48 protein-coding genes, 1 tRNA gene and 1 pseudogene (1 of these 50 cut by a window edge) are annotated in these 57,076 nt (G+C 73.9%); 29 read left to right on the top strand and 21 right to left on the bottom strand.

Annotated elements, in window-relative coordinates; genetic code table 11:
• Positions 1-54 carry the 5' portion of an FAD-dependent oxidoreductase gene (locus ACWDRR_RS34800; RefSeq protein ID WP_449776264.1) on the bottom strand. The gene continues 1,059 nt to the left of window position 1, outside the view, so only the first 54 of its 1,113 coding nucleotides appear in the window; it begins with the start codon at positions 52-54; its stop codon lies beyond the left edge, outside the window.
• A 212-nt stretch (positions 55-266) separates the two neighbouring features.
• On the opposite strand from ACWDRR_RS34800, the gene ACWDRR_RS34795 reads away from it, so the two are divergent.
• Complete coding sequence (locus ACWDRR_RS34795) at positions 267-1,268, top strand: TetR/AcrR family transcriptional regulator C-terminal domain-containing protein (protein WP_449776263.1); 1,002 nt, start codon at positions 267-269, stop codon at positions 1,266-1,268.
• Here ACWDRR_RS34795 and ACWDRR_RS34790 read toward each other — a convergent pair.
• Positions 1,151-2,227, bottom strand: coding sequence for a GlxA family transcriptional regulator (locus ACWDRR_RS34790; protein ID WP_449776262.1), 1,077 nt, complete (start codon positions 2,225-2,227; stop codon positions 1,151-1,153). The genes ACWDRR_RS34795 and ACWDRR_RS34790 overlap by 118 nt on opposite strands.
• A gap of 134 nt (positions 2,228-2,361) precedes the next feature.
• On the opposite strand from ACWDRR_RS34790, the gene ACWDRR_RS34785 reads away from it, so the two are divergent.
• Positions 2,362-3,432: a hypothetical protein gene (locus ACWDRR_RS34785; protein ID WP_449776261.1), complete on the top strand. Its 1,071-nt coding sequence runs from the start codon at positions 2,362-2,364 to the stop codon at positions 3,430-3,432.
• A 131-nt stretch (positions 3,433-3,563) separates the two neighbouring features.
• A complete protein-coding gene (locus tag ACWDRR_RS34780; RefSeq protein ID WP_449776260.1) occupies positions 3,564-4,184 on the top strand; it encodes a cysteine hydrolase family protein in 621 nt (206 codons plus the stop codon).
• Positions 4,185-4,208: 24 nt separating this feature from the next.
• Here ACWDRR_RS34780 and ACWDRR_RS34775 read toward each other — a convergent pair whose 3' ends face one another.
• Both ACWDRR_RS34775 and ACWDRR_RS34770 read right to left on the bottom strand, forming a co-directional pair.
• Positions 4,209-4,733 carry a hypothetical protein gene (locus ACWDRR_RS34775; RefSeq protein WP_449776259.1) on the bottom strand — a complete coding sequence of 175 codons (525 nt, stop codon included), beginning with the start codon at positions 4,731-4,733 and terminating at the stop codon, positions 4,209-4,211.
• Between the two features lie 67 nt (positions 4,734-4,800).
• Positions 4,801-5,565, bottom strand: a complete 765-nt coding sequence (locus ACWDRR_RS34770; protein WP_449776258.1) for an SDR family oxidoreductase — start codon at positions 5,563-5,565, stop codon at positions 4,801-4,803.
• Positions 5,566-5,669: 104 nt separating this feature from the next.
• Here ACWDRR_RS34770 and sigJ point away from each other — a divergent pair, with 104 nt between their 5' ends.
• Positions 5,670-6,557 (top strand): RNA polymerase sigma factor SigJ, encoded by an 888-nt coding sequence (gene sigJ / locus ACWDRR_RS34765; protein ID WP_449776257.1) that lies wholly within the window; start codon positions 5,670-5,672, stop codon positions 6,555-6,557.
• Positions 6,558-6,631: 74 nt separating this feature from the next.
• Here sigJ and ACWDRR_RS34760 read toward each other — a convergent pair whose 3' ends face one another.
• The 3 genes from ACWDRR_RS34760 to ACWDRR_RS34750 all read right to left on the bottom strand — a co-directional run bounded on the left by ACWDRR_RS34760 (position 6,632) and on the right by ACWDRR_RS34750 (position 9,316).
• Complete coding sequence (locus tag ACWDRR_RS34760) at positions 6,632-8,083, bottom strand: trypsin-like serine peptidase (RefSeq protein ID WP_449776256.1); 1,452 nt, start codon at positions 8,081-8,083, stop codon at positions 6,632-6,634.
• A 107-nt stretch (positions 8,084-8,190) separates the two neighbouring features.
• Positions 8,191-8,709: a DinB family protein gene (locus ACWDRR_RS34755; protein ID WP_449776255.1), complete on the bottom strand. Its 519-nt coding sequence runs from the start codon at positions 8,707-8,709 to the stop codon at positions 8,191-8,193.
• A gap of 31 nt (positions 8,710-8,740) precedes the next feature.
• Entirely contained in the window at positions 8,741-9,316 is a 576-nt protein-coding gene (locus tag ACWDRR_RS34750) for a nucleosidase (RefSeq protein ID WP_449776254.1), read from the bottom strand.
• 361 nt (positions 9,317-9,677) lie between these two features.
• On the opposite strand from ACWDRR_RS34750, the gene ACWDRR_RS34745 reads away from it, so the two are divergent.
• From ACWDRR_RS34745 to ACWDRR_RS34700, 10 genes are all read left to right on the top strand, one after another.
• A complete protein-coding gene (locus ACWDRR_RS34745; protein ID WP_449776253.1) occupies positions 9,678-11,072 on the top strand; it encodes a hypothetical protein in 1,395 nt (464 codons plus the stop codon).
• A gap of 16 nt (positions 11,073-11,088) precedes the next feature.
• Positions 11,089-12,036 (top strand): glutamate ABC transporter substrate-binding protein, encoded by a 948-nt coding sequence (locus ACWDRR_RS34740; RefSeq protein WP_449776252.1) that lies wholly within the window; start codon positions 11,089-11,091, stop codon positions 12,034-12,036.
• Between the two features lie 142 nt (positions 12,037-12,178).
• Complete coding sequence (locus ACWDRR_RS34735; protein ID WP_449776251.1) at positions 12,179-13,534, top strand: hypothetical protein; 1,356 nt, start codon at positions 12,179-12,181, stop codon at positions 13,532-13,534.
• Positions 13,535-13,538: 4 nt separating this feature from the next.
• Entirely contained in the window at positions 13,539-16,199 is a 2,661-nt protein-coding gene (locus tag ACWDRR_RS34730) for a tetratricopeptide repeat protein (RefSeq protein ID WP_449776250.1), read from the top strand.
• A 3-nt stretch (positions 16,200-16,202) separates the two neighbouring features.
• Positions 16,203-17,567 carry a PP2C family protein-serine/threonine phosphatase gene (locus tag ACWDRR_RS34725; protein WP_449776249.1) on the top strand — a complete coding sequence of 455 codons (1,365 nt, stop codon included), beginning with the start codon at positions 16,203-16,205 and terminating at the stop codon, positions 17,565-17,567.
• 68 nt (positions 17,568-17,635) lie between these two features.
• Positions 17,636-18,991 (top strand): vWA domain-containing protein, encoded by a 1,356-nt coding sequence (locus tag ACWDRR_RS34720; protein WP_449776248.1) that lies wholly within the window; start codon positions 17,636-17,638, stop codon positions 18,989-18,991.
• 73 nt (positions 18,992-19,064) lie between these two features.
• Positions 19,065-20,282 (top strand): FHA domain-containing protein, encoded by a 1,218-nt coding sequence (locus tag ACWDRR_RS34715; RefSeq protein WP_449776247.1) that lies wholly within the window; start codon positions 19,065-19,067, stop codon positions 20,280-20,282.
• A gap of 180 nt (positions 20,283-20,462) precedes the next feature.
• Positions 20,463-21,380: an ATP-binding cassette domain-containing protein gene (locus tag ACWDRR_RS34710; RefSeq protein WP_449776246.1), complete on the top strand. Its 918-nt coding sequence runs from the start codon at positions 20,463-20,465 to the stop codon at positions 21,378-21,380.
• On the top strand, positions 21,377-22,537 hold the full coding sequence (locus ACWDRR_RS34705) for an ABC transporter permease (protein WP_449776245.1): 1,161 nt from the start codon (positions 21,377-21,379) through the stop codon (positions 22,535-22,537). The genes ACWDRR_RS34710 and ACWDRR_RS34705 overlap by 4 nt, the downstream gene beginning before the upstream one ends.
• Before the next feature lie 92 nt (positions 22,538-22,629).
• Positions 22,630-23,034, top strand: a complete 405-nt coding sequence (locus ACWDRR_RS34700; protein WP_449776244.1) for a globin — start codon at positions 22,630-22,632, stop codon at positions 23,032-23,034.
• 61 nt (positions 23,035-23,095) lie between these two features.
• Here ACWDRR_RS34700 and ACWDRR_RS34695 read toward each other — a convergent pair whose 3' ends face one another.
• The 5 genes from ACWDRR_RS34695 to ACWDRR_RS34675 all read right to left on the bottom strand — a co-directional run bounded on the left by ACWDRR_RS34695 (position 23,096) and on the right by ACWDRR_RS34675 (position 28,774).
• Positions 23,096-23,791: a hypothetical protein gene (locus ACWDRR_RS34695; RefSeq protein ID WP_449776243.1), complete on the bottom strand. Its 696-nt coding sequence runs from the start codon at positions 23,789-23,791 to the stop codon at positions 23,096-23,098.
• Positions 23,792-23,846: 55 nt separating this feature from the next.
• On the bottom strand, positions 23,847-24,332 hold the full coding sequence (locus tag ACWDRR_RS34690) for an acyl-CoA thioesterase (protein ID WP_449776242.1): 486 nt from the start codon (positions 24,330-24,332) through the stop codon (positions 23,847-23,849).
• A 109-nt stretch (positions 24,333-24,441) separates the two neighbouring features.
• A complete protein-coding gene (gene ettA, locus ACWDRR_RS34685; RefSeq protein WP_449776241.1) occupies positions 24,442-26,106 on the bottom strand; it encodes an energy-dependent translational throttle protein EttA in 1,665 nt (554 codons plus the stop codon).
• A gap of 299 nt (positions 26,107-26,405) precedes the next feature.
• Complete coding sequence (locus tag ACWDRR_RS34680; protein WP_449776240.1) at positions 26,406-27,875, bottom strand: Cys-Gln thioester bond-forming surface protein; 1,470 nt, start codon at positions 27,873-27,875, stop codon at positions 26,406-26,408.
• Between the two features lie 347 nt (positions 27,876-28,222).
• Positions 28,223-28,774, bottom strand: a complete 552-nt coding sequence (locus ACWDRR_RS34675; RefSeq protein ID WP_449776239.1) for a single-stranded DNA-binding protein — start codon at positions 28,772-28,774, stop codon at positions 28,223-28,225.
• Positions 28,775-29,410: 636 nt separating this feature from the next.
• Between ACWDRR_RS34675 and ACWDRR_RS34670 the strand changes: the two genes are divergently transcribed.
• Positions 29,411-29,483, top strand: a tRNA-Arg gene (locus tag ACWDRR_RS34670).
• Between the two features lie 347 nt (positions 29,484-29,830).
• Here the strand turns inward: ACWDRR_RS34670 and ACWDRR_RS34665 are convergent.
• Positions 29,831-30,436, bottom strand: a pseudogene (locus ACWDRR_RS34665) (TetR/AcrR family transcriptional regulator); the annotation flags it as partial.
• A 132-nt stretch (positions 30,437-30,568) separates the two neighbouring features.
• On the opposite strand from ACWDRR_RS34665, the gene ACWDRR_RS34660 reads away from it, so the two are divergent.
• Positions 30,569-31,117, top strand: a complete 549-nt coding sequence (locus ACWDRR_RS34660; protein WP_449776238.1) for a GNAT family N-acetyltransferase — start codon at positions 30,569-30,571, stop codon at positions 31,115-31,117.
• 57 nt (positions 31,118-31,174) lie between these two features.
• Here the strand turns inward: ACWDRR_RS34660 and ACWDRR_RS34655 are convergent, their stop codons facing one another.
• Positions 31,175-32,653: an MFS transporter gene (locus ACWDRR_RS34655; protein WP_449776237.1), complete on the bottom strand. Its 1,479-nt coding sequence runs from the start codon at positions 32,651-32,653 to the stop codon at positions 31,175-31,177.
• Positions 32,654-32,892: 239 nt separating this feature from the next.
• On the opposite strand from ACWDRR_RS34655, the gene ACWDRR_RS34650 reads away from it, so the two are divergent.
• The 3 genes from ACWDRR_RS34650 (at position 32,893) to ACWDRR_RS34640 (ending at position 35,160) form a co-directional block, all read left to right on the top strand.
• Positions 32,893-33,588: a TetR/AcrR family transcriptional regulator gene (locus ACWDRR_RS34650; RefSeq protein ID WP_449776236.1), complete on the top strand. Its 696-nt coding sequence runs from the start codon at positions 32,893-32,895 to the stop codon at positions 33,586-33,588.
• A 106-nt stretch (positions 33,589-33,694) separates the two neighbouring features.
• Positions 33,695-34,504 carry an enoyl-CoA hydratase/isomerase family protein gene (locus ACWDRR_RS34645; RefSeq protein ID WP_449776235.1) on the top strand — a complete coding sequence of 270 codons (810 nt, stop codon included), beginning with the start codon at positions 33,695-33,697 and terminating at the stop codon, positions 34,502-34,504.
• Between the two features lie 68 nt (positions 34,505-34,572).
• Positions 34,573-35,160 carry a hypothetical protein gene (locus ACWDRR_RS34640; protein ID WP_449776234.1) on the top strand — a complete coding sequence of 196 codons (588 nt, stop codon included), beginning with the start codon at positions 34,573-34,575 and terminating at the stop codon, positions 35,158-35,160.
• Between the two features lie 25 nt (positions 35,161-35,185).
• On the opposite strand, the gene ACWDRR_RS34635 is transcribed toward ACWDRR_RS34640, so the two are convergent.
• A complete protein-coding gene (locus ACWDRR_RS34635) occupies positions 35,186-36,409 on the bottom strand; it encodes an acyl-CoA dehydrogenase family protein (RefSeq protein ID WP_449776233.1) in 1,224 nt (407 codons plus the stop codon).
• Positions 36,410-36,678: 269 nt separating this feature from the next.
• Between ACWDRR_RS34635 and ACWDRR_RS34630 the strand changes: the two genes are divergently transcribed.
• Both ACWDRR_RS34630 and ACWDRR_RS34625 read left to right on the top strand, forming a co-directional pair.
• A complete protein-coding gene (locus ACWDRR_RS34630; protein WP_449776232.1) occupies positions 36,679-37,311 on the top strand; it encodes a TetR family transcriptional regulator in 633 nt (210 codons plus the stop codon).
• A gap of 64 nt (positions 37,312-37,375) precedes the next feature.
• Positions 37,376-38,875, top strand: coding sequence for a cellulase family glycosylhydrolase (locus ACWDRR_RS34625; protein WP_449776231.1), 1,500 nt, complete (start codon positions 37,376-37,378; stop codon positions 38,873-38,875).
• 59 nt (positions 38,876-38,934) lie between these two features.
• Here the strand turns inward: ACWDRR_RS34625 and ACWDRR_RS34620 are convergent, their stop codons facing one another.
• A complete protein-coding gene (locus ACWDRR_RS34620) occupies positions 38,935-40,959 on the bottom strand; it encodes a M3 family metallopeptidase (RefSeq protein WP_449776230.1) in 2,025 nt (674 codons plus the stop codon).
• Positions 40,960-41,128: 169 nt separating this feature from the next.
• On the opposite strand from ACWDRR_RS34620, the gene ACWDRR_RS34615 reads away from it, so the two are divergent.
• Positions 41,129-42,844 carry a bifunctional 3'-5' exonuclease/DNA polymerase gene (locus tag ACWDRR_RS34615; protein WP_449776229.1) on the top strand — a complete coding sequence of 572 codons (1,716 nt, stop codon included), beginning with the start codon at positions 41,129-41,131 and terminating at the stop codon, positions 42,842-42,844.
• 51 nt (positions 42,845-42,895) lie between these two features.
• Here ACWDRR_RS34615 and dhaM read toward each other — a convergent pair whose 3' ends face one another.
• The gene (gene dhaM, locus ACWDRR_RS34610; RefSeq protein ID WP_449776228.1) at positions 42,896-43,288 is read right to left on the bottom strand and encodes a dihydroxyacetone kinase phosphoryl donor subunit DhaM; all 393 of its coding nucleotides are present in this window, start codon (positions 43,286-43,288) and stop codon (positions 42,896-42,898) included.
• 158 nt (positions 43,289-43,446) lie between these two features.
• On the opposite strand from dhaM, the gene dhaK reads away from it, so the two are divergent.
• Together dhaK and dhaL are read left to right on the top strand one after the other, a co-directional pair.
• Complete coding sequence (gene dhaK, locus ACWDRR_RS34605; RefSeq protein WP_449776227.1) at positions 43,447-44,442, top strand: dihydroxyacetone kinase subunit DhaK; 996 nt, start codon at positions 43,447-43,449, stop codon at positions 44,440-44,442.
• A gap of 16 nt (positions 44,443-44,458) precedes the next feature.
• Entirely contained in the window at positions 44,459-45,085 is a 627-nt protein-coding gene (gene dhaL / locus ACWDRR_RS34600; RefSeq protein WP_449776226.1) for a dihydroxyacetone kinase subunit DhaL, read from the top strand.
• Positions 45,086-45,118: 33 nt separating this feature from the next.
• Here the strand turns inward: dhaL and ACWDRR_RS34595 are convergent, their stop codons facing one another.
• Positions 45,119-46,291: a PP2C family protein-serine/threonine phosphatase gene (locus ACWDRR_RS34595; protein ID WP_449776225.1), complete on the bottom strand. Its 1,173-nt coding sequence runs from the start codon at positions 46,289-46,291 to the stop codon at positions 45,119-45,121.
• A gap of 152 nt (positions 46,292-46,443) precedes the next feature.
• Between ACWDRR_RS34595 and ACWDRR_RS34590 the strand changes: the two genes are divergently transcribed.
• From ACWDRR_RS34590 to ACWDRR_RS34580, 3 genes are all read left to right on the top strand, one after another.
• Entirely contained in the window at positions 46,444-47,385 is a 942-nt protein-coding gene (locus ACWDRR_RS34590) for a PrsW family intramembrane metalloprotease (protein ID WP_449776224.1), read from the top strand.
• Positions 47,386-47,649: 264 nt separating this feature from the next.
• Complete coding sequence (locus tag ACWDRR_RS34585) at positions 47,650-47,868, top strand: heavy-metal-associated domain-containing protein (RefSeq protein ID WP_449776223.1); 219 nt, start codon at positions 47,650-47,652, stop codon at positions 47,866-47,868.
• 70 nt (positions 47,869-47,938) lie between these two features.
• Positions 47,939-50,266, top strand: coding sequence for a heavy metal translocating P-type ATPase (locus tag ACWDRR_RS34580; RefSeq protein WP_449776222.1), 2,328 nt, complete (start codon positions 47,939-47,941; stop codon positions 50,264-50,266).
• 120 nt (positions 50,267-50,386) lie between these two features.
• On the opposite strand, the gene ACWDRR_RS34575 is transcribed toward ACWDRR_RS34580, so the two are convergent.
• The 3 genes from ACWDRR_RS34575 to recD2 form a co-directional block, all read right to left on the bottom strand.
• A complete protein-coding gene (locus tag ACWDRR_RS34575; protein WP_449776221.1) occupies positions 50,387-51,106 on the bottom strand; it encodes an SDR family NAD(P)-dependent oxidoreductase in 720 nt (239 codons plus the stop codon).
• A gap of 507 nt (positions 51,107-51,613) precedes the next feature.
• On the bottom strand, positions 51,614-52,903 hold the full coding sequence (locus tag ACWDRR_RS34570; protein WP_329489905.1) for a citrate synthase: 1,290 nt from the start codon (positions 52,901-52,903) through the stop codon (positions 51,614-51,616).
• Positions 52,904-53,127: 224 nt separating this feature from the next.
• Positions 53,128-55,365, bottom strand: coding sequence for an SF1B family DNA helicase RecD2 (gene recD2 / locus ACWDRR_RS34565; protein WP_449776220.1), 2,238 nt, complete (start codon positions 55,363-55,365; stop codon positions 53,128-53,130).
• A 154-nt stretch (positions 55,366-55,519) separates the two neighbouring features.
• Between recD2 and ACWDRR_RS34560 the strand changes: the two genes are divergently transcribed.
• A complete protein-coding gene (locus ACWDRR_RS34560) occupies positions 55,520-56,311 on the top strand; it encodes a VOC family protein (protein ID WP_449776219.1) in 792 nt (263 codons plus the stop codon).
• A 168-nt stretch (positions 56,312-56,479) separates the two neighbouring features.
• Positions 56,480-56,932 carry an N-acetyltransferase family protein gene (locus ACWDRR_RS34555; protein WP_449776218.1) on the top strand — a complete coding sequence of 151 codons (453 nt, stop codon included), beginning with the start codon at positions 56,480-56,482 and terminating at the stop codon, positions 56,930-56,932.
• Positions 56,933-57,076 lie beyond the last annotated feature (144 nt).

Genomic DNA, 57,076 nt, shown 5'->3' with positions numbered 1-57,076 from the left:
GAAGGCGAGCGTGGTTCCGGCGATGCCGCCGCCGGAGATGAGGACGGTCTTCACGAGGGGCTCCCCTGTTCAGTGCCAACGTGTGTCTGTACGCTGTAAGCGCTCTGAATGTACGACGTAAATTCAGGGCCCCGCAAGGGCGCGACCGGCGGGTTCGGCCGCTTCTGTACTAGGACAGTGGGCCCTCCGGCGGGCGTTCGCGCCGGTAGGGTCTGAGCTAGTACAGCGCGGGCACCGGCGAAAAAGATCTTTGAGGAGTCGACAGCATGGCAACGGAGACCGACCCGCCGTTCCGGCGCATCGCCGCCGACCTCCGGCGGCGGATCGCCACCGGGGACCTCGCCCCCGGCGATCGGGTGCCCTCGACCCGCCGGATCGCCGAGGACTGGGGCGTCGCCCTCGCCACCGCCACCAAGGCGCTCACCGTGCTGCGGCTGGAAGGGCTGGTGGAGGCCCGGTCGCGGGTCGGTACCGTGGTGGCCGGCGGCCGCCCCGCCCCGACCGCCGCCCCGACGGCGCCCACCTCGGTCACCGCTCCCCCGCACCACGCGCCCGCCGACGACGGCGACGGCGAGTTGAGCCGGGAGCGGGTCGTCCGGGCCGCCCTGGAGCTGGCCGACGCCGAAGGGCTGGCCTCGCTCTCGATGCGCGCCGTCGCCGGGCGGCTCGGGGTGTCCGCGATGTCCCCGTACCGCTACGTCACCAGCAAGGAGGAGCTCGTCCTGCTGGCCGCCGACGCGGCCTTCGGCGAGGCCTCCTACCCGGCCGAACCCCCCGCCGGCTGGCGGCCCCGCCTGGAGCTGGGCGCCCGGACCCTCTGGTCGCTGTTCCGCCGCCACCCCTGGCTCGCGCACATCAGCCCGCTCACCCGGCCGCTGCTGCTGCCCAACCTGATGGCGCACGCCGAGTGGGCGCTCGCCGCGCTCGACGACCAGGGCCTCTCCGGTCCGGCCATGCTCGACGTCCACGTGCTGCTGTACAGCTACGTCGAGGGCATCGCCGTCAACCTGGAGCGCGAGGACCAGGCCCTGGCCGCCACCGGTGTCACCGAGGACCAGTGGATGGACCACCAGCTCCCCGCCATGGGCGCGCTCGCCCGCTCCGGCCGCTTCCCGGTGTTCAGCCGGCTGATGGCCGACCTCTCCGACGGCTACGACCTGGACCTGGACACCCTGTTCGAGTTCGGCCTGGCCAACCTGCTGGACGGACTGGCCTCCCGGATCGGGTCCGCCGCCCCCGGCGGCACCTGCGCCCCGGCCGGCCCCTGACCCTCCTCGCGCCCCCGGAAGGTCCGGCGGTACTCGCGCGGGGCGACCCCGACCCGGGCGACGAAGGCGGGCCGCAGGGAGACCGCCGCCCCGAAGCCGCAGCGGACCGCGACGGTGTCCACCGGCAGGTCCGTCTCCTCCAGCAACCGCTGGGCCAGGAGCACGCGTTGCTCCAGCAGCCAGCGCAGCGGCGTCGTGCCGGTCGCCCCGACGAAACGGCGGGCGAACGAGCGCTCCGACATCAGCGCCAGCCCGGCCATCCGGCGGACCGTCCACGGGGTGTCGAGAGCGGCCAGGACCTCGGCACGGACGCGGGCCAGGGCGTCGTCGCCGCCGGAGCCCTCGGGGACCGGCGAGGGGATGAACTGCGCCTGGCCGCCTGCCCGGAAGGGCGCGGTGACCATCGCGCGGGCGATGGTCGCGGCGGTCTGCTGCCCGTGCGCGGCGCGGACCAGGTGCAGGCAGAGGTCGATCCCGGCCGCCACCCCGGCGGAGGTCCAGAGGCCGCCCTCGCCGGTGAAGAGCACCTCCGGTCGGACGTCCACCGCCGGGAAGCGCCGGGCCAGTTCGGCGGCGAGCGCCCAGTGGGTGGTGGCGGTCCGGCCGTCCAGCAGACCGGCCTCGGCGAGGACGAAGGCGCCCGCGCAGAGCGAGGCGACCGTGACGCCCCGCTCGTGGGCGGCGCGCAGCGCGGCGAGCACGGCCGGGTCGCGCGGCTCGTGCAGCCGCTCCATCCCCGGGACGACGACCAGGTCGCACTCCTGGAGCATCTCCAGACCGAAGTCCGGCACCCGCTCCAGCCCGCCGCCGAGCCGCACCCGGGCCCCCTGCGACCCGCAGACCCGCAGCTCGAAGGGGGGCAGCCCGGGCTGACCGACCCGGTTCGACCACACCTCGCCGATCACCGCGTAGTCGAACGCCCGCACGCCCTCGAAGATCAGGCAACCCACAGTCCGCATGGCAGAAATCTAGCGACGCGCCCACGGGCCCGGCCCGCCGCACGGGGCACCCGACCGGCCGCCGGGCGGCCGCCGGACCCGGGAGTTCCGCGAACCCGCCACCGGCCGGGGGCAGTTGCGGGTACGGTCGCGCGATGAGCACAGTGTTGATCATCGGTGTGGGTGACGTGGGACAGCGGCTCGCCCTGGGCCTCGCGGCCGGGGGCCGGGTGCGCCGGCTGGTACTGGCCGGACGCTCCCCGGCGGGGGTCGAGGAGACCGCCGCGATCGTCGCCGCCACGGCCGACTGCCTGGTGGAGCCGGTGCGCCTCGACGCGCTGCGGCAGGACGACATCGCGGACCTGCTGCGGCGCACCCGCCCCGACCTCCTCGTCCAGTGCGCCGCGCTCCAGGGCCCGTGGGCGCTGGCGGGCCGGGACGGCGACCCCCGGGTGCGCGGAGTGCTCGACGCCGGTCTGGGGCTCCGGCTGCCCTACCAACTGCCCGTCGTGCTCACGGTGATGAGGGCCGTCCGGGACGCCGGGTGGACCGGGCCGGTGGCCAACCTGTCCTTCCCGGACGTGACCGGGCCGGTGCTGGAACGCCTCGGGCTCGCGCCCACGCTCGGTCTCGGCAACGCCGGGATGGTGCTGCTGCGGGCCCGCGCGGCGCTGCGCGCGGCCCGGCCCGAGGGCGATCTCCCCCTGATCCGCGTGCTGGCGCAGCACGCCCAGGTCTTCGACGTCATGCAGTCGCGGGAGCCGGCCGACCCCGGCGACCGTTGCCGGGTCCACCTCGGGGCGGAGGGCCGGCGCGAGGACGCCCTCGCCTACCGGGCCCCCGCGCTGGCCCCGGGAGCCCGCTACAACCCCGTCACGGTGGCGTCCGCGCTGCCCGTGCTGGAGGCGCTGCTGCCCGGCGGGGCGCCGCTGCGGTGGTCGGTGCCCGCCCCGAACGGGCTGCCCGGCGGGTACCCCGTGCGCATCGCGGACGGGCAGGTGGCACTGGACCTGCCGCCGGGGCTCGACCCGGCGGAGGCCGTCGCCTACAACGAGCGGGTCGGCCGGCGCGACGGGGTCGAACGCATCGACGAGGACGGGACGGTGCACTTCACCGAGGAGTGCCGGGCGGCCGTCGCGGACTTCGCGCCCGATCTGGCGCAGCCGCTGGCCGTCGCCGACCTGGCCGCGCGGGGCGCCCGGCTCGACGAGGTGCTGGCGCCCTGAGGATGGTCGCCCGGGACCGCCCTCGGCGTGGCCCCGGGCACCGGCGGCGCCGACCGCGCTGGCAGGAATCGATCGACGGGTGGCGGCAGCGCCCCTCACGACGGCTGTCCGGGCGCGCGCACGATGGACGCATGACGAACACCGAAGCATTCGACGCCCCGCTGACCATCGACCCCGACGCCGTACTCGTCGTCATCGACGTCCAGAAGGGCTTCGAGGACTACGCGTTCTGGGGCCGGCGGGACAACCCGGAGGCCGAGCAGCGGATCGGTGAGCTGATCGGCACCTGGCAGGACACCGGCCGCCCGGTCGTGGTGGTGCAGCACGCCTCGCAGGCGGGGCCGCTGGTGCCGGGCACCCCGGGGTACGAACTGAAGGACGTGGTCGCGGGGGTGCGGGCGGACCTGCACATCACCAAGCCGGTGAACAGCGCCTTCTACGGCACCCCCGACCTGCACGCCTGGCTCCGGCAGCGGGGTGCCCGGCAGGTGGTGATCGTCGGGATCATGACCAATGTGTGCAACGAGACGACGGCACGCATGGCGGGCAACCTCGGGTACGACACGATCTTCCCGACCGATGCCATGCACACCTTCGACATGGTCGGCCCGGACGGCGTGACCGTCCCGGCCGCCGAACTCGCCCGGGCCACCGGGACGGTGCTGCACGCGATGCGCTTCGCGAAGGTGGTCACCACCGCCGCCGTCCTGACGGCGGCGACCGCCGACCGGTCAGCGGCGGCGGTGGGCTGACCGGCCGACCGGCGGGGCAGCAGCTCAGCGGATCAGCGCGTCGTAGGCCGTCCGCTCCAGCGCGTTGAGCAGGACGAAGGCCTGGCCCGGCCCGGTGGCCACCGCGTGGAGCCGGGCCAACGCGTCCGCCTCGGAGGGGAGCTCGATCCCGAGGGCGGCCGCCGCCGCGTCCCGCTCGGCGAGCAGGCCCGGCTCGTCCTCCAGGTACTGCTCGGCCGCCTCGGCACTCTCCTCGGCGGTGCAGCCCGGGCAGTCCCGCCACCACGGGACGGTCAGCAGCAGCCGGACCAGCTCCGGCAGGCCGATCGCCACCAGCGCGGCGCCGCCCTCGGAGTCGGCGTAGAGGACGGGCCGCTCCTCGCCGCCGACGCCGCAGAAGAAAAAGGTGCCGCCCGCGCCGTCCCCGGCGATCGGCTCCAGCGGCTCGCCGGACGCCAGCACGACCTCCTCCACGTGCTCGGTGCGGTCGAGGTCGAAGTCGCCCGGCCGGAGCAGGAAGTCGGCGGCGGCCTCGGTGTCCCGGACCGCGGCGAGCAGTGAGTGCGTCATGGCCGCCAATCCAGGGGCAGGCACCGACAGCATCCCGACCACGCCCGGGCCGTGCCCCGACCGCCCGTCACCCCACCCGCTCGGCCAGGAAGGCCTCCCAGGTCCGCCCGCCCCGCTCGGCGCCCGCGAGGGTCAGGTTGTCGCCGGCCCGGTAGGCCCGGCCGACCTTGCCGGGCACGCGGACCGGCAGCGCCGGCCGCCTCCTGCCGCGCGCCTTCAGATAGCCCCGGACCAGCTCGGCCAGCGGGTACACGGTCGGTCCGACCAGGTCGGGGACGAGACCGGCCGGCTCGTCCAGCGCCAGCTCCACCAGCCGGGCCGCGACGTCCCGGGAGTCGACCGGCTGCCACCGGAGCCCGCCCGGCGCCGGCACCACCGGCAGCCGGCCCATGCCGGCCGCCACCTTCAGCGCGAGGTCGTGGAACTGCGCGGCGCGCAGCATGCTGTACGGCAGGCCGGAGTCGGCGACCGCCTGCTCGGCGCCCAGCTTGGACCGGAAGTAGCCGAGCGGCAGCCGGTCCGCCCCGACCACCGAGATGTACACCAGGTGCCGCACCCCGGCGCGCTGCGCGGCCCGCACCAGGTGGCGGGTGGCCACGTCGTCGCCCTTGGCGCCGCCCGCGAGGTGCAGCACCGTCCCGACGCCGTCCACCGCCGCCCCGGTGCCCTCGTCCTTGAGCAGGTCGCCGGTCACGAAGCGGACGCCGTCCGCGTCCGGGCGGGCGCCGCGGGTGAGCACCCGGACGTCGTGGCCGGCCGCGCGCAGCAGCGGCAGGACGTGCCCGCCGAGGGTGCCGGTGCCGCCCGTCACGAGGAGCGGGGAGTTCGTCATGATCGCCTCCGATTCGTCCGGGCCGGATGTTGATCTTCCGGTCGCAGCCGTTAGGTTTCGTGGTCCTGCAGCTATGACCCGCGGCGACGAAGGAATGTGACACGGTGGACGAGAAATCTGTGCCGACCATGCGCTTCGAGGAGCACCGGCCTCACCTGCGCGCCGTGGCGTACCGGATGCTCGGCTCGATCAGCGAGGCCGACGACGCCGTCCAGGAGGCCTGGCTGCGGTACGACCGCACGGACACCGGCGAGGTCGAGAACCTCGGCGGGTGGCTGACCACGGTGGTGGGGCGGGTCTGCCTGAACCTGCTGCGCTCGCGCGAGCAGCGGCGCGAGGACCCGCTGGAGTCCCGGTTCCCGGATCCGGTGCTCGGCCGGGAGGGCGTGGTCGACCCGGAGCAGGAGGTGCTGCTGGCCGACTCGGTCGGGCTGGCCCTGATGGTCGTGCTGGCGGAGCTGTCGCCGGCCGAGCGGGTCGCGTTCGTGCTGCACGACATGTTCGCGGTGCCGTTCGAGGAGATCGCGCCGCTGATCGAGAAGACGGCGGCCGCCACCCGGCAGCTGGCCAGTCGCGCCCGCCGCAAGGTCCAGGGGCAGGCCCCCGCGCCCGACCGGGACCTCGCGCGCCAACGGGCGGCCGTCGACGCGTTCTTCGCCGCCACCCGGACCGGCGACCTGGACGCGCTGCTCGCGGTGCTCGACCCCGACGTGGTGCTGCGCTCGGACGGCGGGGTCCTGCGGGCCCGCCAGAACGTGGTGCTCACGGGCGCCGCGACGGTGGCGGGCCAGGCGGTCATGTTCGGCTCGCTGGCGCCGTTCGCCCGCCCGGCGCTGATCAACGGCGCCGCCGGCGTCGTGGTGGTCGGCGCCAACGGCAAGCCGGTCTCGATCATGGCGTTCACCGTGGTGGACGGCACGATCGTCGCCATCGACGTGCTGGTCGACCCCGAGCGGCTGGCCGGGCTCGACCTGGCGGCGTTCGGGGCCTGAGGGCCTTCGGGCCCCGAGGGCGACGGCCGCCCCCGCACGGCGTCGTGCGGGGGCGGCCGGTACCGACGGAGGGCTCAGCCCTTCTTGGACAGGAAGTCGTACGCCCCCGCGGCGACGTCGTCCAGGTAGGGGCCGGCCTGGTACATCGGGTCGCCGGTGTGCTTCCCGACCGAGACGTTGCTGACCAGCGCCGGCTTGCCGTCCTTGACGGCCAGCCAGCCGCCGCCGCTGGAGCCGCCGGTCATGGTGCAGCCGATGACCAGCATCGGCGGACGCGTGGGCTCGTACGACAGCCGGCCCGGCCTGCCGCTCTCGCAGCGGTTCAGCTCCATGCCGTCGAACGGCGGGGCGGCCGGGTAGCCGAACTCGGTGACGTTCAGCTGGTCGCGCGGGGCGTTGAACCAGACCGGCAGCGCACCGCCGACCGTCTCCTCCAGCGACTTCGCGCCGTCCGCGGGCTTCACCCGGACGATCGCGAAGTCGTAGTGCGTGGCCGCGTCGCCGGTCTTGCCGCCCTCGGCCTTCCACTGCGGCGAGGTCACGGCCTGCGTCGCGCCCCAGACGCCGAACGGCGCGTACTGGGCTTCGTCCGCCTGCTTGCCGCCGCTCAGCGCGGCACTGCTGTTGAAGGCCGGGATGAAGGTGATGTTGCTGTAGAAGCCGCCGCCCTTGCCCTGGTGGACGCAGTGGCCGGCCGTCCAGACCAGGTTGCTCTTGCCGGGGTGGGCCGGGTCGGCCACCACGGTCGCGGAGCACTGCGCGTGGTTCAGACCGGCGGCGGCACCCGCTGCGGCGCCCGGCTCGTCGGCGAACAGCTTCCCGTGCACGGCGTTCTTGGTGTACGGGTGCTGCACGGCCTGGGCGTTGACGGTCTTCGGCAGCGGGTCGTTGCCGTTGTCGGCCGGCTGCGCGGGCGGCTGACCCGGCTGCGACGGCTGAGCGGGCGGCTGCGCAGGCGGCTGCGCGGGCTGGGCCGGCGGCTGCGCCGGTGCCTGCGAGGGCTGCTGCGAGGGCTGGGCCGGCTGGGCCGGCGGCTGCGCGGGCTGCTTCGGCGGCGCCGGGGCCTGCGAGGCCGGCTGCTGGGTGCTGGACGGCTTGGGCGCCGCCGGCGTGGTCGGGTGCCCCGGCTGGGTGGGCTGGCCGGCCGGCGGCTTGGTGCCCGGCGCCGAGGTGGCGGCCCCGGGGGCCGGCGGCTGCGCCGGCGCCGGGGTGCCCGCGGGCTGCGGGGCCGGCGGTGCGATCGGCTCGTCCGGCTTGGCCTGGAGCAGCTTCTCCAGCGTCCAGAATCCCTTGGTGGCGGCCGGGAGGGCGTAGTCCTTCGCCCACTTCTCCCAGTCCTCGAACTTCCACTTCTTCAGGTCGTCGAGGTTGGACGGGAGGCCGAGAGCGGGCGCGCCCGCCGCCGCGGCGGCGTCGGCCGAGCTGTTGTCCGGCCCGCACGCCGAGGTGCCGAGCAGGGTGAGCGCGAGTACCGACGCCCCGAGGACGGCCCGGGCGGAACGCGTGGTTCTACGTGACGATGACATGAACTTCTGAATCCCCCTGTGTGAAAGCGCACGGCGCCGCCGAGGCGGCGCCGTGGTGCGCGGGGGAGTATTCCACTGCCCGTCAGGCGCGGACGAACCCGCCCCCGTTACCGGCCGACCGCACCGTCCAGCTGCTCACGGATGATGTCGGCGTGACCGGCGTGCCGGCCGGTCTCCTCGATCATGTGCACCAGCAGCCAACGCATCGACGGCGGTTCGGCGTTGGGGCGCAGCGAGCGGACGCCGGGGCGGTCGAGGCGGTCGGACGCGGCGGCGATCACCTCGTTGGCGCGGGCGATCGCGGCCCGGTAGGCGGCGACCGACCCGGCCACCGTCTCGTCGCCGGGCGAGGGCGCGTCGTCGTCCCGGGGTTCGCCGCCCTCGCCGCGGTACGCCCAGAGGAACCAGTTGAGCTCGACCGCGGTGAGGTGCCGGACCAGCCAGAGCAGACTGGTGCCGGAGGCCACGCCGGGGCGGCGGGCGTCCTCGTCCGCGAGGCCGTCGGTCTTGCCGATGACGGCCTCGCGCAGGTAGTCGAGAAAGGTCAGCAGGGTGGTCGCTTCGTCCGCCTCGACACCGGGCGGGCGGACGTCACTGCGCTTGGGTGCGGTGGTGTTGTCGGTCACGCCGGCCACCCTAGATCGTCATGACGGACCGTCACCAGCCCTGGTGGTGGACCCAGTCCGCGAGGTGGCGGGCGCAGTCGTCGACGGACTCGCGCCAGGTGTGCGCGGCGCCCTCGCCGGCCTCGTCGCTGACGTGCTTCACCAGGCGCACGGGCAGCCCGGCCCGGTGGGCGACGGTCGCGACGGCGTAGCCCTCCATGTCGACGAGGTCCGCGTGCTCGGCGAGGCGGTCGCGGGCGGCCGCGCCGGAGACGAAGAGGTCGCCGGTGGCCAGTACCGGGCCGTCGCCCTTGCCGACCATCAGCGGAGCACCGTAGGTGCGGCCGGTGAGCTCCAGCAGGGCCGGGCTGTCGAGGTCGTGCTGGATCACCTGGACGACCGTGTGGGTGCCCTCCCAGCCGGGGCGCAGGGCGCCGGCGGTACCGAGGTTGACCACCTCGGAGGGGTGCTCGCCGCGGGCGAGGACGGTCGCCAGCGCGGCGGTCGCGTTGACCTTGCCGATGCCGGTCAGCAGGACCGGGAGCCGGTCGCCCAGGTACGCCGCCTCCTCCCGGACGGCGACGACGAGCAGCGGGCGGTCGGCGGAGATCGTTCCCAGAAGTCGCATGCCGCCATGGTACGGACGGCCCTCCCGCAGACCGGGACGGCACAACCGGACCCCTCCCCTCCGGCTGTCCGGGGAACCGCATAGGGTGCATCCCGCGTCGACCCGATCACCACCCGCCCCGCCCCACGACCGGGGCGGCCGGCCCCGGCGGTGCACGGCGGCATTCGACGGTACACGGCGGTAAACGGCGGTACTCGGCACCAGTGATCGGCACAACGCCCGCGGAGCAGGCCCGCAGCACCGGGCCCGGCGATGCTCAAGATCGGCGCAAGTCGGGTGTGGCCGCGGGGAGCGACGGCCATACTGCTGGCAACGGCCGGGCCCCGGACGACGGAGCCGGCCACAGGGGAGGGTGAGGCCGGTGGCGACACCAGTACGTACGGAGAGGCCCCGCACGGTGGCGCCGGCGCGGCCCGGCGGCGCGGACGCGGCCAGGCGCCTCGACCCGCTCGGCCGGCTGAGCCGGGCCACCCGGACGGCACCGGGCCGGCTGCGGCTGGCCGGGGCACTGCTGGCGGTGCTCACCGTGGCGTTCGGCGCGCTCACCGCCTGGCAGGTCAACTCCCGCGCGCAGGCGGCGGAGCGGGTGGTCGCGTACAGCCAGCCGCTGAGCCAGGCGGCCGCCGACATCCACCGCTCGCTGGCCGACGCCGACACCACGGCGGCCACCGGCTTCCTGCTGGCGGGCGCCGAGCCGAAGGCCGTCCGGGACCGCTACGAGAAGGACCTCGCGACGGCGTCCCGGCTGATCGCCGAGGCGGCGGCGCGGACCACCACCTCCTCCCCCGCCCAGGGCTGGCTCGCCACGCTCAACCAGCAGGTCCCCGTGTACGCCGGGCTGGTGGAGAGCGCGCGGGCCGACAACCGCCAGGGCTTCCCGCTCGGCGGCGCCTACCTGCGGTACGCCTCGGACCAGATGCGCACCGTGCTGCTGCCGGCCGCCGCCCAGCTGAGCGCCGCCGAGAACCAGGCGCTGGCGGACGACTACGCCGAGGCCGAGGCCGTCCCGTGGGCCGCGTACGGGCTGGGCGTGCTGGCGCTCGTGGCGCTGCTCCAGGTGCAGGTGACGCTGTACCGGCGCACCAACCGGGTGTTCAACATCGGGCTGGTCGGCGCGACCGCCGCCGTGCTGTCCGCGGTGCTCTGGCTGACGGTGGCCGGGGTGGGCGCGAACTCCGCGCTGCACGACAGCGAGGCCAGGGGCGCCGCCCCGCTGCGGGCGCTCAACGCCGCCCGGGTCGACGTCCTGACCGCCCGGCTCGCGGAGAACCTGCACTTCGTCGCCCGCGGCTCCAGCACCCAGTACGCGGACCTCTGGTCGAAGACCACCGAGCACCTGTCCGCCTCCGACGCCCCGGCCGGCCGGTACGCCGGCACCCTGCCGGAGGCCCTGCGGCTGGCCCCGGCGGATGCCCGGGCCGCCATCACCGAGGCGCAGCTGCAGTACCGGCAGTGGCGCGAGCGGCACCTCGCGGCGAGCACCCTGGAGAACGTCGACGCGGACTACCAGGGCGCGCTGGACGCCACGGTGACCGTCAAGGAGGCGGACGTGCCGAAGAGCGCCGACGCCTCGTTCAACGCCGCCGACCAGCGGCTGGCCCAGGCCGCCGAGACCGAACTGCAGCAGTTCCGGCGGGCCGCCGAGGGCACCGACGGGGACCTGCGCACCGCCGCCGCGGCGGTCGCGGTGCTGGCCCTGGTGGCGGCCGCCGCGGCGGTCCGCGGCCTCGGCCGGCGACTGGCCGAGTACCGGTAGAGGGGGGACGGACACGATGAGCAGGACCACGGTACGGGCCCGGTCGGCGACGGCGGTGGCGCTGCTGGCGTGCTGCGCGGCGGTGCTCGGCGCGGGCGGCCCGCAGGGCGCCGTGCTGCCGGCGGCCGCGACGGCGCGCCCGGCGCAGGCCCCGCAGCAGGAGCAGGCCGGCAACGACTGCGACGTCTACCAGAGCGTGCCGCCGAGCAGCGAGGACGGCCCGGCGGTGAAGGCCATCAAGGCCAAGCGGAGCCTGGTGATCGGCGTCGACCAGAACAGCTTCCGCTGGGGCTCCCGCAACCCCAACACGGGCCAGATCGAGGGCTTCGACATCGACCTCGCCCGGGCGATCGGCGCCGCCGTGATGGGCGACCCGGACAAGGTGACCCTCAAGGCGGTCCCGACCGCCGAGCGGGTCAAGTTCGTCCAGGAGGGCCGGGTCGACCTGATCGTCCGGACCATGACCATCACCTGCGACCGGCTCCAGCAGGTCGCCTTCTCCAAGCCGTACTTCAACACCAGCCAGCGCGTCGTGGTGCCCAGGTCCTCCCCCGCGAAGACCATCGACGAGGCGGTGGACGGCAAGACCGTCTGCGCGGCGACGAGTTCCTCGGCCGAGGACGAGCTGAAGGCCCGTCCGAAGGTCGGGAAGATCGTCTCGGTGGAGAACCACCTGGACTGCCTGGTCCTGATGCAGCTCGGCAAGGTCGACGCGACCATGACCGACGACGGCCTCGCGGCCAGCCAGGCCGCCCAGGACCAGACCGTCCGGCTGGTGGACGGCGAGGTCCGGCCCGCGGTGATGGGCATCGCGATGCTCAAGAACAGCCCGGACCTCACGGCCCGGGTGAACCAGGTGCTCGCCGACTACCACGCGAGCGGCGCCTGGCGGGCGGCGTACGACCGCTGGCTCAAGCCGTACATGCTGAGCGACGCCGAGCACTACTGGCCGACGCAGCGCTGACGGGTGCGGCGTCGACCGGCGCCGCACCGGGCCGCCCGCTCGACGGCTCTTCGACGCCCGGGCCCGGCCCGGGCCGACGGCCACAGGCTAGGGTCGGGGCGGATCGATCCAGGACACGGAAACAGAGAACGGAGAGAGGGCGTTGGCAGCTTCCGCTGGCCCGGTGCTGAGCCGGGAGGAGGTGGACCGTGCGCTGGCACGCCTCGGCGCGGACCGCGACGCGGTCGAGTCGGCGCTGCTCTCGCTCCAGGACCACCCCGGCCTGCGGCTGCTCGACGGCGCCGAACTGACCGGACGCACGCAGGAGCGCTGGTCCGTCGCCGGGCAGGGCCTGCCGCTGCTCTGGGCGCTGTTCGACCGCTACTCGGAGGCGCTGGCCTCGGCCCGCGCGGTACGCGCCCGCCGGACCAGGCCGGGCGCGGCCGAACTCGCCGAGCTGAGCGAGCTGCTGACCGGCGAGGCGGTCACCGTGCCCGGCGGCGCGGTGCCGGACGGCCCGCAGCTGCTCGGCGCACCCGCCAAGCTGGTCCAGCGGGTCAGCCTGGACGACCTGATGACCAGGATGAACTCCTGGTACGCCACCGTGCTGGAGGTGGTGAGCGCCGCCGACGCCGTCTGGTCGGCGCTGCCGGCCCGGATCGACCTGCTGCTGGCCGAGCTGCGCCGGGTGCAGACGCTGGCCGGCTCGCTCGGCGTGCACACCGGCAGCCATCCGCTCGGCGACGACCTGGCCGGGCTGGAGGCCGATCTGACGGAGCTGCGGACCGAGGTGCGCAGCGACCCGCTGGCGCTCTGGCGGCCGGCCCGGGTGCCGGCCCAGCGCGGCACCCGCCCGGACGGCACCGCGCTCGCCACGCCGTCCGGCGTGGTGGACACCGAGCGCTTCGACCGGGCCGGACGGGCGCTGGACGGCGTCCGGGTGGAGCTGGAGGACCTGCTGCGGCTGCGCGACGATGCGGAGGAACGGCTCCAGGGCGTCGGCGACCTGCTGCAACGGGCCGATGCCACGCTGGCGGAGGCCCGCCGGGCGCGCGGCGAGGTGCTGGCGAAGATAGCGGCCACCGAGGTGCCGGCCGTGCCGGGGCCGGCCTCGGCGCTGCGCGAACGGATCGTGCTGGCCCTGGAGTTGCGGCAGAGCGGCCAGTGGCACCGGCTGGCGCCGCTGCTGGACGCGTTGGAGGACGCGGCCGCCAAGGAGCTGGGCCGGGCCCGGCAGTCGCTGACCGAGGTGACCCAGCCGCTGGCCGTCCGGGCCGAGCTGCGCGGGCGCCTGGACGCGTACAAGGCGATGGCGGCCCGGCTGCGGGTGGCCGAGGACCCGGTGGTGATCGAGCGGTACGAGAAGGCGCGCTGGCTGCTCTGGAGCGCGCCCTGCGACCTGCGGGCGGCGGCGGGCGCCGTGGCCCGCTTCCAGCAGTCGCTGCGGCCGGCGCAGGCCGAGCCGCCGGGCGGCGGGCCGGTCGACGGACGGACACAGGAACAGGGACTGGGGGGCTAGGTTCATGGCGCAGGCGTGCGTACGGCCGGAGTGCACCGGCAACGGGACGATCGACCCGGACGGCTACTGCGACGAGTGCGGGCTCGCCCCGGCGGGCGCTTCCTCGGCGGTGCCGTCGACGGGCGGCTCCACGACGGGCAGCTCCACGGCCGGCTCCGCGGCGGCAGGCTCCGCAGCGGCCGGCTCCACCACGGCCGGCTCCGCGGTGCCGTCGGTCGCGGCGGGCCCCGGTTCGCCCTGCCCGCGGGACTGCTCCGGCACCATCGACGACGACGGCTACTGCGACGAGTGCGGCCTGACCGCCCCCGGCGGTGACACCGGGCTGACCCAGCCGTACGTGCCGTCCGCCAGGGTCGACCCCGACTCGGCGCGCTCCACCCGCACCGGCTCGGCCCGCTCGATGTCCGGCCGCTCCCGCTCGCACCGCTCCACCCGGACCGGCAGCGGCCGCTCGGTCTCGGTGCGCAGCAGCCGGGGCAGCGTCAGCGCCGGCACCCGCCACCGGCTCGGCGCCGGCCTGGTGACGGTGCCGACCGTACCGGCGGCCGATCCGACGCAGGCGGTGCTGGCCAACCCGGAGGTGCCGGAGCGCAAGCGGTTCTGCTCCAAGTGCGAGACCCCGGTGGGCCGGGAGAAGAACGGCCGGCCGGGGCGCCCCGACGGCTTCTGCACCAAGTGCGGCACGCCGTACTCGTTCACGCCCAAGCTCCGCCGGGGGGACCTGGTCGGCGGGCAGTACGAGGTGGTGGGCTGCCTGGCGCACGGCGGGCTCGGCTGGATCTACCTGGCGGTGGACCGGCGGGTCAACGACAAGTGGGTGGTCCTCAAGGGCCTGCTGGACACCGGGGACGAGGACGCGCTCGCGGTCGCCGTCGCCGAGCGGCGCTTCCTCGCCGAGGTGGACCACCCCAACATCGTCCGCATCATCAACTTCGCCGAGCACCCGGACCTGCGCACCGGCTCCACCGACGGCTACATCGTGATGGAGTACGTCGGCGGCAAGTCGCTCAAGGACATCGCCAACGAGCGCCGGACGCCGGACGGCCGGCGTCTGCCGCTGCCGGTGGAGCAGGGCATCGCGTACGCCCTGGAGGCGCTGCCGGCGCTCGGGTACCTGCACAGCCGGGGCCTGGTCTACTGCGACTTCAAGATCGACAACGTGATCCAGAGCGGCGACGCGCTCAAGATCATCGACATGGGCGCCGTCCGCCGCCTCGACGACGACGGCCCGATCTACGGCACCATCGGCTACCAGGCGCCGGAGATCGCCACCGACGGCCCCTCCCCCGCCTCCGACCTCTACACGGTCGCGCGCACCCTGGCCGTGCTCACCTTCGACTTCCAGGGCTACAGCACCACCTACCGCGACACCCTGCCCGGGCCGGAGTCGGTCCCCGTCTTCGCCGCGTACGAGTCGTACTACCGCTTCCTGGTGCGCGCCACCGACCCGGACCCGGCCCGCCGCTTCGGCTCCGCCGAGGAGATGGCCGACCAGCTCACCGGCGTGCTGCGCGAGGTGCTGGCGCTCCAGGACCAGCGGCCGCGGCCCGCCCTCTCCACCCTGTTCGGCCCGGAACTGCGGGTGGTCGACAACGAGTTGGTGCTCCCGACGGTCCACCGCGGCGAGCTGCTGGTGGCCCCTCTCGACCCGGCCGCCGCCGCCCTGGCCCTGCCCGTCCCCCGGGTCGACCCGGCCGACCCGAACGCGGGCTTCCTGGCCACCCTGCTGGCCGCCGACCCGGCGGAGGCACTCGCCGCACTGGCCGGCGCCCCCGCCGACTCCGCCGAGCGCCGGCTGCGCGAACTGCGCGCCCACCTCGAACTCCGCGACCGCGCCGACGCCGACCGGACGCTGACCGCCCTGGAGAAGGACCACCCGGACGACTGGCGGGTGGTCTGGTACCGCGGCCTCGCCGCCCTGGCCGACTCCATCACCGGCTCCTCCGGCAGGTCCCCCGACGGCTCCCCCACCGGCCCCGACGAGGCGAAGCTGCGCGCCGCGGCCGAGGCCTTCGACGCCGTCTACGACGCCTTCCCCGGCGAGAGCGCCCCGAAGCTGGCCCTCGCCATCTGCGCCGAACTGCTCGGCGACGGCGGCGACGCCGCCGAGCTCTACCGCCTGGTGTGGACCACCGACCAGGCCTACCTCAGCGCCGCCTTCGGCCTGGCCCGGGTGCTGCTGGCCGACGGGGACCGGTCCGGTGCCGTCCGGGTCCTGGAGTCGGTGCCCGCCACCTCCAGCCAGTTCACCGCCGCCCGGATCGCCGCCGTCCGGGCCCGGCTGCGCGAACGGCCCGCCACCGACCCGCTCGGCGCCGACCTCGGCGCGTGCTCCGAGCAGCTGACCGCCCTGCGCCTGGACGACCGGACCCGCGAGGAGCTCTCCGTCGAGGTGCTCGACGCCGCGCTCGGCTGGGTGACCGCCGGCTCGCCCGGCGGCACCGGCGTCGCGGCCGTCCCGAGCGCCGCGGGCGCCGCGGGCGGGGCCGGCGACGCCCCGACGACCGGCGCGCTCACCGTCCTCGGACGGCCGCCCGCCGAACGGGAACTGCGGCTCGCACTGGAGCAGTCCTACCGGGTACTCGCCCGGTTGGCCGACCGGGCCGAGATCAGGATCGAGATGGTGGAGCGGGCCAACCGTGCCCGCCCCAGGACGTGGGTGTAGCCAATGCCGCAGCAGACCGTGTGCCAGAGCTGTTCCGAGCCGCTGGACCAGGAGGACGCCTATTGCGGCTCCTGCGGGGCGAGCCGGAACGGCCGGCCGGCCCCGGGCGCGATGCCCGCGAGCTGGTCCGCCGCGCAGGGCGCCGGCGGAGCGGACCACGCGCCGACCGTCCCGGTGCCGGTGGTGTCCGCCGCCGCGCCCGGGCCCCTGGTGCCCGCCCAGGGCGGACCCGGCTGCGTGCACTGCGGTCTGCCGCAGGTCACCTCCGACGGCTACTGCGAGGCCTGCGGCGGCGCCCAGCCGCGCCCGCGCGACCACATGGAGAAGTCCCTCGGCGGCGTGGCCGGGGTCAGCGACCGGGGCCTGCGCCACCACCGCAACGAAGACTCCTTCACCGTCGCCGCCTCCTCGCTGCCCGGCGGCGAACCGGTCGTGGTGGCCGTGGTCTGTGACGGGGTCTCCTCCTCCGACCGGCCCGACCAGGCCTCCGAGACCGCCGTCGACGCCGCGTCCGAGTCGCTGCTGACCGCGCTGGAGGCCGGCCGCGACCCCGATGCCGCGATGCGCGGGGCGATCGCCGACGCGGCCGCCGCCGTCGCCGCCCTCGCCGAGGACGGCGGCTCGCCCGCCCGGCCCGACCTCAACGCCCCGGCCTGCACCTACGTCAGCGCGATAGCGGCCGGCGGCCGGGTCACCATCGGCTGGGTCGGCGACACCCGGGCGTACTGGATCCCGGACGACCGGGTCGCCGCCGAGCCGTTCCGGCTCACCCAGGACGACTCCTGGGCCGCCCGGATGGTCGAGGCCGGGCTGATGGGCGAGGCCGAGGCGTACGCGGACCCGCGCGCCCACGCCATCACCGGCTGGCTCGGCGCGGACGCGGAGGAGGTCGTCCCGCACACCCTGGACTTCACCCCGCACGTCCCCGGCGTGCTGCTGATCTGCACCGACGGCCTCTGGAACTACGCCGAGGCCGCCACCGAGCTCGCCCACCACGTCCGCCCGGACGCCCGGACCGAGCCGCTCGCCGCCGCCCGGAGCCTGGTGGAGTTCGCGGTCGCGGCCGGCGGGCACGACAACATCACCGTCGCCGTGCTGCCGATCGACCCGCCGGCCGGACTGGCCGGTGCGGGGTGGCCGGAGGCCGAGGACGAGCGCACCGCCACCGCGGTGGACCTGCCGGTGGTCCGGCCGGCCGCCCCGGCAGCCGGCCCCGCCGGCGCCCCGGCGGACGAGGAGGACCACGACCCGACGCTGCCGGACCTGCCGGTGATCGGCTCGCCCGCCGCGCCCCTGCCGCCCGTCCCGCCGGCTCCCCCCGGTCCGCCCGGCGTCCCGCCGCGGCCGCCGCGCCCGCCGCTGGGCTGACGCCCGGCCGCCGCCCACCCCCACCGACCGTTCGCACCATCCGACCACCCGACGGGAGCCACCGGCCCATGGCAACACTGGCTAAGCCGAACCTGCCCAGGTTCGACGTGGACATCTTCCAGAACGCGTTCCTCGCCGACGGCGCCCGCGAGGTGAACGCCATCGTCACCGTCACCGCGACCGGCGGCGGCACCTCCGGCGGCCGCCCGCTCGGCGTGACCGACAGCGGGCCGCTGGACGCGGGAGCGCACTCCGCCGCCGTGGTGATCATGGTGGACTGCTCCGGCTCGATGGACTACCCGGCCAGCAAGATGCGCGGCGCCCGGGAGGCCACCGCCGCCGCCATCGACACCGTCCGCGACGGCGTCGCCTTCGCCGTGGTGGCCGGCACCCACGAGGCCCGGGACGTCTTCCCCGGCGACGGCACCCTCGCGGTCGCCTCGGCGGCCACCCGGGCGCAGGCCAAGGAGGCGCTGCGCCGGCTGAGCGCGGCCGGCGGCACCGCGATGAGCACCTGGCTCGCCAAGGCGGACGCGCTCTTCCTGACCCGCCGCGACATCGCCATCCGGCACGCCATCCTGCTCACCGACGGCAAGAACGAGCACGAGTCGGCGGCCGACCTGGAACGCGTCATCGAGCGGGTCTCCGGCCACTTCACCGCCGACTGCCGCGGCGTGGGCACCGACTGGCGGGTGGACGAGCTGCGCAAGATCTCCTCCGCGCTGCTCGGCACCGTCGACATCGTCGCCGAACCGTCCGGCCTCGCCGAGGACTTCCGCTCCATGATGGAGGGCGCCATGGGCAAGCAGGTCGCCGACGTGGCGCTGCGGATCTGGACGCCCGCCAACGCCGTGGTCACCTTCGTCAAGCAGGTCGCCCCCACCGTGGAGGACCTCACCGGACGCCGCACCGAGGCCGGTCCGCGGGCCGGCGACTACCCGACCGGCTCCTGGGGCGACGAGAGCCGCGACTACCACGTCTGCGTGGAGGTCCCGGCCGCCGCCGTCGGCAACGAGATGCTCGCCGCCCGGATCAGCCTCGTCCTGCCGCCGCAGACCGGGAACACCCCCGAGGTGCTCTCGCAGGGCCTGGTCAAGGCGGTCTGGACGGACGACCTGGCCTCCTCCACCCGGATCAGCCCGCAGGTCGCCCACTACACCGGACAGGCCGAGCTGGCCTCGTCGATCCAGGAGGGCCTGGAGGCGCACCGCGCCGGGGACGTCGACCGCGCCACCGCCAAGCTCGGCGCCGCCGTCCGGATCGCGCACGCGACCGGGAACGAGGGCACGTTCAAGCTGCTGCAGAAGGTGGTGGACGTGGTCGACCCGAAGGAGGGTACGGTTCGGTTCCGTAAGAATGTGAGTGAGGCCGACTCGATGACCCTTGAGACCCGGTCGACCAAAACCGTCCGTGTGAAGAAGTGACCGCTGAAGTACCGGTCGGGCCCCGGCCCGGCCGGACGCTGCCCCAGCTGGCTGGAAATCGAGGGGGGACCTGATGCCGATCTGCCCGAGGGGGCACGAGTCGCAGGCCGAGGACTGGTGCGACTTCTGCGGCTTCCCGATGACACCGCCGCCGCCGATCCCGCCGCCGCCCGGCACGCTCCCGGGCGCGCACGGCGGCCCGGGTGCGCATGGCGGGCACGGCGGGCACGGGCACGCCGGCCACGGCGGCGCGCCGTTCGGCGGGCCGGTGCAGCCTGCCCCGGAGCAGCCGGGCGCCGTCCCGCCGGGCGCACAGGGCTTCCCCGACCTCACCGAGGGTCTGGTGGTCTGCCCGATCTGCCGCAGCCCGCAGACCGGGCGGTTCTGCGAGGAGTGCGGGTACGACTACGACCTCTCCGCGCCCTCGCACCGCCAGCCCCCGCCCGCCCCGGCGGCACCCGCGAGCGGGCCGGCCCCGCTCAACATCCCGGCGGCGTACGGCGGCCAGCAGCCGCCGGTCCAGCAGCAGCCGCACGGCCAGCAGCAGGCACAGCCCGCCTACGGCTACCCGCAGCCCGGGCCGTTCCAGGAGGCTCCGTACCAGGAAGCTCCGTACCAGGAGGCGTCCTACCAGGAGCGCCCGTACCAGGAGCAGCCGCGCGAGGACTCCGGTCCGGTCTACGCCCAGCCCGGTCCGACCGGGCGCGGCGGCGAGTTCGGCACCTCGTTCAACCTGGCCCCGCCGGTCCCCCCGCAGGCCCAGCAGGCCCAGCACGCCCCCCAGGCCCAGCACGCCCAGCAGGCGGAGCACGCTCAGCACGCCCAGCAGGCACAGCAGGCACAGCAGCCGCCGTACCAGCCCGCCCCGCCCGAGCCGGTGCGGACCAACTGGATCGCGGTGGTCTCGGCCGACCGCGACTACTTCACCGACATGATGGCCCGCAGCGGCCCGGAGGCGGCGGGCCTCTTCTTCCCGCCGTACTGCCCCGAGCGGCGCATCCCGCTGACCGGCCGCGGCCAGCTGCGGATCGGCCGGCGCAGCCAGCACCGCGGCACCGTGCCGGAGATCGACCTCTCCGTCCCGCCGGAGGACCCGGGCGCCTCGCACCAGCACGCGCTGCTCGCCGAACAGGCGGACGGCAGCTGGGTGCTGGTCGACCAGGACTCCACCAATGGCACCACGATGAACGGCGGCGCCGAGTCGCTCACCCCGCACACCGCGATCCCGCTGAACGACGGCGACCGGATCCACATCGGGGCGTGGACGACCATCACCCTGCACCGCGCCTGACCCTCGACGCCCGGGGCCGGGTGGGAGTCCGCTCCCGCCCGGCCCCGTCGGCGTCCTGTCCCCCGTACACGCACGGCCCGCACCGGCCCGGAACCGGCCCGGAAGCCCTGGCAAAATGATCTTCAAATCACTTGCGCCCGGTCTCCCCAGTACCCCCGGATACCCCTACGCTCTGGCCACATGAATGCAGCGATATCCGCCGACGGAATCCGTCAGCGGTACGGGGACGTGCAGGCCGTCGACGGTGTTTCCCTCACCGTCGAGGCCGGCGAGTTTTACGGAATCCTGGGCCCGAACGGCGCCGGGAAGACCACCACACTGGAGATTCTGGAGGGAATCCGCAAGCCCGACGAGGGCCGGATCGAGCTGCTGGGGATGGCTCCCTGGCCACGCAATCCGAAATTGCTGCCGCGGATCGGCGTGCAGTTCCAGGCCTCGGCCTTCTTCAACAAACTGACGGCGCGGGAGACGATCCGCACCTTCGGCTCCTTCTACGGCGTCGGCCCCAAGCGGGCCGACGTGATGCTGGAGCGGGTGGGCCTCAGCGAGTCGGCCGGGGTGATGACCGACAAGATGTCCGGCGGGCAGGCCCAGCGCCTCTCGATCGCCTGCGCACTGGTCCACGACCCGGAACTGGTCTTCCTGGACGAGCCCACCACCGGTCTCGACCCGCAGGCCCGCCGCAACCTCTGGGACCTCCTGCGGGACATCAACGCCGAGGGCCGCACGGTCGTGCTGACCACCCACTACCTGGACGAGGCCGAGGTGCTCTGCGACCGCGTCTCGGTGATGGACCACGGGAAGGTCCTGCGCACCGGTGCCCCGGCCGCGCTGGTCCGCGAGATCGACGACACCGTGCGGATCAGCGTGGAGTCCGGGCTGCTGTCCGTCGAGCGGGCGCGCGAACTGCTCGCCGCGACCGGCGCCGAGGTCGCCTCGGTCGAGGACGACGGCGTCTCGCTCGCCGTCTCGACCCGCCTGCCGGGCCCGGTGCTCTCCGTGCTGGCCGAGCAGAACGCGCTGCGCGGACTCGAAGTCCGCGGCGCCACCCTGGAGGACGTCTTCCTCCAGCTCACCGGACGGGAGTACCGCGCATGAGCGCCGAACGCACGCGGGACGTGACCGTTCCGGCCCAGCGCACGACCGGAGGCACCGCCGCGCCCGACGGGCAGCCGGAGCGCGAGCGGGTGAGCGCCTTCGCCAGCCTCTCCCGGGTGATGGTGGTCGCCTTCCTCCGGGACCGCACCGCCGTCTTCTTCGTGATCCTCTTCCCGCTGATGTTCCTGCTGCTGTTCGGCACCCTGCTCAAGGGCGCGTCCAGCCCGCACGCCAAGGTGGTGCAGGTCGGTGCGGTCCAGCTGCTGGACTCGGTGCAGGGCGACGGCCGGGCCGAGCTGGAGAAGGTCCTCACCATCAGCCGCAGCGACGACGAGGCCGCCGCGCTGGAGAAGGTCCGCAAGGGCGACCTGGACGCGATGATCAAGGAGGGCCCGGACGGCAAGGTCGTGCTGCGCTTCAGCGCCGCCGACCAGGTCCGTGCCGGCTCCGTCCAGGGCATCGTCAACTCGGTCGTCCAGCAGGCCAACCAGGCCGCCAGCGGCAGGCCGGCGGCCTTCGTCCTGGACGCGGGCCAGGTCGAGGACAACTCGCTGAAGCCGATCCAGTACCTGACCCCCGGTCTGCTGGGCTGGGCGGTGGCCACCGGCGCGGTGTTCGGGGCCTCGCTGACCCTGGTGTCCTGGCGGCAGAAGAAGGTGCTGCGCCGGCTGCGGCTGGCCCCGGTGAGCGCCGGGTCGATCGTGGCGTCCCGGATCGCCGTCTCGGTGCTGACGGCCCTGGTCCAGACGGCCGTCTTCCTGGTCGTCGCCACCCTGCCGTTCTTCGGGCTGAAGCTCAGCGGCGAGTGGTGGCTGATCATCCCGCTGGTGGTCTGCGCGACGATCGCCTTCATGTCGATCGGCCTGCTGGCCGGGTCGCTGGCCAAGACCGAGGAGGCGGCCAACGGCGTCTCGCAGATCATCGTGCTGCCGATGTCGTTCCTGTCCGGCTCGTTCTTCCCGACCGACGGCATGCCCGGCTGGCTGCGGACCATCTCCGAGGCGCTGCCGCTGAAGCACCTGGTCACCGCGGCCCAGTCGGTGCTCTCCCGGGGCGGCGGCGTGATGGACGTGCTGCCGACCATGGGCGGGCTGCTGCTGTTCGCCGCCGCGCTCACCGCGATCTCCTGGCGGTTCTTCCGCTGGGAAGACGCCTGAGCCGACTCCTGACGGCGGCGGGGTCGTACGCCCGCGGTCCTGGTCCCCAGGTCCCGGTGTACGGCCCCGCCGCCGTCTGCGACCATGGTCGGGTGAAAGAGATCCGGCGTGGCACGCTCAGCGAGGAGACCTTCTTCGAACAGGTCGGCGGCGAGCCGACCTTCCGGCGGCTGGTGCACCGGTTCTACCAGGGCGTCGCGCAGGACGAGTTGCTGCGGCCGATGTACCCCGAGGAGGACCTCGGCCCCGCCGAGGAGCGCCTCACGCTCTTCCTGATGCAGTACTGGGGCGGTCCGCGCACCTACAGCGAGCAGCGCGGGCACCCGCGGCTGCGGATGCGGCACGTGCCGTTCACGGTGAACCGCGCGGCGCACGACGCCTGGCTGAAGCACATGCGGGTGGCGGTGGACGAGCTGGCCCTGCCCGCCGAGGCCGAGCGGCAGCTCTGGGACTACCTCACCTACGCCGCCGCCTCGATGGTCAACACCGAGGGCTGACCACCGCCCGGAGCCACCGGCGCCGGCGGCGCAGGCCGCCGGGCTGCCGGCCGGGCACGGCCTAGCGCATCGGGCTGAGCCCCAGCCCGGCGCCGGGCGCGGCCGCGGTCCGCACGGCCACCGACCCCGCCGGGGCGCTCAGCCGCAGCCAGCCGCCGGCGCGGTGCACGGTCAGCGGCGCACCCGGCTTGAGGAAACCGATCACATAGGCCGCGTGCGCCGCGCGCAGAGGCAGCTCGGGCAGCGCGGTCACCGGCCGGGACCAGATCTCGTCGGCCAGCCCGTCCAGCACCGCACGAGTCCGGTGGTGGACCGGCACCGCCTCGCTGCGCTCACGGAACTCCCGCACCCCGGCCATCAGTTCCGGGTACACCTCGGCCACCGGCGGCTCGCCGACCGGCCGCCAGCCGGAGCGCGGCGGCAACAGCCCGGCCCAGGCCGGGCCGGTGACGGGCGCGGGCAGCGCCACGGTGTTCCGCGCACTGTCCAGGCCGTCCAGCAGCTGCCCCGCGGAGACCGTACGGTCCGCCGGCCCGACCAGCTCGGCCAGCCGCGCGGTGCGGACGGCCAGCGCACCGGAACCGCCCAGCGGCAGCCGGCCGAAGACGGCCAGGACGCCGTCGCCGCCGGCCTGCTTCGCCACCGCCTGCAGGCGCACCGCCGCCGCCCGGTCGAAGCGCAGCAGGCGGACCAGGAAGGCGGCCAGGTCGGCGGCCTCCCCGGCGTCGGCGAGGGCGAGGGAGGCGGTAGCGGTCAACGCGGTTCAGCTCGAATCCGGGTATCGGTGACGGGTGGTGGTCCGGGCCGGGGGCTCAGGCCGCCGCGACAGCCGGCTCCTCGACGCTGCGGTCGCCCCTGCTGCGGTCGCCCGTGCCGTGCTCATCCACGAAGCGGCCCAGGAACTCCCGCTCCACCGGGCTGATCCGGCGCGGGCGGCCCTCGGCCAGGTCGTAGGGGACGACCACGGTGGAGGCCCGGACGTACACCGTCTCGGTGCCGTCCTCGGCGGTGTCCTTGATCTCGTACGAGACGGTCAGCGAGGCACCGCCGATCTTGGTCACCCAGGTCTCGATGGTGACCGGCTCGGGCCGGTGCACCAGCGGACGCTTGTAGTCGATCTCGTGGCGGGCCACCACCGAGCCGCCCGCGAACTCCCCGGCACCGGCCGCGGCGGCCTGGGTGAACATGAAGTCGATCCGGGCCTCCTCCAGGTAGCGCAGGAAGACCACGTTGTTGACGTGCCCGAAGGCGTCCATGTCGGACCAGCGCAGCGGACAGGCGTAGATGTGGCGTGCCACGAGTGTTCTCCTCGACGTCCGGTGACCCGCCGGAAGGCATCGGCGGCGGGCCGCGGCCCGGCAGGCCGCCCCGGAGGGCAGTCTGCCGGGCCGTTGTGACAGCTGGGTGTCAGCCTCGGGTCAGCTTCTTGTAGGTGGCCCGGTGCGGACGGGCGGCGTCGGCGCCCAGCCGGTCGATCTTGTTCTTCTCGTACGACTCGAAGTTGCCCTCGAACCAGAACCACTTGCTCTCGCCCTCGTAGGCGAGGATGTGGGTGGCCACCCGGTCCAGGAACCAGCGGTCGTGGGAGATGACCACGGCGCAGCCGGGGAACTCCAGCAGCGCGTTCTCCAGCGAGGAGAGGGTCTCGACGTCGAGGTCGTTGGTCGGCTCGTCGAGGAGCAGCAGGTTGCCGCCCTGCTTGAGGGTGAGCGCCAGGTTCAGGCGGTTGCGCTCACCACCGGAGAGCACACCGGCCGGCTTCTGCTGGTCCGGGCCCTTGAAGCCGAAGGCCGACACGTAGGCGCGGGACGGCATCTCGACCTGGCCGACGTTGATCCAGTCCAGACCGTCGGAGACGACCTCCCAGAGCGTCTTCTTCGGGTCGATGTTGGCGCGCGACTGGTCGACGTAGCTGATCTTGACCGTCTCGCCGATCTTGACCTTGCCCGAGTCCGGCGTCTCCATGTCCTGCAGCATCTTGAACAGCGTGGTCTTGCCGGCACCGTTGGGGCCGATCACGCCGACGATGCCGTTGCGCGGCAGGGTGAAGCTCAGGTTGTCGATCAGGACCTTCTCGCCGAAGGCCTTGTTGAGGTTCTCCACCTCGACCACGATGCTGCCCAGACGCGGGCCCGGCGGGATCTGGATCTCCTCGAAGTCCAGCTTCCGCATCTTGTCGGCCTCGGCCGCCATCTCCTCGTAGCGGGCGAGACGCGCCTTGGACTTCACCTGCCGGCCCTTGGCGTTGGAGCGGACCCACTCCAGCTCCTCGCGGAGCCGCTTGGCACGCTTCGCGTCCTTCTGGCCCTCGACCTTGAGGCGCGACTGCTTGCTCTCCAGGTAGGTGGAGTAGTTGCCCTCGTAACCGATGGCGCGGCCGCGGTCGAGCTCCAGGATCCAGCCGGCCACGTTGTCCAGGAAGTACCGGTCGTGGGTGACGGCGACGACGGTGCCGGCGTACTTGGCCAGGTGCTGCTCCAGCCAGTTCACCGACTCGGCGTCCAGGTGGTTGGTGGGCTCGTCGAGCAGCAGCAGGTCGGGGGCCTCCAGCAGCAGCTTGCAGAGCGCGACGCGGCGCTTCTCGCCACCGGAGAGCTTGGTGACGGCCCAGTCGCCGGGCGGGCAGCCCAGCGCGTCCATGGCCTGCTCCAGCTGCGCCTCGAGGTCCCAGGCGTTGGCGTGGTCCAGCTCCTCCTGGAGCTTGCCCATCTCGTCCAGCAGGGCGTCCGAGTAGTCGGTGGCCATCAGCTCGGCGATCTCGTTGAAGCGGTCGAGCTTCCCCTTGACCTCCCTGACGCCGTCCTCGACGTTCTCCAGGACCGTCTTGGTCTCGTCGAGCGGCGGCTCCTGGAGCAGCATGCCGACGGTGTAGCCGGGCGAGAGGAAGGCGTCGCCGTTGGAGGGCTGCTCCAGACCGGCCATCATCTTGAGCACGGTGGACTTACCGGCCCCGTTGGGACCGAGGACGCCGATCTTCGCTCCGGGGAGGAAGCTGAGCGTCACGTCGTCAAGGATGACCTTGTCGCCGTGCGCCTTGCGCACCTTGCGCATCGTGTAGATGTATTCCGCCACGTGAGATCGCTCCGGCGTCGTCGGGAGTAATTCGGGTTGCAGCTTTCCATTGTGCCGCACCCGGCCGAGCGCCCGAACCGCCAGCCTTTCCCCGCCGGGGTGTCCGCCCGCACCGCCCACGCGGTCCCGCGGCCACCACCGCGCCGGACGCACCGCGGCCCGGCTCCCCGCAGCGGGTGCGGGAAACCGGGCCGGGTGGTCGGCGCCTGCCGTGCCGTGGCAGGTCAGGCGCCTTTCACTTCAGTACTTCGGTACTTCGGTGTAGCGGTACTTCGGTACTTCTCCGGTGCGGTCGTGCCTCAGGCGGCGCTGCGACCGTGGCGACCGCGGCGGCGCAGGACGAAGACCGCGGCAGCGCCGGCCACGACCAGACCGCCGGCGACGGCGGCGAGCACCGGGGTGGCGTCGTTACCACCGGTGGCGGCCAGGCCGCCCGTGGTGCCCGGGGCCGGGCTGGTGGCGGACGGAACCGGGTGCGCCGTCGAGGAGGACGGGGCGGCGGTCGGCGTACCGCTCGGGGTGCCGCTCGGGGTCGGGGTGGCCGAGGCGCTCTTGCTGGCCGACGGGCTGGCGGTCGGCGTGGTCACGCTGGTCACCTTGCAGTCCAGGATGCCCTTGAACTCCTTGGTGAAGCCGTTCGGGCCGGTGACGGTGATGGCGTAGGCGGCGTCCTCGGCGACCGGGACGACCACGCTCTCGATCTTGCCCGGCTGCACGGTGACCGTCTTGCCCGGCTGCACGGTGACGGTGGCCGCCTCGTCGCCGCCGTTGGCGACGTTGACGCGGACGCCGTTGGAGTCGCACTCGACCTGGGCGTTGCTGTCCACCAGCGGGCCCTTGCCCGCCTTCCACGCGGCCTTGGCCGCGTCCACCACGCTGAGCTTGGTGGAGCCGGCCAGGATCATGGTCTGGCTGTGCTTCTCCGGGGTGTAGCCCTTGCTCAGGAAGACCCGGCCGTTGGGCACGACGGTCTCGGCCGAGGCCGTCACGGTGGCCGTGCCGTCCGGGGTGCCGGCCGGCACGTCCAGGAACAGCGAGGTGTCCTTCGCGACCGGGCCGGTCAGACCGGTGACCGGCTTGCCGTCCTTGTCGACCAGCTTCACCTTGTCCGCGGCGTCGCCGGAGACCGCGAGCTTCACCTCGGAGGCGCTGGAGTTGATGGTGAACGGACCGAGCTTGCCGCCCGACTTGCCCGACACCGAGTCCGGGGTGAGGCTCAGCGAGGGCTTGGGCTCGGCGGCGATGCCCTTGTTGCTGTCGCTGACCAGGTAGTCGCGCAGCTTCTTGGCCTGCGCGTCCACCGGGGTGGCGTTCTTGCCGTCGGAGAACTTCCAGATCGCGGCCTGGGTGCCCGCGGCGGCGTCGTCGGCGGTGAGCTCGCCCTCCTTGATGCCGGCCGCGTCGGCCAGCTTCTTGAGGTCGGTGACCTGCGGGTAGGAGTTCTCCAGGATCCAACGGATCTTGGCGGCGTCCTGAGCCTTCTCCTTGCGGCCGAGTGAGCTCGACTTCCAGTCCGACTCCTGGTACTCGACCCCGCTCTTGATGTTGACCGGGTGGTCGATGTCGATGCAGTACGTACGGAGCTCGCCGTTGGCCGTCTTGAGGGTGAACAGACCGCCCTGAACGGAGTGACCGCCCTCGATGGCGATCTCCTCGCTCTGCATGGTCGGCTGGATCACCGCCGTGACGCCCGCACCCGGCGCGTCGGCCGCAGCCGCCGCACCGGCCGCGAGCAGGCTCCCGCCCAGCGCTACGCTGGTCGTGAGCATGACAGTGGTTATGCGCGGAAGACTCCGCCCCTGCCTCTGGAACATCTGGGATCCCTCCGGGCCGGGCCAGCCGATGGGCAGCCCGCCTTGCATTGCCGCGCGCCCTGTGACGCAGCTGCATGTGTGTGAACCAGACGAATCCTATTGAGCCACGGAGGCGCGCAAACCCCCATGCGAAATCAGGACGATTCCGTATCTGTATCGTTATCAATGCTCCCATCATCCACACAAGCTGACGATCAGCCAGAAACTCGGGATCTTTCGCTTAACCGGTCGGATGATTGCGCGTGCGGGCACAACAACCGTCTCGATCAACATATTTGTCGACAGTTCGGATCAGCTGACGGTCAGCCCGAGGACACCTCCACATCACCCCCACTTCCCCCGTCGTCCACCCGCACACCCGATGCGGCGACCGCCAACACGGGTGCCACCGGGGGCCCCGCCGAGGCCTTCCGCGCCTGCAGTGCGTCCGCGATCCAGCCCGGCACCGCCTCGCCCACGGGCACTTCGCGACCGCCCGGCGGCTCGCCCCGCGACCCCGCGCCCCACGTGAAGACGGCGGTGCCACGGCTGAGATCGTGCCCGACCGATCGGGCGTCGATCTCGACTCTGCTGCGCCGCGCCTCCCCCTCCGTCCACTCCCGCACCCGCAGCCGGCCACTCACCACCACGGGATCCCCCTTCGACAGCGAGCCGATCAGATGACCCGCCAGCGCCCGCCAGGCCGTCACCGTCACCCACTGCGTCTCGCCGTCCACCCAGCCCTCCCGCAGCCGGTCGTAGCGGCGCTCCGTCGACGCCAGCCGGAAGTTGGCCACCGCCACCCCGTCGGCCGTCCGGGTGCAGCTCACCTCGGTCGCGACATTGCCGATCACCGTCACCTGGGTCTCGTTCACAGAACACGCTCCGTTCTCTCCGATGCACCGTACGGAATCGACCGGTGCGAGTTGAGAGTGCGCTTCCCGGGAAATCCGCGCCAGAGAGATCGGAAATCCTGTGGACAACTCGGCCCTGTGGAAAACCGATGTCACTCACAGGGGTGAATTTCGGCCCTTCCGGTCCTACTTTCGGCCTCACCTCTGCGCGGCCATGACAACAAACGGGCCGCTTCCCGCCGCACCGCCGCACCCCCAGGGGTGGCCTGCCCGGCCGTCCGCCCACGTCATCCGACCGAACGAACCCGAATACGGCCCCCCACCCGCGCCGACCGGGGTACTTTCTCCGTGCCGAATCCATAACGGGTGGGGCGGCAGCCCCGTAACGACTGCACAACGTCCGGCGCCGAAGAGCGTCAGACCGCTGCACGCACGGCCTTCACCTGCGATTATCGGACCGCTCCACCGAAGCCGACACACCCGCGACGGTGTTGTTACACCCGGCCGAGGATCTGGACACCCTTATCCTGTCCCCGACAGGGCAAGGCCCCGCCAACCCCCACCCCACCCTCAGGCACGGGGCCGGACAGCGGGCGCCCCACGCGCTCGTCGCCCGATCCCGGCAACGGTCACGCCCATCCGGGCGCCGTCCGTCCCGCCCCCATAGCTCAGCGGATAGAGCACCCGCCTTCTAAGCGGTAGGTCGCAGGTTCGAATCCTGCTGGGGGCACTCTGCCCGAATTGCCGCAGGCCACAACGCCGGCGAGGGCTATGCCCGGCCGGCCCGCCGGGAAATTCCGGGCACCGAACGCGCATAACCCGTGACAATGCGTGTCATGGCAGCGCCGGAAACGGCCCCGCGGGAAACCCCGGTACGAACCGGCCGTACGGTCCGGACGGAAACAACGGTCCGAACGGAAACAACGGGCGAAATCAGACAATGCCCCCGGACTCGGTACTCCGCTCGACAGTCCGCCCGGTAGTCCGCTCTGCACTCCGCTCGGTCGTTCGCTCGGCGCCCCGCGCACCTTCGGCCGCCCCCGCCCCCGCCCCGACAACCGCCGGGCCCGCCGGCCCGGCCAGTCCCGCCAAATAGGCGTCCAGCAGCGCCGTCTGCCGCTCGGGCGGGAACTCCGCCGGCGCGAACAGCGCCTGCACCACCAGCCCCAGCGCGAAGGCCTGCGCCCCCGCCGCGAGCTGCTCGGCGGCCACCCCGTCCGGCAGTTCGCCGAGCCGCTGCGCCGCCGCCACCGACTCGGTCAGCAGCTCCCGCGCCCGCCCGTAGCGGGCCGCGTGCGCGGCGGCCAGCTCGGGGTCGGCCAGTGCCACGTCCCAGGAGCCGACCCAGATCCGGTTGCCGGCGACGGCGGCGGCGTCCAGCGGGAGGATGTCGAGCAGCGCCGCCCGCAGCCGGGGCAGCCCGGCGGCCGGCGGCGGGCTGCCGTCGCCCGGCGCGATCCGGCGCGGGCGCTCCTGGGAGCGCCCGTCCAGCACGTCGAGGGCGTGCGCCACGAGCGCCCGCTTGTTGGGGAAGTAGTGCGTCAACAGCCCGGTGGAGGCGTCCATTTCGGCGGCCACCGCGCGCAGCGTCAACCCCTCGAAGCCCCGCGAGGACAGCACCCGCCAGACCGCCTCGGATACGTCCCGGCGGCGGGCTTCATGGTCTCCCCGGGCTGGTGTCATAGGCGCTATGGTACCTACCAAACGTTTGTTATGTATGTCGGAACGGTCGGACGGCCCCCGGGCCCACCGCCCGACCGGCCACCCGCCTCCCCACCGTCCCGCTCACCGCCCCCACCCTCGAAAGGCCCGCCGATGTTCGCCGTCCCGCTCACCGACCATGCCGAACTGCGCCCCCTGGAGCCGTGGCAGGCAGCCGAGTTCCTGGCCAATATCGACCGCGCCCGCGACCACATGAACCCGTGGATCGGCTGGGCCGGCCGCTCCACCGACCTGGAGTCGGCCCGCGCCACCCTGCAGGGCTACGCCGACCGGCAGGCCGCCGACGCGGGCCGGCTCTACGGGATCTGGCTGGACGGCACGCTGGTCGGCGGCACGATGTTCGTGACCTTCAGCGCCACCACCGGCGTCGCCGAGATCGGCGTCTGGACCGAGCCCGCCGGCGAGGGCCGGGGCCTGGTCGCCGCCGCCGTCCGGCACCTGATCGACTACGCGTTCACCACGCGCGGCCTGCACCGGATCGAGTGGCACACCACCCCGGCGAACATCCGCAGCCGCAACCTCGCCCAGCGGCTGGGCATGCGACTCGACGGCACGCTGCGGGAGTCGTACCTGGTCAACGGCGTCTACCAGGACTCGGAGATCTGGTCGATGCTGGCCCACGAGTGGAAGCCCACCCCGTGACACCGAGCGGGGCCCGGCGGACGGGCGTCCGCCGGGCCCCGCTCCGTCCGCCCCCGCTCAGGCGGCCAGCGCCTGCTGCTCCGGCTGCGGCCCGGCCGCCGGCACGGTGGGCCGCAGCTGCAGCGCGAGCACCATGACCAGCGCCATCACCCCGGCCGCCGAGAAGAACACCACGTCGACCGCGTCGATGAAGCTGTGCACCGCGTGCTCCCGGGCGGCGCCGGTCAGTCGGCCCACCGCACCGAGCGGGGTGCCGGGCTCGCCGCTGTCGAAGACCCGGGCCAGCACGGTGCCGAAGAACGCGGCGCCCAGCGCGCTGCCGAGCGTCTGGAAGAACCGGATGCCGGTGGTGGCCACGCCCAACTGGTGGACCGGAGCGGCCTCCTGGACGACCCCGATGAGGTGGCCGATCAGCTGGCCGAGGCCGATGCCGAGCAGGACGAGTTCGGCCCGCACCAGCCAGAGCGAGGTGTCCGGGCCGTTCAGCCCGAGCAGCAGCAGGGCGGCCGTGGCGCAGGCCGCACCGGAGACCAGCACGGCCCGGACGGACCAGCCCCGCGCGGCGAGCCGGTTGACCGCGAGGCCGACCGCCGTCATGCCGAGCGCCATCGGGATCAGGTAGAGGCTGGCGGAGGTCGCCTCGACACCGCGGGCCACCTGCAGGTACAGCATCACGTACATGATCGCGCCCATCAGGCCCATCCCGACCAGACCCTGCACCGCGAACCCGATCCGGATCTCCGGAACGCGGAAGAGCGAGAGCGGCAGCACCGGCTCGGCGGCGGTGGCCTGGCGCCACAGGAAGAGGCCGAGGGCGAGGGCGGTGCCGGCGGCCAGGCCGAGGAGCTCCGGAGAGGTCCAGGCATAGGTCTTGCCGCCCCACTCGGTCACCAGCAGCAGTCCGGTGGCGAACGCGGCCGCCAGGGCGGCGCCGAGGAAGTCCAGGCCGCGCCGGCCGGCCGAGCGCGGGAGCTTGAGCACGAGCGCGGAGCCGACCAGGACGAGCAGACCGAGCGGCAGGTTGACGTAGAAGATCCAGCGCCAGTCGAGGTGGTCCGCCAGGAGGGCGCCGATCAGCGGGCCGACGGCCATGCCGGCGCCGCCGACGATGCCGCCCATGCCGCCGCCCCCGCCGCTCTTGTCCTCGTCCGGGTCCTTGAGCTGCGCCATCACCACCATCGTCACGCTCATCAGCCCGCCGCCGCCGATGCCCTGGACGGCCCGGAAGGCGATCAGCTGGGTCATCGACTGCGCCGCCCCGCAGAGCGCCGAGCCGAGCAGGAAGACGCCGACCGCGCCGAGCAGCGCCCGCTTGGCGCCGTACACGTCGCAGAGCTTGCCGTAGAGCGGCAGCAGCGCCGTCGCCGCCAGCGCGAAGGCGCTGACCAGCCAGGGCAGTTGGTCGACGCCGTGGACCGGGTCGAGGTCCCGGACGATCGGCACGGTGGCGGCCGACACGATGTTCATGTCGAGCACCGCCAGGATGATCGTGATCAGGCAGAAGAGCATGCCCAGCTTGCGCTGGGGCTCCGTCATCAGAGCTGCTGCCGGTGCGGTGGCGGCCATCGGAAGTCCCCCCAGGGATCGTGGAGTTCGGGCGTTCGGAGGCGGACCGGCCGGCACCGGACGGGTGCGGCCCGGCGGCCCGCCCTCACCCTGGCAGACATTTTTTACTCGGTCAATTCTTCGGTGGGGTAAACTCTTCGCCCTGGTCCATCATTAATCCCGGTCAATCATTCATCCCGATCAATCTTTGATCCTGGTACAGTTCCGCCATGGCGAAGCGCACCGCAACCACCGATCCCGAAGCAACCGAACCGGCAGAAGCGGCCCTGGGCCTGCGCGAGCGCAAGAAGCGCCAGACCGCCGTCCGGATCTGGCGCAGCGCGATCGCCCTCTTCGCCGAGCGGAGCTTCGACGAGGTCTCGGTCGCCGAGATCGCCGCCGCGGCCGAGGTCTCGAAGATGACCGTCTTCAACTACTTCCCGTCCAAGGAAGACCTGGTCATGGGCCCGATGGAGCGGCACACCGGCGAAGCCGCCGAGGTGATCCGCGATCGCGCCCCCGGCGTCTCGGCAGTGGCCGCGGTGCGCGACCACTTCCTGGCCGCCCTGGAGCGGTTCGACCCGGCCACCGGCCTGAGCGACGACCGGTTCGTCCTCGACGTGGTCCGGCTGATCCACCGGACGCCCGCGCTGGCGCTGCGCGCCACCACCGCGTGGAGCCGTGCGGCCAACGAACTGCTCGCCACCGAGCTCCTCGCCCAGGACCCCGCCGGCGACCGGCTCGCCGCCCGGGTCGCCGCCGCCCAGCTGATGAGCGCCCGACTGGCCCTGACCGACGAGAACCACCGCCGGATGCTGGCCGGCGAACGGGCCGCCGAGGTGCTCCCGGAGGCCGTCGAGCAGGCCCGCCGCGCCTTCGCCCTGGTCGAGCACGGCCTCGGCGACTACGGCACCCGGTCCGCCTGAGCGCCTGAACACCCGCGGGCCCACGCCCGCAGGCCCGCACGCCCCGGCCGCCCGGGCCCGCGCCGCGCCTGAGAGAGTGTCCGCACCACGATCTCCGGAGGTGCGCATGGACCAGCCGCTGCTCACGCGGGACCGCTCCCCGCTGCCCACCCATGTCGACGGCCTCAACGCCTACACCGGCGAGGACGGCGTCGCGGTGCTGGAGTTCGCCCGGCCGCACCGGCGCAACGCCGTCACCCTGGCGATCTGGCAGGCCCTGCCGAAGGTCCTGCTCCGGCTCGCCGAGCAGCCCGGCCTGCGGGCCCTGCTGGTCACCGGCGCCGGCGGCACCTTCAGCGCCGGGGCGGACATCGCCGAGCTGTCCGAGATCTACGCCGACCCGGACCGCGCCGACGACTACCACGCCGTCAATGTCGCCGCCGAGGAGGCGCTGGCGGCCTTCCCGCACCCGACCGTCGCGGTGGTGCACGGCGCCTGCGTCGGCGGGGGCTGCCAGCTGGCCGTCGCCTGCGACCTGCGGTTCGTCGCCGAGGACGCCCGGCTGGGCATCACCCCGGCCAAGCTCGGCGTGGTCTACCCGGCGGTGCCGACCCTGCGGCTGGCCCGGCTGGTGGGCCCGTCCCGTGCCAAGTACCTGCTCTTCTCCGGCGAGTTGGTGACCGGCCGGGAGGGCGCCGCGACCGGCCTCGCCGACCGGGTCCTGCCGGGCGCCGAACTGGACGCCGCGGCGCTGGAGTTCGCCCGGCTGCTGACCACGCGCTCGCCGCAGACCATCGGCGCCGTCAAGGCCGCGCTGGCCGTCCCGCCGGAGCGCGCCGCCGAGGCGCTGCGCCCCTGGGAGCGCCGCTCCCGCGAGGCTCCGGACGTCCGTGAGGGCCTCGCCGCCTTCCTGGAGGGCCGCCCGCCCCGTTTCTGACCCTCGCACAGGGCCATTACGATCATCCGATCGAAGGTCCAGCCGAGCCGCCAGGAGCACCACCCGCGATGACCACCCCGACGAGCAGCACGATCTGGGCCCGCCGGGTCACCGACGGCGTCGAGCCGAAGAACGTGATCATCGCGATGCTGCCGCTGCTCGGCGTCCTGCGCTACGGCTGGGAGGGCCTCGGCTGGGCGGTGTTCGCGGCGGTGTTCGCCGCCGTCGTGCCGACCCTGTTCATCCGGCGCGGCATCCGCAGGGGCACCGTGGAGGACCGCCACGTCGGCCACCGGCAGCGGCGGCTGACGGTGATCCCGTTCATCATGGGGTCGGTGCTGACCTGCTTCGCGGTGATGCTCGGGCTGGACGCGCCGGCCGACCTGACCGCCGTGGTGCTGGCGATGTTCGCCTCGCTCGTCCCGATCCTGGTGATCACCGTCTGGTGGAAGGTCTCGATCCACACCGCGGTGGCGAGCGGCGCGGTGGTCTGCCTGGCCGTCGCGCTCGGCCCGTGGTGGCTGCTGCTCGGCCCGCCGGTCGCACTGATCGGCTGGTCCCGAGTGGTGCTGCGGGACCACACCACCGCGCAGACCGTGGTCGGCGCGGTGGTGGGCGCCCTCACCGCCGGGCTCACCTTCTGGGCGGCGCGCTGACCTCCTGCGGCGCCGCCCCGCGCACTCAGCGGATCGGCATCCCGGAGACCGCGCGGGCGATCACCAGACGCTGGATCTCGCTGGTGCCCTCGAAGATCGAGTAGATCGCGCTGTCCCGGTGCATCCGCTCCACCGGGTACTCGCGGGTGAAGCCGTTGCCGCCGAGGATCTGCATCGCCTGCGCGGTGACCCACTTGGCGGTCTCGCCCGCGTAGAGCTTGGACATCGAGCCCTCGGCCGCGGTGAACGGCTGGTTGTTGGCCGCCATCCAGGAGGCCCGCCAGACCAGCAGCCGGGCGGCGTCGATCCGCGTCCTCATGTCCGCCAGCTGGAAGGCCACGCCCTGGTTGTCGATGATCGGGCGGCCGAACTGCACCCGGGTCTTCGCGTAGTCCAGCGCCACCTCGTAGGCGGCCCGGGCGATGCCGATCGCCTGGGCCCCGACGGCCGGCCGGGAGGCCTCGAAGGTGGCCATCGCCGCGTTGCCCCGGCCGCCGGCGCGCTTGGCCCCCTCGCGGGCCCGGGCCAGCCGCTCGTCCAGCTTCTCCTTGCCGCCGAGCAGGCAGTGACCGGGCAGCCGGACGCCGTCCAGGACCACCTCGGCGGTGTGCGAGGCGCGGATGCCGTGCTTCTTGAACTTCTGGCCCTGGCTCAGCCCGGGCGTGCCCGGCGGCACCACGAAGGAGGCCTGCCCGCGCGCGCCGAGCGCCGGGTCGACGGTGGCGACGACCACGTGGACGGCGGCGATCCCGCCGTTGGTCGCCCAGGTCTTGGTGCCGTTCAGCACCCACTCGTCCTTGGCCTCGTCGTAGACGGCCTTGGTGCGCAGGGCGGAGACGTCCGAGCCGGCGTCCGGCTCGGAGGAGCAGAACGCGGCCACCTTGACGTCGTCCGGGGTGCCGAACATCTGCGGCGCCCAGGTGCCGATCTGCTCGTCGGTGCCGTTGGCGAGCACCGCGACGGCGGCCAGCGTGGTGCCGACGATGGAGAGGCCGATGCCCGCGTCGCCCCAGAACAGCTCCTCCATGGCGATCGGGATGCCCACGCCGGAGGGGTCGAAGTACTGCTGGGCGTAGAAGTCCAGGGAGTAGATCCCGATCTTGGCGGCCTCCTGGATGACCGGCCAGGGGGTCTCCTCCCGCTCGTCCCACTCGGCCGCGGCGGGGCGCATCACCTCGGCGGCGAAGCCGTGCAGCCAGTCGCGTACGGCGAGCTGGTCCGCGCCCGGGTCCAGCGAGAACGTGCTCATGATGCCTCCGGTCGAAGGGGCCCCTCGCCACCGGGCCGGCGGCGGGTACAAGGGCGGGCAGTGTCGGACAGGTGTTACCGGGGGTAACATCGCGGGGAGTCTGCTACTCATAGGTAGGAATGTCAACGCCCCCGCCGGCGGCTCCGCAGCCCGCCTGCCCCGCGCCCCGCCCCGCACACCGCCCCACCCGCACGGCCCCGCCCCCGCACAAGCGCCCCGCACCACTCCCCCAGCCGCGACCGCGCCGGCCAGACCCGCCAGGAGCCCCCATGCCGCCCGCCGACGAACCCCGCCGGGAGCAGCTGCTCAACGCCGCCGACCGGGTCGTCCAGCGGGAGGGCCCGGGCGCCAGCATGAACGCCATCGCCGCCGAGGCCGGCATCACCAAGCCGATCCTCTACCGCCACTTCGGTGACCGGAACGGCCTGATCAGAGCACTGACCGAGCGCCACACCAGCGGTCTGCTGGCCGCCGTGCGGGCCGCGCTGAGCGAGCCGCTGGAGCGCCGCGACCGGGTCGAGCACGTCCTGGACACCTACCTCGCCGGGATCGAGGCCCGCCCGCAGGTCTACCGGCTGCTCACCCACCCCGAGCCCGGCGACCCGTCCGGCATCGGCAACGCGCTCGCCCCGGCGCTGCGGCAGATCGCCGAGGAGATCACCCGGGCCGTCCAGAGCCAGGTCGACCTCGGGGCCGACCGCGAACTCCTCGCCGAGGCCTGGGGCCGGGGCATCACCGGCATGGTGCTGGCGGCCGGGGACTGGTGGCTGGAGTCCAGACCCTGCTCGCGCACCCGGATGGTGCAGGCACTGGCCGATCTGCTCTGGGGGCGCCTCGCGGCCGCCGCCGACCTGCCGACCGCCGCCCTGCCCGCTCCGGCGGCCGAGGCACCGCCGTCCTGAACCCTTGTGCTGTGCACGGCAATCCGGGCATCATCGGGCCCCGCCCACGCTCCGCGAGGTCCCGATGCGCCCGTGCCGCACCGCCGTTGCCCTCCTGCTCGCCGCCACCGCCGCCCTGGCCGTCCCACTGTCCGCGACCCCGGCCCAGGCCCGGGACAGCGCCCGGGGCAGCGCCCAGGGCCAGGCCCACGACCGGCCGGCCCGGGCCGGGTTCCCCACCGCCACCGCCACCGCGCCGGACGGCACCACCGACCTCACCGACGCCACCGGCCGCCGCCTGCGGCTGCGCGGCTTCAACCTCGACAAGTACGCCGAGGCCACCGAGCAGGACGTCGCGGCGCTGGCCGCCCAGGGCTTCACCCTGATCCGGGTGGCCGTCTCCTGGACCAGGCTGGAGCCCACCCGCGGGCACCTCGACCCGGCCGAACTGCGCCGTCTGCACCGGGTGCTCGACTGGGCCGACCGCTACGGCGTCCTGGCCCTGGTCGACTTCCACCAGGACGTCTACGGGCCGAAGTACGGCGGCGGCGACCGCGGCATCCCGCTCTGGGCCACCCGCGACGACGGCCTGCCGTTCACCCCGGACCCGGACGACTGGTTCGCCGGCTACTTCCAGCCCGCCGTCCAGGCGGCCTTCCGCCACCTCTACGACGACCCGGACCTGCGTGCCTGGCAGGCCGACTTCTACACCCGGCTGGCCCGCGAACTGCGCGGCCACCGCTCCCTGCTGGGCTACGACCTGTTCAACGAGCCGTTCGGCCCGGTGGACGGCGACCCGACCGATCCGGCCGTGCTCGCCGCCGCCTCCGCCGCCCTCGAACAGGGCCGGCTCGCCGACATGTACCGCCGGCTGATCCGGGCCGTGCGCCACGTGGACTCCCGCGCCTGGCTGTTCGTCGAGCCGACGGTACTGGTGGGCCAGGGCGTGCCCACCCGGCTGCCCGGCTTCGCCGACCCGCGCCCCGGCGCGCCCCGGCTCGGCTACGCGCCGCACTTCTACGACACCGCCGTGGAGTCCGGCGCCGACTGGGACCCGTCCGGCGGCTTCGTCGAGAACTACACCGCCGCGATCACCGCCTACCCCGCCGCCCACCACCTGCCCGTCCTGGTCGGCGAGTGGGGCCCGCCGAACGCGCGGACCCCGGGCAACACCCAGCTGGTCCGCCGCCAGGTCGCGGCCATGGACGGCTTCGCCGCCGGCTGGGCCATGTGGTACTGGTGCCGGGGCAACGGCGGCTACTGCGCGCTCGACCCGGCCGGCCGGCCCGCCCCCGGCGACGAGCCGGCCTTCGGCCCGTACCCGGTGGCGGTCGCCGGGACGGCCGTGCGCACCGGCGCGACGGCGGTCGGCCACCTCGTCGGCTGGACCGCCGACGGCAGCGGCCGGACCACCGAACTCGTCCTGCCGGCCGCGGCCTTCCCCGCCGGTGTGCGGATCTCCGTCACCCCGGCGGCCCGGGTCGAACTCGACCAGCCGGCCGGCGGGCAGGCCGGCACCGCGCGGATCCGCCTGCCGCACACCCGCCCGGGCACCCCGGTCACGGTGACCCTCGCACCCCGCTGAGGCCCGGCGGCCCGCCCCTGCGGCGGGCCACCGGCCGGCCCCGCCGGGCCGGAGCGGGCCTAGGCCAGACCGCGGCGGGCCAGCAGCGGACCGGTCTGCGGGTCGCGGCCGACCACCGCGCGGAAGGAGTCCAGCGCCTCCCGGCTGTCCCCGCGCGACAGCAGCTCACGGCGGAACACCTCGCCGCTCTCCCGCACGCTGCGGCCGTTCCCCCGGAACCAGTCCACCGTCTCGGCGTCCAGCACCTCGGACCAGATGTACGCGTAGTAGCCCGCGCTGTACCCGCCGGCGAAGATGTGCGAGAAGTACGCCGTCCGGTAGCGCGGCGGGATCGCCGCCACCGCGAGCCCGGCCTTCGCCAGCGCCCGCGCCTCGAACTCCTCGGCGTCCGCGATCTCCTGGCCCTGCGGCACGGTGTGCCAGGCGAGGTCCAGCAGCGTCGCCGCCAGGTACTCGACGGTCCGGTACCCCTGCCCGAAGCCCTCGGCCGCCGCCATCCGCTCGACCAGCTCGGCCGGCAGCGGCTCGCCGGTCACGTGGTGCTTGGCGTAGTTGGCCAGCACCTCGGGCCAAACCATCCACATCTCGTTGACCTGCGAGGGGAACTCCACGAAGTCCCGCGGCACGTCCGTCCCGGCGAAGTACGGGTAGCGCACGTCCGAGAAGAGCCCGTGCAGCGCGTGGCCGAACTCGTGGAACAGCGTGCGCACCTCGTCCCAGGAGAGCAGCACCGGCTCGCCCGGCGCCGGGCGGGCCACGTTCAGGTTGTTCATCACCACCGGCCGGCGGCCCAGCAGCCGCGACTGGGTGACCAGTTCGTCCATCCAGGCGCCGCCGCGCTTGGACGCCCGGGCGTGGAAGTCCCCGAGGAACAGGCCGAGCGAGCCGCCGTCCTCCTCGAACACCTCGAAGACCCGCACGTCCCGGTGGTACGCGGTGAGGTCCGGCCGCTCGGTGAAGGTCACCCCGTAGGCCAGGTTGGCGGCGAAGAAGACGCCGTCGCGCAGCACCCGCTCCAGCTCGAACCAGGGGCGCAGCGCCGCCGCGTCCACCTGGTAGGAGGACTGCCGGACCAGCTCCGAGTAGTACGCCCAGTCGTGCGCGGCGATCTCCTCGATCCCGTCGGCGGCCGCCGCGGCGGCCAGCTCCACCGCCTCCCGTCGCGCGTTGGCCACCGCCGGCGGCACCAGCCGGGCCAGCAGCGCGTCCACCGCCCCGACGGTGCCGGCCGTCTCGTCCGCCACCACGTACGCGGCGTGCGTGTCGTACCCGAGCAGCCGGGCCCGCTCGGCGCGCAGCGCGGACATCCGGATCGCCAGCGGGCCGTTGGCCTCGGCGGCGCGGCCCAGCGAGGCCGCCAGCAGGCGCTCGCGCACCGAACGGTCGGTGAGGAAGGCCAGCTCGGTCTGGTTGGAGAAGTTCTTCAGGCTCAGCACGTACTTGCCGTCGTGCCCGAGCGCCCGGGCGTTCTCGGCCGCGCCGGCGATCGCGTCCGGCGAGAGCCCGGCCAGCTCCGCCGCGGAGTCCAGCACCAGCGCCCGCGCCTTCGAGTCCGCCGACACGTTGCGGCGGAACGCCGAGGCGCCGGCGGCCAGTTCGGCGTTGAGCCCGCGCAGCCGCTGCTGCTCGGCGGCGCCGAGCCGGGCGCCGGCCCGGACGAAGGCGGTGTGCCGCCGCTCCAGCAGCCGCAGCGACTCCTCGTCCAGGCCGAGCCCGGCCCGCCGCCCGTGCAGCTCCTCGATCCGGGCGAACAGCGCGGCGTCCAGGTGGATCGCGTCCCGGTGCGACGCCAGCCGCGGGCTGATCTCGGCGTCCACCCGGTCCACGCCCGGTGTGGTGTCCGAGGAGACCTGGTTGTCGAAGACCGCGCGGACCCGCTTCAGCAGCGCACCCGAGCGCTCCAGCGCGATCAGGGTGTTGTCGAAGGTCGGCGGCTCCGGATTGGCGGCGATCTCGGCGATCTCGGCGAGCTGCTCGGCCATCCCGCGCTCGAACGCGGGCAGGTAGTGCTCTTCCCGGATCTCGGCGAAGGGTGGCAGTTCGTAGACCAGGGTGCTGGGCTTGAAGAACGGGTTCTCGGTCATTTCGCCGACCCTACGCGGTGGTGGCGACCCGGCGAACGGCACCGGTCCCGGCGGGCGGCGCACGTCCGGGGCACCGGCGCACCGGCCGGCACGCGCGCCTGCGCCGGTTGTCGTACCCACCGGTTACCGTCGAGGTCCGCAGCCCGTACGCCCGAGAGGAGGAGCCCCCGTGGCACCCCGGATCGCCCTCGTTCCCGACCAGCACGGCCCGGGCGGCCGGCTGCAGCCGCTCGACGACGCCGGTGCTCCGCTCGGCCCGCCCGCCGCGGTGGCGGACCTCGCGGCCGCGGTCGCCGAGCGGGAGGCCGCCGAGCACCCCCGCTGGGTCTGGGCGGCCACCGACAGCGCCTACGCCCCCCTGCTCCCCCGGCTGCCCGACCGGCTCGCCCGCTGCCACGACCTGCGGCTGGTCGAGGCCCTGCTGCTCGCGTACGAGGGCCGGTTCGGCGCGCCCCGCTCGCTCGGCGCCGCGTGGGCCCGGCTGCGCGGACTGCCCGTCCCGGCCGACCTGCCCGAGCCCGGCTCGGCCGAGTCCGGGGACGGCCAGGACTCCCTGTTCGCCCCCGACCGGCTGCAACTGCCGCCGGGCACCGACGCGTCGGCCGCCGTCGCGGCCGTCCACGCCGAGCAGCAGCGCCGGCTCGCCGCGATCACCGACCCGGACGCCCGCGCCCGGTTCCGGCTGCTGGTCGCCGCCGAGTCGGCCGGCGCGCTGGTGGCCGCCGAGATGGCCCAGGACGGCCTGCCCTGGCGCACCGACATCCACGACCGGCTGCTCACCGAGCTGCTCGGTCCCCGTCCGACCCTCCCCGGCGCCCAGCCCAGGCTGCTCTCCGAGCTGGCCGTCGAGCTCCAGGAGGCCCTGGGCGGCCGCCCGTTCAACCCCGACTCGCACAGTCAGGTGCTGCGCGCCTTCGCCGAGCGGGGCGTCCAGCTCACCTCGACCCGGTCCTGGGAGCTGAAGGCGGTGGACCACCCGGCCGCCGCGCTGATGATCCGCTACAAGGAGCTCTCCCGGATCCACGCCGCGCACGGCTGGGCCTGGCAGGACGCCTGGGCCCGCGGCGGCCGGTTCCGCCCCGAGTACGTGGTCGGCGGCGTGGTCTCCGGCCGCTGGGCCAGCCGGGGCGGCGGCGCGCTGCAGATCCCGCGCATCCTGCGCCGCGCCGTGGTCGCCGACCCGGGCTGGCTGTTCGTCGTCGCCGACGCCGCCCAGCTGGAGCCGCGCGTGCTGGCCGCCCTCTCCCAGGACGCCGGCCTGGCCCGCACCGCCGCCGACGGCGACCTGTACGAGGCGCTGGCCGCCTCCGCCTTCCAGGGGGACCGCGACAAGGCCAAGCTCGGCCTGCTCGGGGCCATGTACGGCCAGACCAGCGGGGACATCGGCCCGCTCCTCGCCACCCTGCGCCGCCGCTACCCGACCGCCATGGGCTACGTCGAGGCGGCCGCCCGGACGGGCGAGGACGGCGGCGTGGTCGCCTCCCGGCTGGGCCGGGCCTGCCCGCCGCCCTCCGCCGACTGGCTCGACCTCACCGAGGCACCGGAGACGGCGGGGGAGGCCGGCGGCCGCTCGGCCCGCGCCCGGGGCCGCTTCACCCGCAACTTCGTGATCCAGGCCAGCGCCGCCGACTGGGCGCTCGCCCTGCTGGCGTCGCTGCGCCGGCGGCTGAACGCGCTGCCCGCCGCCGGTCCGGCCGAGCGGCCGCACCTGGTCTTCTTCCAGCACGACGAGGTGGTGGTGCACACCCCGGCGAACCTCGCCGACCGGGTGGCCGCCGCCGTCGCCGAGTCGGCCGACGAGGCCCGGCGGCTGGTCTTCGGGGAGACACCGGTCCGGTTCCCGCTCACCACCGCCGTGGTGGACTGCTACGCCGACGCCAAGTAGCCGCGGGCGGTGGCGCGGCAGCCGCGAGCGGTGGCGCGGCAGCCGCGAGCGCTACAGCTTGCGGAACGCCCGCGCGTCCTCGGCGGCCGCCGCCACCTCGGCGACGGACGCCCCGGTGGAGGCCGTCACCGCGGCCGCGACCGCGCCCTCCACGAACGGCGCGTCCACCAGCACCACCCCGGGGCGCGGCTCGTCCTCCAGCAGCGCGACGGCGGTCAGCACCGAGCTGCCGAGGTCCGCCAGGACCACCACGCCCGCCCCGCCCTCCGCCTCCGCGACGGCCCGGGCGATCAGGTCGTAGCTGGTCCCGAGCCCGCCGTCCTCCGTTCCGGCCGCCACCACCACCCGCACCGCGTCCGGGGCGAGTTCCGCCAGCAGCTCGCGCAGCCCGGTGGCGAGCCGTGCACTGTGCGAGACCAGGACGATGCCCACGTAGTCGCTCATACCGCCGACCCTACGACCGCCCGCTGCTCCACGGGAGTGGTCCGCCCGCCCCCGCGTGTCGTACCGCACCACGCCCGCACGCGTGTCGTACCCCGTGCCGGCCACCCCCGTCTGGCGTAGCGTCGGGTCAGCACCGTCTGCCGAGGGAGCGAAGCGCCGTGAAGAAGCTGATCAACACCCCGGAGAGCGTCCTGGAGGACGCCCTGGCCGGAGTCGCCGCCGCCCACCGGGAGTTGACGGTGGACATCGCGAACCGGGTGATCACCCGCGCGGTCCGGCCGGCCGCGTCGAAGGTCGCGCTGGTCTCCGGCGGCGGATCCGGGCACGAGCCGCTGCACGGCGGTTTCGTCGGCCCGGGGATGCTGGACGCCGCCTGCCCCGGCGAGGTGTTCACCTCCCCCGTGCCGGACCAGATGCTGGCCGCCGCCAGGGCCGTGGACTCCGGCGCCGGGGTGGTCTTCGTCGTGAAGAACTACACCGGCGACGTGATGAACTTCGAGCTGGCCGCCGAACTGGCCGCCGAGGAGGGCCTCGTGGTCCGCACGGTGCTGGTCGACGACGACGTCGCGGTCGAGGACTCGACCTGGACGGCCGGCCGCCGGGGCACCGGCGCGACCGTGCTGGTGGAGAAGATCGCCGGCGCGCTGGCCGAGCGCGGCGCCACGCTGGACGAGGTGACCGCCGTGGGCGAGCAGGTCAACGCCGCCTCCCGCTCGTTCGCGATCGCGCTGACCGCCGCGACCACCCCGGCCGCCGGCAAGCCCGGCTTCGACCTGCCGGAGGACGAGATCGAGGTCGGCGTCGGCATCCACGGCGAGCCCGGCCGCCGCCGCGAGAAGCTCCGCCCGGCCCGCGAGCTCGCCGCCGAGGTGGTGGAGACCGTCCTCGCCGACCACGACCTGACCGCCGGCGACGAGGTGATCGCCCTGCTGAACGGCCTCGGCGGCACCCCGCTGCTGGAGCTGTACATCGTCTTCGGCGAGGTCGCCGCCCGGTTGGCCGAGCGCGGCATCACGGTGGCCCGCAACCTGGTCGGCAACTACGTGACCAGCCTGGACATGGCGGGCTTCTCGCTCACCCTGACCAAGGCCGACGCCCGGCTGCTGGACCTCTGGGACGCCCCGGTGGACACCCCCGCCCTCAAGCGGGCCTGACGGAGGAGGAACGGTCATGGACTTCGACACCGCACTGGCCGAGGCCTGGGTCCGCGCGATCGCGGTCGCGGTCGAGAAGGAGCAGGGCCGGCTCACCGAGCTGGACTCCGCGATCGGCGACGGCGACCACGGCAGCAACCTGCGGCGCGGCTTCACCGCCGTGCTCACCGCACTGGACGCGCTCGCCCCCGACGGCCCGGGGGCGGTGCTGACCAGGACCGGCACCACGCTGATCTCGAAGGTCGGCGGGGCCTCCGGCCCGCTCTACGGGAAGGCCTTCCGCGCCCTGGGCGCCGCGCTGCCCGGGCCGGCCGGCCCGGCGGCGTTCGGCGAGGCGCTGGCCGAGGGGCTGCGGGCGGTCCAGGCCCTCGGCAAGGCCGAGCCGGGCGACAAGACCATCGTGGACGCCTACACCCCGGCCCTGGCCGCGTACCGCGAGGCGGTGGCGGCGGGCGCGGACCTGCCGCAGGCCGCCGCGGCCGCGGCGGACGCGGCCGAGCGGGGCGCGCTGGCCACCGTGCCGCTCCAGGCCCGCAAGGGCCGCGCCTCCTACCTCGGCCCGCGCAGCGTCGGCCACCAGGACCCGGGCGCCACCTCCACCGCGCTGGTCTTCCGCGCCCTCGCGGAGGCCGTCGCGGGCTGAGGCCCCGGCGCCGCACGCCCGCCCCCGGGCGCCCTACTGGTCCGTCCGGGTGATCAGGAGCAGCAGCGCGTCGTCCCGCAGCTCCCCGCCGGTGTGCTCCAGCAGGTCGGCGTAGACCCGGCCGACCGCCGCCTCCAGCTCCGTCGCGGAGCGGGCCGCGCCCCGGACCAGCGGGCCGACCCGCTCCGCCAGCGGGTAGAAGTCGCCGCTCTTGCGGTGCCGGGCCTCGATCACGCCGTCGGTGCAGAGCACCAGCACGTCCTCGTGGCCGAACGGCTGGTCCCAGGTGGCCGGCTCGCCGACGGCCAGCCGGCCCAGGCCGAGCGGCACCCACGGGTCGGGCGCGTGCAGCACGTGCGCCCCGCCGTCGTGGTCCACCCGGATCGGCGGGACGTGCCCGTACTGCAGCAGCTGCATCACCCCCGGCGTCCGGAACTCCGCGAACAGCGCGGTGGTGAACTCCCCGTCCGGGGCGTGCCGCTCCACGCTGGCCTCGATCCGGGCCGCGACCCCGCGCAGCCCGGCCTCGTCGTAGGCGGCCTCGCGGAAGGAGCCGAGCACCACGGCGGCGGTCTGCACCGCGCCGAGCCCCTTGCCGCGGACGTCCCCGACCGCCACCCGGGTCCCGTGCGGGGTCTCCAGCACCGAGTAGAGGTCCCCGCCGATCCGGGAGGCGTCGGCGGCGGACACGTACCGGACGGCGAGGTGCAGCGGTCCGACCACCGGTCCGGGCAGCCGCAGCAGCGCCCGCTGGGCGGCCTCGGCGACGGAGCTGACGGCCGCGAAGGCGGCGGCCCGGCGCATGCGGATCTTGGCCACCCAGGCGGAGAACACGGTGAGCAGCAGGTAGCTGACCATCGCGCCGTAGAGGAAGCGCTCGTCGTTGACGTTGTCGACCTCGTCGTAGTGGCTGAGGCCGAACACCGCGAACAGGCCGAGCAGGCAGACCAGCAGCAGTTCGAGCGGCCGCAGGGTGAGCGCGGCGATGGTGGGCACGACCGTCATCAGCGGTGCGAGGTAGCGGTCCTTGCCGGAGAGCAGGTCGGCCACCCCGACCAGCAGCGTCGCGACCAGCGCGGGGCTGGCCCGGCGCCAGAACGGCACGTCCTGGAGATCGGCCGCCAGCAGCGCGCCGCGCCGTCGCTCGGGCGGCAGTCCCGTGGCGGTGGGGACCGCGGGCGACTGGGCTCGGCGGATCGGGAACACATATCGAACATAACGGACGATCAGCACCCCCACCCCCGCACCCCCCGCGAGACGACCCGACCCGCGCCTCCCGCACTGGGCCAATCGGTACCGAAATGCCCTATTTGTCATACAGTGCGACTAACTCGGCTAGGCAAGGGAGGCCATCACCGGTGTCCGGATACCGCAACACCCCCCGCATCTCCGATCCGCCGACGCGAACGGCGGCACGATCCGACCAATGGCCCAGGGTCTTCCTGATCGGCCTCCTGCTCTGGGTCGCCACCGTCGCCGTCACCTTCCTCACCGGGAACAGCAACCTGGTGCCGACGATCGTGCTGCTCGGCAGCTTCCTCGTGCCGGCCACGATGGTGGTCTGGGCGTACGAGCGGTACGCCGCCGACCTCGGCGCTGACCGGATCTTCGCCTGCTTCGGCATCGGCGGCATCATCGGCGTCCTCGGCGCCTCCGTCCTGGAGACGTACCTGCTGTCCCCGTCGGTGTGGATGTACGTCGGCGTCGGCCTGATCGAGGAGGCGGTCAAGCTCGCCGCCCTGATCATGGTCAGCCGGCGGCTGCGGGTCGGCGGGCTGCGCCACGGGCTGGTCCTGGGCGCCACCGTCGGCGCCGGCTTCGCGGCCTTCGAGAGCGCCGGGTACGCGTTCAACGCGGTGCTCAGCATCCAGGGGCTCTCGCTGAGGAACCTGGTGGAGACGGAGATCCTGCGCGGGGTGCTGGCACCGGTCGGCCACATCCTGTGGACGGCGATCCTCGGCGGGGTGCTCTTCCGCGAGCGGCGCGGCGGTCACTTCCGCTGCACGCTCCCGGTCGTGCTCACCTATCTGGGCGTCGCACTGCTGCACGCGCTCTGGGACAGCATGAGCGGCATCGCCGTCTGGCTGGTCGCCCGGACCACCACCAACGACTGGCAGCGCGCGCTGTTCGACCTCGGCTACATGCCGGACCCGACGGGCGAACAGGTCCACCTCTACACGCTCTACGACACGCTGGGGCTGATCGCGGTCTCGCTCGGCGGCCTGCTCTGGCTGCGGCTGCTGGTCCGCCGCGAGCGGGCCACCCCGATCCCGGCCCAGTACCCGTCGGCACCCGCCTAGCGGTCCCCGACCCCGGCCGACCCCGGCCGGGCGCGCCGGTCCCGGCCGCCCCGCACCACCCGCTGCGCCCGAATCCACCCGCCGCACGGCGCGGATTCGGGCGCAGCGTGTCCGGGCGCATACGCTCTGCTGTCGGACCGCGTCCCGATGCGATCCGCACCACACCACCCCCCTCTTCGGGGAATACCCCGCAGGGGTATGGTGTCATCAAGAGTGAGAGCCCGGGCGCAGGCCCGCGGCCGTACAGACCTCCCGGAGGCCCCGATGTCCAGCACCATCACCTACACCGTGACCGGCATGAGCTGCGGACACTGCGAGAGCTCGGTCAGCAAGGAGCTCACCGCACTGGCCGGTGTCACCCAGGTGGCGGCCGACGCCAAGGCCGGCACCGTGACGGTCTCCTCCACCGCCCCGCTCGACGACGACCAGGTCCGCGCCGCCGTCGACGAGGCCGGCTACGAGCTGGTCGGCCGGTCCGTCTGAGCCCCCGCGGTGCGGCGGGGGCCGCTCGCCCCGGCCCCCGCCGCACGCCCTCCTCAAGGAGCTGATCAGCATGAGCACCTCCACCCCGGCCACCACGGCCGCGGACCTGGCCGCCGGCCCGGGCGGCCAGGACGGCGGGGCCGCGGTACGCGACCGCGTCGAACTGTCGATCGGCGGGATGACCTGCGCCTCCTGCGCGGCCCGGATCGAGAAGAAGCTCAACCGGATGGAGGGCGTCGAGGCCACGGTCAACTACGCCACCGAGAAGGCCCGGATCGACTTCGGACCGGGCGTGAGCGTGGCCGACCTCGTCACCACCGTCGAGAACACCGGCTACACCGCCGAGCTCCCCGCGCCGCCCGCCGCCGAACCGGCCGCCGAACCCACCGGGCCGGCCGCCGCCCCGGAGCGGCCCGCGGCCGACCCCCTGCTGGACCGGCTGCTGATCAGCGCCGTCCTCAGCGTGCCGGTGGTCATGCTGTCGATGATCCCGTCCCTGCAGTTCAACAACTGGCAGTGGCTGGCCTTCGCCCTCACCGGCCCGGTCGTCGTCCACGGCGGGCTGCCGTTCCACCGGGCGGCCTGGACCAACCTGAAGCACGGCGCCGCGACCATGGACACCCTGGTCTCGCTCGGCACCCTGGCCGCCTTCGGCTGGTCGTTCTGGGCCCTGTTCTGGGGCCACGCCGGGATGGCCGGGATGCGGCACGAGTTCTCGCTGTCGATCGGCGACACCGACGCCTCATCCACCCTCTACCTGGAGACGGCCGCCGCCGTCACCGTGCTGATCCTGCTCGGCCGCTACCTGGAGGCGCGCTCCAAGCGCCGCGCCGGCGCCGCCCTGCACGCCCTGCTCGACCTGGGGGCCAAGGACGTGTCGGTGCTGCAGAACGGTGCCGAGGTCCGGCTGCCGGTCGACCGGCTGACCCCCGGCATGCGGTTCGTGGTCCGCCCGGGCGAGAAGATCGCCACCGACGGCACCGTCGTCGAAGGATCCTCCGCGGTGGACGCCTCGATGCTCACCGGCGAGTCCGTCCCGGTCGAGGTCGCGGTCGGCGACACCGTCACCGGCGCCACCGTCAACGCCGGCGGCCGGCTGGTCGTCGAGGCCAGCCGGGTCGGCGCCGACACCCAGCTCGCCCGGATGGCCAAGCTGGTCGAGGAGGCCCAGAACGGCAAGGCCGCCGCCCAGCGGCTGGCCGACCGGATCTCCGCCGTCTTCGTCCCCGTCGTCATCCTGATCGCGCTCGGCACCCTGATCGGCTGGCTGCTGGTCTCCGACAGCCCCACCGAGGCGTTCACCGCCGCCGTCGCGGTGCTGATCATCGCCTGCCCGTGCGCCCTGGGCCTGGCCACCCCGACCGCGTTGATGGTCGGCACCGGGCGCGGTGCGCAGCTGGGGATCCTGATCAAGGGCCCGGAGGTGCTGGAGTCGACCCGGCGGGTGGACACCGTCGTCCTGGACAAGACCGGGACCGTCACCACCGGCCGGATGACCCTGCTCGCCGTCCACACCGCCGAAGGCGTCACCGAGACCGAGGCACTGCGCCTGGCGGGTGCGGTGGAACACGCCTCGGAGCACCCGATCGGTGCCGCCGTCGCCGCGGCCGCCGCCCAGCGCGTGGGCGCCCTGCCGCCGGTGGAGGGCTTCGAGAACGTCCCCGGCCTCGGGGTGCGGGGCGTCGTCGAGGGCCACCGGGTGGTCGCCGGCCGCGAGGCGCTGCTGACCGGGTGGGAGCTCGCGCCGGCGCTGGCCGGGGCCAAGGCCGCGGCGGAGAGCGCCGGGCGGACGGCGATCGCGGTCGGCTGGGACGGCGCGGCGCGGGCGGTGCTGGAGGTCGCCGACGCGGTCCGGCCCACCAGCGCCGAGGCCATCCGCGAGCTGCGCGCCCTGGGTCTGCGCCCGGTCCTGCTGACCGGTGACAACCGGCTGGTCGCCGAGGCCGTGGCGGCCGAGGTCGGCATCGTCGCCACCGATGTGATCGCCGAGGTCCTCCCGCAGGACAAGGTGGACGCCGTCCGGGCCCTCCAGGCCGAGGGCCGGGTCGTCGCCATGGTCGGCGACGGCGTCAACGACGCCGCCGCCCTCGCCCGGGCCGACCTGGGGCTCGCGATGGGCACCGGCACCGACGCCGCCATCGAGGCGGGCGACCTCACCCTGGTGCGCGGCGATCTGCGCGCCGCCGCCGACGCCATCCGGCTCTCCCGCCGGACCCTGGCCACCATCAAGGGCAACCTGTTCTGGGCCTTCGGCTACAACGTCGCCGCCCTGCCGCTGGCGGCCGCCGGACTCCTCAACCCCGTGATCGCCGGCGCCGCGATGGCCTTCTCGTCCGTCTTCGTGGTCACCAACAGCCTCCGGCTGCGCCGCTTCCAGGCCGCCCCGGACCGGCCCTGAGACCCTGGGCCCCGGAGTCCCAGAAGCCCGGAGACCCGGGCCCCGAAAACCCGGACCCGACGGCCGAGGGGCCCGCCACCGCAAGCGCGGTGGCGGGCCCCTCGGCCTGTTCCCGGGCGCTCAGCGCCCGAGCAGCTCCCCGCCGTTGCAGTGCAGGATCTCGCCGGTGATGAAGCCGGCCTCGGGCGAGGCCAGGAAGTAGACCGCCGCCGCGACCTCGCCGGCCTCGCCGATCCGGCCGAGCAGCGTCCGGGCCGCCCGGCGGGACACCTCGGCCTCGTCCAGCCGCGGGCCGAAGAACTCGGTGCCCGCCACGGTGCCCGGGGCGACGATGTTCGCCGTGATGCCCGAGGTGCCGAGCTGGGCGGCCAGGAAGTGGTTCCACGCGTGCAGCGAGGCCTTGGCGGCCCCGTACGAGCCGGCGCCGCTCAGCGCCGCGATCGAGCTGACCGTGACCACCCGGCCCGCACCGGGGGTGAGCCGGTCGCGGATCGACTCGGTGAGCAGGACCACGGTCAGGACGTTGCGCTCGAAGTCGCCGCGCCAGCGGGCCAGCAGGGCGTGCGGCCCGCCGCCGATCACGGTCTCCCGGCTGCCGGCGTTGTTCACCAGCACGTCGATCCGGTCCGGCAGTTCACCGAGCACCGCCTCGACGTCGTCGGGATCGGCGAGGTCGCGCACCAGCGGGGTGACGTTCGGTCCGAGGTCGGCCGCGGCCCGTTCGAGCACCGCCCGCCGGCGGCCGACGATCACGACCTGTTCGCCCGCCTCGGCGAACCGCCGCGCCACTTCGTACCCGATCCCCGTGCCACCGCCGGTGACAACCACGTTCCTGGCCATCTGCGCACTCCCTCCCCAGTTCCGCCGCCACGCTGCGAGGGTGCGGGACGGTCCGTACCGGAATGCCACGATTCCTATCACGCTCGGTTGCCGTGACTGCGGGGAGGGTGACGTTGCGGCCGCCGGAAGGTGTGATAAGGGCGGGCCACGGCCCGCACACGGAGCGTGGCGAGAGGCAGGTCACACCCCCCGGGCGTAACTTCTCGCACCCTGATACGTCTTAGGTTGGTAGTGCGGCAGTTTTTCGGTGGGCGGCGACGTGGCGAACGGCATCACGTCACCGCACGACCACCACTGCCGCCGACGGGGCTCCGGCGGGCCCCGGGACGGTCGCCGACTGTTGGCGGCCTTCGCGCACGGCGCCGGGGTGTGGCGGGTCTGGGACGCTTTGAGCGGCCGTCCCCGGCTGCGGCCGCCCCGGAGTCGTGCGCTGTACGTCTCCCACCCTCGCGCGGGACGGCGAAGGGCCCGGCCGCGCAGTGCGGCCGGGCCCTTGCAGGTCCTGCGTCAGCGGGCCTCGAGGCCCACGTAGTCGCGGATCGCGGTGCCGGTGTAGATCTGGCGCGGACGGCCGATCCGGCTGGTCGGGTCGTTGATCATCTCGTGCCAGTGGGCGATCCAGCCCGGCAGCCGGCCGAGGGCGAACAGCACGGTGAACATGCTGGTCGGGAAGCCCATGGCGCGGTAGATCAGGCCGGTGTAGAAGTCCACGTTCGGGTAGAGCTTGCGCGAGACGAAGAAGTCGTCCTGGAGCGCGTGCTCCTCCAGCTTCAGCGCGATGTCGAGCAGCTCGTCGGACTTGCCGAGCTGGCCGAGCACCTCGTGCGCCAGCAGCTTGACCTGCGCGGCGCGCGGGTCGAACGCCTTGTACACGCGGTGGCCGAAGCCCATCAGCTTGACGCCGTCCTCGCGGTTCTTCACCTTGCGAATGAACGCGTCGACGTCGCCGCCGTCCTTCTGGATGCTCTCCAGCATCTCCAGCACGGCCTGGTTCGCACCGCCGTGCAGCGGGCCCCAGAGCGCCGAGATGCCGGCCGAGATCGAGGCGAACTGGTTGGCGTGGCTGGAGCCCACCAGGCGGACGGTGGAGGTCGAGCAGTTCTGCTCGTGGTCCGCGTGCAGGATCAGCAGCTTGTCCAGCGCGTTGACGACGACCGGGTTGAGCTCGTAGTCCTCGGCGGGGACCGCGAAGGTCATCCGCAGGAAGTTCTCGACGTAGCTCAGGTCGTTGCGCGGGTAGACGAACGGCTGGCCGACCGACTTCTTGTACGCGTAGGCCGCGATCGTCGGGAGCTTCGCCAGCAGGCGGACCGTCGACAGGTGGCGCTGGGCGGCGTCGAACGGGTTGTGGCTGTCCTGGTAGAAGGTGGACAGCGCGCCGACCACCGAGGACAGCATCGCCATCGGGTGGGCGTCACGCGGGAAGCCCTGGTAGAAGCGCTTGACGTCCTCGTGCAGCAGGGTGTGCTGGGTGATCTCGCGGTTGAACTCCGACAGCTGGTCCGCCGTCGGCAGCTCGCCGTTGATCAGGAGGTACGCGGTCTCGATGAAGCTGCCCTGCTCGGCGAGCTGCTCGATCGGGTAGCCGCGGTACCGCAGGATGCCGTTGTCACCGTCCACGAAGGTGATCGCGGACTTGTACGCGGCGGTGTTACCGAAGCCGTTGTCCAGGGTGACCAGGCCGGTCTGCGGGAGCAGCTTCGAGATGTCGAAGCCGGCGTTGCCCGCAGTGCTCTCGACGACGGGGTACTCGTACTCGCCGTCCTGGTACCGCAGTACTACCGAGTTGTCGCTCACGTCTTCCTCACCGACGAAATGAATCCTCTTCCAAGGTGCCCTGACTGTCTCTACCATCCCCCATCTGGCGGACAGCCGCGCACCCGGGGTGGCCCGAAAGGGACCACCCCTACAAAACCTGCCGCCGCAGCCGGTACGAACCGGACAAGATCGGCACCACCCCAGGCTCTGCCGTAAATCTCTTCACGTCAAGAGAACAATAGAGGCAACCATCCGTTGGAGAATCATCCAGTCGCCAGCCGGTGATCCAGCGCGGCGTGCCTCCTACCTGCGCTGACGGTGCGAACGGCCTGCCCGATCGCCTTCCGTGACCCCACCAGCACTACCAGTTTCCGCGCCCTGGTCACGGCCGTGTAGAGCAGGTTCCGTTGGAGCATCGTCCACGCGGACGTGGTGACCGGAATCACCACCACGGGGTACTCGCTCCCCTGCGACCGGTGGATCGTCACCGCGTACGCGTGCGCCAGCTCGTCCAACTCGTCGAAGTCGTAGGGCACCTCCTCGTCCTCGTCGGTGACCACCGTCAGCCGCTGGTCGTCCACGCTCAGCGAGGCCACCACTCCCACTGTGCCGTTGAAGACACCGTTGCGCCCCTTGTCGTAGTTGTTGCGGATCTGGGTGACCTTGTCCCCCACCCGGAACGTCCGCCCGCCGAACCGCCGCTCCGCCACCCCCTCCCGGGCCGGCGTCACCGCCGCCTGCAGCAGCGTGTTCAGGTTCCCCGCGCCCGCCGGCCCCCGGTGCATCGGCGCCAGCACCTGGACGTCCCGGCGCGCGTCGAAGCCGAACCGCTGCGGGATCCGCCGGGCCACCACGTCCACCGTCAGCCCGGCCGCCCGCTCGGCGTCGTCCTCCACGAACAGGAAGAAGTCCGGCAGGCCCTCCGTCAGCGGCGGCAGCCCCTCGTTGATCCGGTGCGCGTTGGTCACCACGCCCGACTGCTGCGCCTGCCGGAAGATCCTGGTCAGCCGCACCGACGGGATCGGCCCGCCGTCGGCCAGCAGGTCCCGCAGCACCTCGCCGGCCCCCACCGACGGCAGCTGGTCCACGTCCCCCACGAACAGCAGGTGCGCACCCGGCGCCACCGCCTTGACCAGCTTGTTCGCCAGGATCAGATCCAGCATCGACGCCTCGTCCACCACCACCAGATCGGCGTCCAGCGGGCGGTCCCGGTCGTAGGCCGCGTCCCCGCCCGGCCTCAGCTCCAGCAGCCGGTGCACCGTCGAGGCCTCCACCCCGGTCAGCTCCGCCAGCCGCTTCGCCGCCCGGCCGGTCGGCGCCGCCAGGACGACCTTCGCCCGCTTCGCCAGCGCCAGCGTCACGATCGACTTCACCGTGAACGACTTGCCGCAGCCCGGACCGCCCGTCAGCACCGCCACCTTCTCGGTCAGCGCCAACCGCACCGACTGCTCCTGCTCCGGCGCCAGCTCCGCCCCGGTCCGCTTCGCCAGCCACCCCAGTGCCGCCGGCCAGTCCACGTCCGCGAACCACGGCATCCGGTCCGAGTCCGAACGCAGCAGCCGCAGCAGCTGGTTGGCCAGCGAGATCTCCGCCCGGTGGAAGGGCACCAGGTACACCGCGGAGATCGGCTCACCGCCCTCCCCCGGCACCGACTCGCGCACCACCCCCTCCGTGGCCACCAGCTCCGCCAGGCAGTCGATCACCAGCCCCACGTCCACCTGGAGCAGCTTCACCCCGTCCGCGATCAGCCGCTCCTCCGGCAGGTAGCAGTGCCCCTGGTCGCTGCTCTGCGACAGTGCGTACTGCAGGCCCGCCTTCACCCGCTCCGGGCTGTCGTGCGGAATGCCCACCGCCTGCGCGATCCGGTCCGCCGTCAGGAAGCCGATGCCCCAGACGTCCGAGGCCAGCCGGTACGGCTCGTTCTTCACCACCCCGATCGAGCCGTCCCCGTACTGCTTGTAGATCCGCACCGCGAGCGACGTCGACACGCCGACCCCCTGCAGGAAGACCATCACCTCCTTGATGGACTTCTGCTCCTCCCAGGCCGCCGCGATCTTCTTGGTCCGCTTCGGCCCCAGGCCCGGCACCTCGATCAGCCGGCCCGGCTCGTTCTCGATGACCTCCAGGGTGTCCACCCCGAACTGCTCCACGATCCGCTCGGCGAACCGCGGCCCGATCCCCTTGATCAGCCCCGAGCCGAGGTAGCGCTGGATGCCCTGGATCGTCGCGGGCAGCACCGTCGTGTAGTTCTCCACCACGAACTGCTTGCCGTACTGCGGATGCGACCCCCACCGCCCGTGCAGCCGAAGCGACTCCCCCGGCTGCGCCCCCAGCAGAGCGCCCACCACCGTCAGCAGATCGTTCGCACCCCGCCCGGTGTCCACCCGGGCGACCGTGTAGCCCGTCTCCTCGTTGGCGTACGTGATCCGCTCCAGCACGCCCTCGACCTGAGCGAGCTGGCGCGGCAGCGGCGTCTGGGCCGCCTGCGTCTGCCTGGCCACCGGGCCCCCTTACCAGTGCGGGTGCAGTTTCGCTACGCACCGTACCGCCCGGGTGCGACACCGGGCGTCCTGGTGCCAGGCTGGAGGGGCAACGGGGGGCGCCGTCCCCGCCCGTGCCCCGCCGCGACGGGCCCGCCCAAGGAGCACCGCCACCATGCTCAGCACCGCCTTCACCGCCGGCTCGCCCAACTGGCTCGACCTCGCCAGCCCGGACACCGCCGCGTCCGCGGCCTTCTACGGCACCGTCTTCGGCTGGACCTTCGCCACCGCCGGGCCCGAGGCCGGCGGCTACGGCTTCCTCCAGCAGGACGGCCGCACGGTCGCCGCGCTCGGCCCGCTCACCGACCACACCGCCCACCCCGCCTGGACGATCTACTTCTGCACCCGCGACGCCGACCGGACCACCGCGCTGGTCGACGCGGCCGGCGGCACGGTCCGCTTCGCCCCGTTCGACGTCTTCAGCAGCGGCCGCATGGCGGGCTACATCGACCCCGCCGGTGCCGAGTTCGCCGTCTGGCAGCCGCACGACACCCGCGGCCTGGACGCCGTCACCGAGCAGGGGACGTTCTGCTGGGCCGAGTGCTACAGCGTCGACGCCGAGGCGGCGAAGGCCTTCTACCGCGGCGTGTTCGGCTGGCAGGAGCAGGACGTCCCGCTCGGCGACGTGACCTACACCGTCCTCACCCCGGCCGGCGGCGGCACCGACGACGCGCACGGCGGCATCCTGCAGCTCGGCCCCGACCGGACGGCCGCCGGCACCACCTCGCACTGGCTCCCCTACTTCGAGGTCGCCAACGTGGACGCCGCCCTCGCCCTGGCCGGTCAGCTGGGCGCGACCGTCCGGATCCCCGCGACGGACGTGCACGGCGTCGGCCGCCTCGCCCAGCTCACCGACCCGCACGGCGCCGTCTTCGCCGTCATCACCAGCGCGCTGCCCGGCGAGTGACGCCGGATCACCTCATCGCTCCGCCTCCGGGGGCGCCCTCCGGTCCGCCTCCGGAGGGCCACCCCGAGGGCCGCTGCGGGCCCTCTGCGGCTCTCGAAGGCCCAGGGTGAGGCACTGAAGCGCCGGGCCCGCCCTCCGGTGCCCCACGGGCCCGCCTAGGCTGTGATCATGACCGACCTGACGATCCGCCGCGCCACCGCCGACGACCTGCCGGCGATAGTGGCCATGCTCGCCGACGATCCCCTGGGCGCCGCCCGCGAGAGCCCCGACGACCTCACCCCGTACCGCACCGCCTTCGCCCGCATCGACGCCGACCCGCACCAGCACCTCGTCGTCGCCGAGCGGGACGGCCGGACCATCGGAACGCTCCAGCTGACCGTCGTCCCCGGGCTCTCCCGCAAGGGCTCCACCCGCACCATCATCGAGGCGGTCCGGATCCACGCGGACGAGCGCGGCACCGGTCTCGGCACCGACCTGATCCGGTGGGCGGTCGACCGCTCCCGCGAGCTCGGCTCCGACCTCGTCCAGCTCACCTCCGACGCGACCCGGACCGACGCCCACCGCTTCTACGAGCGGCTCGGTTTCGTCCCCTCGCACCTGGGCTTCAAGCTCGCGCTGTAATTCCGGCCGGCTCCTCCGGCTCGTTCCTGCTGCCGTTCCACATCGGCCCGGAAACGCAAAGAACCCCCCGATCCGGATGGATCGGGGGGTTCTTCACAATGATTGTTCGGCGGCGTCCTACTCTCCCACAGGGTCCCCCCTGCA

The sequence above is a fragment of the Kitasatospora sp. NPDC003701 genome (assembly GCF_053587085.1).
Note: the sequence above shows the minus strand (reverse complement) of the source record. Positions and strands in the feature narration are given on the sequence as shown.

Excerpts from the sequence above, each read along its gene's own strand:
- ACWDRR_RS34740 (WP_449776252.1), top strand. The coding sequence starts at position 11,089 with ATGAGCAGGACCACGGTACGGGCCCGGTCGGCGACGGCGGTGGCGCTG.
- ACWDRR_RS34790 (WP_449776262.1), bottom strand. The coding sequence starts at position 2,227 with ATGCGGACTGTGGGTTGCCTGATCTTCGAGGGCGTGCGGGCGTTCGAC.
- ACWDRR_RS34580 (WP_449776222.1), top strand. The coding sequence starts at position 47,939 with ATGAGCACCTCCACCCCGGCCACCACGGCCGCGGACCTGGCCGCCGGC.
- ACWDRR_RS34575 (WP_449776221.1), bottom strand. The coding sequence starts at position 51,106 with ATGGCCAGGAACGTGGTTGTCACCGGCGGTGGCACGGGGATCGGGTAC.
- ACWDRR_RS34725 (WP_449776249.1), top strand. The coding sequence starts at position 16,203 with ATGCCGCAGCAGACCGTGTGCCAGAGCTGTTCCGAGCCGCTGGACCAG.
- ACWDRR_RS34640 (WP_449776234.1), top strand. The coding sequence starts at position 34,573 with ATGACCACCCCGACGAGCAGCACGATCTGGGCCCGCCGGGTCACCGAC.
- ACWDRR_RS34655 (WP_449776237.1), bottom strand. The coding sequence starts at position 32,653 with ATGACGGAGCCCCAGCGCAAGCTGGGCATGCTCTTCTGCCTGATCACG.
- ACWDRR_RS34775 (WP_449776259.1), bottom strand. The coding sequence starts at position 4,733 with ATGACGCACTCACTGCTCGCCGCGGTCCGGGACACCGAGGCCGCCGCC.
- ACWDRR_RS34720 (WP_449776248.1), top strand. The coding sequence starts at position 17,636 with ATGGCAACACTGGCTAAGCCGAACCTGCCCAGGTTCGACGTGGACATC.
- ACWDRR_RS34760 (WP_449776256.1), bottom strand. The coding sequence starts at position 8,083 with ATGTCATCGTCACGTAGAACCACGCGTTCCGCCCGGGCCGTCCTCGGG.
- ACWDRR_RS34650 (WP_449776236.1), top strand. The coding sequence starts at position 32,893 with ATGGCGAAGCGCACCGCAACCACCGATCCCGAAGCAACCGAACCGGCA.
- dhaM (WP_449776228.1), bottom strand. The coding sequence starts at position 43,288 with ATGAGCGACTACGTGGGCATCGTCCTGGTCTCGCACAGTGCACGGCTC.
- ACWDRR_RS34680 (WP_449776240.1), bottom strand. The coding sequence starts at position 27,875 with ATGCTCACGACCAGCGTAGCGCTGGGCGGGAGCCTGCTCGCGGCCGGT.
- ACWDRR_RS34715 (WP_449776247.1), top strand. The coding sequence starts at position 19,065 with ATGCCGATCTGCCCGAGGGGGCACGAGTCGCAGGCCGAGGACTGGTGC.
- ACWDRR_RS34635 (WP_449776233.1), bottom strand. The coding sequence starts at position 36,409 with ATGAGCACGTTCTCGCTGGACCCGGGCGCGGACCAGCTCGCCGTACGC.
- ACWDRR_RS34660 (WP_449776238.1), top strand. The coding sequence starts at position 30,569 with ATGTTCGCCGTCCCGCTCACCGACCATGCCGAACTGCGCCCCCTGGAG.
- ACWDRR_RS34625 (WP_449776231.1), top strand. The coding sequence starts at position 37,376 with ATGCGCCCGTGCCGCACCGCCGTTGCCCTCCTGCTCGCCGCCACCGCC.
- ACWDRR_RS34770 (WP_449776258.1), bottom strand. The coding sequence starts at position 5,565 with ATGACGAACTCCCCGCTCCTCGTGACGGGCGGCACCGGCACCCTCGGC.
- ACWDRR_RS34750 (WP_449776254.1), bottom strand. The coding sequence starts at position 9,316 with ATGCGACTTCTGGGAACGATCTCCGCCGACCGCCCGCTGCTCGTCGTC.
- ACWDRR_RS34555 (WP_449776218.1), top strand. The coding sequence starts at position 56,480 with ATGACCGACCTGACGATCCGCCGCGCCACCGCCGACGACCTGCCGGCG.
- ACWDRR_RS34560 (WP_449776219.1), top strand. The coding sequence starts at position 55,520 with ATGCTCAGCACCGCCTTCACCGCCGGCTCGCCCAACTGGCTCGACCTC.
- ACWDRR_RS34645 (WP_449776235.1), top strand. The coding sequence starts at position 33,695 with ATGGACCAGCCGCTGCTCACGCGGGACCGCTCCCCGCTGCCCACCCAT.
- ACWDRR_RS34780 (WP_449776260.1), top strand. The coding sequence starts at position 3,564 with ATGACGAACACCGAAGCATTCGACGCCCCGCTGACCATCGACCCCGAC.
- ACWDRR_RS34795 (WP_449776263.1), top strand. The coding sequence starts at position 267 with ATGGCAACGGAGACCGACCCGCCGTTCCGGCGCATCGCCGCCGACCTC.
- ACWDRR_RS34585 (WP_449776223.1), top strand. The coding sequence starts at position 47,650 with ATGTCCAGCACCATCACCTACACCGTGACCGGCATGAGCTGCGGACAC.
- ACWDRR_RS34785 (WP_449776261.1), top strand. The coding sequence starts at position 2,362 with ATGAGCACAGTGTTGATCATCGGTGTGGGTGACGTGGGACAGCGGCTC.
- ACWDRR_RS34705 (WP_449776245.1), top strand. The coding sequence starts at position 21,377 with ATGAGCGCCGAACGCACGCGGGACGTGACCGTTCCGGCCCAGCGCACG.
- ACWDRR_RS34710 (WP_449776246.1), top strand. The coding sequence starts at position 20,463 with ATGAATGCAGCGATATCCGCCGACGGAATCCGTCAGCGGTACGGGGAC.
- ACWDRR_RS34620 (WP_449776230.1), bottom strand. The coding sequence starts at position 40,959 with ATGACCGAGAACCCGTTCTTCAAGCCCAGCACCCTGGTCTACGAACTG.
- ACWDRR_RS34630 (WP_449776232.1), top strand. The coding sequence starts at position 36,679 with ATGCCGCCCGCCGACGAACCCCGCCGGGAGCAGCTGCTCAACGCCGCC.
- dhaL (WP_449776226.1), top strand. The coding sequence starts at position 44,459 with ATGGACTTCGACACCGCACTGGCCGAGGCCTGGGTCCGCGCGATCGCG.
- ACWDRR_RS34730 (WP_449776250.1), top strand. The coding sequence starts at position 13,539 with ATGGCGCAGGCGTGCGTACGGCCGGAGTGCACCGGCAACGGGACGATC.